The 57,671-nt window shown below is 58.0% G+C and carries 45 protein-coding genes, 2 rRNA genes and 1 pseudogene (1 of these 48 running past the window's edge); 41 read left to right on the forward strand and 7 right to left on the reverse strand.

What is annotated here, in order from left to right; genetic code table 11:
• From J3351_RS08175 to J3351_RS08210, 9 genes and pseudogenes are all read left to right on the forward strand, one after another.
• Nucleotides 1-173: ribosomal RNA gene (locus J3351_RS08175) — 23S ribosomal RNA — on the forward strand; the annotation flags it as partial.
• Nucleotides 174-297: 124 nt separating this feature from the next.
• Nucleotides 298-414: ribosomal RNA gene (rrf, locus tag J3351_RS08180) — 5S ribosomal RNA — on the forward strand.
• 757 nt (nt 415-1,171) lie between these two features.
• Nucleotides 1,172-1,741 (forward strand): annotated as a pseudogene (locus tag J3351_RS14350) (leucine-rich repeat protein); the annotation flags it as partial.
• 183 nt (nt 1,742-1,924) lie between these two features.
• Nucleotides 1,925-3,502: an InlB B-repeat-containing protein gene (locus J3351_RS08185; RefSeq protein WP_307862858.1), complete on the forward strand. Its 1,578-nt coding sequence runs from the start codon at nt 1,925-1,927 to the stop codon at nt 3,500-3,502.
• A 207-nt stretch (nt 3,503-3,709) separates the two neighbouring features.
• On the forward strand, nt 3,710-7,069 hold the full coding sequence (locus tag J3351_RS08190) for a DEAD/DEAH box helicase (RefSeq protein ID WP_207697499.1): 3,360 nt from the start codon (nt 3,710-3,712) through the stop codon (nt 7,067-7,069).
• The gene (locus J3351_RS08195; RefSeq protein WP_207697500.1) at nt 7,066-8,064 is read left to right on the forward strand and encodes a C40 family peptidase; all 999 of its coding nucleotides are present in this window, start codon (nt 7,066-7,068) and stop codon (nt 8,062-8,064) included. The genes J3351_RS08190 and J3351_RS08195 overlap by 4 nt, the downstream gene beginning before the upstream one ends.
• A gap of 79 nt (nt 8,065-8,143) precedes the next feature.
• Nucleotides 8,144-9,142, forward strand: coding sequence for a dipeptidase (locus J3351_RS08200; RefSeq protein WP_117534697.1), 999 nt, complete (start codon nt 8,144-8,146; stop codon nt 9,140-9,142).
• A gap of 151 nt (nt 9,143-9,293) precedes the next feature.
• Nucleotides 9,294-10,145: a serine hydrolase gene (locus J3351_RS08205; RefSeq protein ID WP_156066388.1), complete on the forward strand. Its 852-nt coding sequence runs from the start codon at nt 9,294-9,296 to the stop codon at nt 10,143-10,145.
• A gap of 87 nt (nt 10,146-10,232) precedes the next feature.
• Nucleotides 10,233-11,006: a TSUP family transporter gene (locus tag J3351_RS08210; protein ID WP_097770231.1), complete on the forward strand. Its 774-nt coding sequence runs from the start codon at nt 10,233-10,235 to the stop codon at nt 11,004-11,006.
• Between the two features lie 56 nt (nt 11,007-11,062).
• Here J3351_RS08210 and J3351_RS08215 read toward each other — a convergent pair whose 3' ends face one another.
• A complete protein-coding gene (locus J3351_RS08215) occupies nt 11,063-11,917 on the reverse strand; it encodes a DegV family protein (protein WP_035393397.1) in 855 nt (284 codons plus the stop codon).
• Nucleotides 11,918-12,172: 255 nt separating this feature from the next.
• On the opposite strand from J3351_RS08215, the gene J3351_RS08220 reads away from it, so the two are divergent.
• From J3351_RS08220 to J3351_RS08235, 4 genes are all read left to right on the forward strand, one after another.
• Entirely contained in the window at nt 12,173-12,586 is a 414-nt protein-coding gene (locus J3351_RS08220; protein WP_097772959.1) for a CPBP family intramembrane glutamic endopeptidase, read from the forward strand.
• A complete protein-coding gene (locus J3351_RS08225) occupies nt 12,583-13,071 on the forward strand; it encodes a nucleoside deaminase (RefSeq protein WP_005930211.1) in 489 nt (162 codons plus the stop codon). The genes J3351_RS08220 and J3351_RS08225 overlap by 4 nt, the downstream gene beginning before the upstream one ends.
• 246 nt (nt 13,072-13,317) lie before the next feature.
• The gene (gene ymfI / locus J3351_RS08230) at nt 13,318-14,205 is read left to right on the forward strand and encodes an elongation factor P 5-aminopentanone reductase (RefSeq protein WP_207697501.1); all 888 of its coding nucleotides are present in this window, start codon (nt 13,318-13,320) and stop codon (nt 14,203-14,205) included.
• A gap of 79 nt (nt 14,206-14,284) precedes the next feature.
• Nucleotides 14,285-15,670, forward strand: a complete 1,386-nt coding sequence (locus tag J3351_RS08235; protein ID WP_005930202.1) for an RNA polymerase sigma factor — start codon at nt 14,285-14,287, stop codon at nt 15,668-15,670.
• A gap of 73 nt (nt 15,671-15,743) precedes the next feature.
• On the opposite strand, the gene J3351_RS08240 is transcribed toward J3351_RS08235, so the two are convergent.
• A complete protein-coding gene (locus J3351_RS08240; protein WP_207697502.1) occupies nt 15,744-16,625 on the reverse strand; it encodes an ATP-binding protein in 882 nt (293 codons plus the stop codon).
• Between the two features lie 252 nt (nt 16,626-16,877).
• On the opposite strand from J3351_RS08240, the gene J3351_RS08245 reads away from it, so the two are divergent.
• The 7 genes from J3351_RS08245 to J3351_RS08275 all read left to right on the forward strand — a co-directional run bounded on the left by J3351_RS08245 (nt 16,878) and on the right by J3351_RS08275 (nt 25,536).
• A complete protein-coding gene (locus J3351_RS08245) occupies nt 16,878-17,546 on the forward strand; it encodes a DUF4830 domain-containing protein (RefSeq protein WP_207697503.1) in 669 nt (222 codons plus the stop codon).
• Nucleotides 17,547-17,734: 188 nt separating this feature from the next.
• Entirely contained in the window at nt 17,735-17,998 is a 264-nt protein-coding gene (locus J3351_RS08250; RefSeq protein WP_005930193.1) for an HPr family phosphocarrier protein, read from the forward strand.
• Between the two features lie 85 nt (nt 17,999-18,083).
• Complete coding sequence (ptsP, locus tag J3351_RS08255; protein ID WP_005930190.1) at nt 18,084-19,730, forward strand: phosphoenolpyruvate--protein phosphotransferase; 1,647 nt, start codon at nt 18,084-18,086, stop codon at nt 19,728-19,730.
• Between the two features lie 231 nt (nt 19,731-19,961).
• A complete protein-coding gene (locus J3351_RS08260) occupies nt 19,962-21,149 on the forward strand; it encodes a cation diffusion facilitator family transporter (RefSeq protein ID WP_156062025.1) in 1,188 nt (395 codons plus the stop codon).
• A 27-nt stretch (nt 21,150-21,176) separates the two neighbouring features.
• Nucleotides 21,177-22,361 (forward strand): pyridoxal phosphate-dependent aminotransferase, encoded by a 1,185-nt coding sequence (locus tag J3351_RS08265; protein ID WP_207697504.1) that lies wholly within the window; start codon nt 21,177-21,179, stop codon nt 22,359-22,361.
• Nucleotides 22,362-22,441: 80 nt separating this feature from the next.
• Nucleotides 22,442-23,653 (forward strand): NADP-dependent isocitrate dehydrogenase, encoded by a 1,212-nt coding sequence (locus tag J3351_RS08270; protein ID WP_005930182.1) that lies wholly within the window; start codon nt 22,442-22,444, stop codon nt 23,651-23,653.
• A 107-nt stretch (nt 23,654-23,760) separates the two neighbouring features.
• Complete coding sequence (locus J3351_RS08275; protein WP_207697505.1) at nt 23,761-25,536, forward strand: glycoside hydrolase family 2 protein; 1,776 nt, start codon at nt 23,761-23,763, stop codon at nt 25,534-25,536.
• A gap of 179 nt (nt 25,537-25,715) precedes the next feature.
• Here J3351_RS08275 and J3351_RS08280 read toward each other — a convergent pair whose 3' ends face one another.
• The 5 genes from J3351_RS08280 to J3351_RS08300 all read right to left on the reverse strand — a co-directional run bounded on the left by J3351_RS08280 (nt 25,716) and on the right by J3351_RS08300 (nt 32,660).
• Nucleotides 25,716-26,828, reverse strand: coding sequence for a foldase (locus tag J3351_RS08280; RefSeq protein ID WP_207697506.1), 1,113 nt, complete (start codon nt 26,826-26,828; stop codon nt 25,716-25,718).
• A 175-nt stretch (nt 26,829-27,003) separates the two neighbouring features.
• A complete protein-coding gene (gene mfd, locus J3351_RS08285; protein WP_207697507.1) occupies nt 27,004-30,465 on the reverse strand; it encodes a transcription-repair coupling factor in 3,462 nt (1,153 codons plus the stop codon).
• Between the two features lie 184 nt (nt 30,466-30,649).
• Complete coding sequence (gene pth, locus J3351_RS08290) at nt 30,650-31,228, reverse strand: aminoacyl-tRNA hydrolase (protein WP_207697508.1); 579 nt, start codon at nt 31,226-31,228, stop codon at nt 30,650-30,652.
• A 130-nt stretch (nt 31,229-31,358) separates the two neighbouring features.
• Nucleotides 31,359-31,880 carry a hypothetical protein gene (locus J3351_RS08295; protein WP_097786471.1) on the reverse strand — a complete coding sequence of 174 codons (522 nt, stop codon included), beginning with the start codon at nt 31,878-31,880 and terminating at the stop codon, nt 31,359-31,361.
• Between the two features lie 24 nt (nt 31,881-31,904).
• Nucleotides 31,905-32,660, reverse strand: a complete 756-nt coding sequence (locus J3351_RS08300) for a UDP-N-acetylglucosamine diphosphorylase (protein ID WP_186851609.1) — start codon at nt 32,658-32,660, stop codon at nt 31,905-31,907.
• A gap of 377 nt (nt 32,661-33,037) precedes the next feature.
• On the opposite strand from J3351_RS08300, the gene ppdK reads away from it, so the two are divergent.
• From ppdK to cas2e, 21 genes are all read left to right on the forward strand, one after another.
• Nucleotides 33,038-35,704, forward strand: coding sequence for a pyruvate, phosphate dikinase (gene ppdK, locus J3351_RS08305; protein ID WP_207697509.1), 2,667 nt, complete (start codon nt 33,038-33,040; stop codon nt 35,702-35,704).
• A gap of 215 nt (nt 35,705-35,919) precedes the next feature.
• Nucleotides 35,920-36,438 (forward strand): hypothetical protein, encoded by a 519-nt coding sequence (locus J3351_RS08310; protein ID WP_156070430.1) that lies wholly within the window; start codon nt 35,920-35,922, stop codon nt 36,436-36,438.
• Nucleotides 36,439-36,448: 10 nt separating this feature from the next.
• Entirely contained in the window at nt 36,449-36,673 is a 225-nt protein-coding gene (locus J3351_RS08315; RefSeq protein ID WP_128118643.1) for a hypothetical protein, read from the forward strand.
• Nucleotides 36,674-36,892: 219 nt separating this feature from the next.
• Nucleotides 36,893-38,293, forward strand: a complete 1,401-nt coding sequence (locus tag J3351_RS08320) for a Wadjet anti-phage system protein JetA family protein (RefSeq protein WP_097770214.1) — start codon at nt 36,893-36,895, stop codon at nt 38,291-38,293.
• On the forward strand, nt 38,290-38,937 hold the full coding sequence (locus J3351_RS08325; RefSeq protein ID WP_005920847.1) for a DUF4194 domain-containing protein: 648 nt from the start codon (nt 38,290-38,292) through the stop codon (nt 38,935-38,937). Before J3351_RS08320 ends, J3351_RS08325 begins: the two co-directional genes overlap by 4 nt.
• Nucleotides 38,888-42,271 carry an ATP-binding protein gene (locus tag J3351_RS08330; RefSeq protein ID WP_207697510.1) on the forward strand — a complete coding sequence of 1,128 codons (3,384 nt, stop codon included), beginning with the start codon at nt 38,888-38,890 and terminating at the stop codon, nt 42,269-42,271. The genes J3351_RS08325 and J3351_RS08330 overlap by 50 nt, the downstream gene beginning before the upstream one ends.
• On the forward strand, nt 42,231-43,469 hold the full coding sequence (locus tag J3351_RS08335) for a Wadjet anti-phage system protein JetD domain-containing protein (protein ID WP_097770212.1): 1,239 nt from the start codon (nt 42,231-42,233) through the stop codon (nt 43,467-43,469). Before J3351_RS08330 ends, J3351_RS08335 begins: the two co-directional genes overlap by 41 nt.
• Before the next feature lie 245 nt (nt 43,470-43,714).
• Complete coding sequence (locus J3351_RS08340; RefSeq protein ID WP_207697511.1) at nt 43,715-44,152, forward strand: DUF4869 domain-containing protein; 438 nt, start codon at nt 43,715-43,717, stop codon at nt 44,150-44,152.
• Between the two features lie 14 nt (nt 44,153-44,166).
• Entirely contained in the window at nt 44,167-45,129 is a 963-nt protein-coding gene (locus J3351_RS08345; RefSeq protein WP_097772947.1) for a translation initiation factor 2, read from the forward strand.
• 19 nt (nt 45,130-45,148) lie between these two features.
• Nucleotides 45,149-45,574 carry a hypothetical protein gene (locus J3351_RS08350; RefSeq protein ID WP_097772946.1) on the forward strand — a complete coding sequence of 142 codons (426 nt, stop codon included), beginning with the start codon at nt 45,149-45,151 and terminating at the stop codon, nt 45,572-45,574.
• 305 nt (nt 45,575-45,879) lie between these two features.
• Nucleotides 45,880-47,463, forward strand: a complete 1,584-nt coding sequence (locus tag J3351_RS08355) for a C69 family dipeptidase (RefSeq protein ID WP_242699357.1) — start codon at nt 45,880-45,882, stop codon at nt 47,461-47,463.
• A gap of 216 nt (nt 47,464-47,679) precedes the next feature.
• Nucleotides 47,680-48,198 carry a hypothetical protein gene (locus tag J3351_RS08360; protein WP_156070430.1) on the forward strand — a complete coding sequence of 173 codons (519 nt, stop codon included), beginning with the start codon at nt 47,680-47,682 and terminating at the stop codon, nt 48,196-48,198.
• Nucleotides 48,199-48,208: 10 nt separating this feature from the next.
• Nucleotides 48,209-48,433 carry a hypothetical protein gene (locus tag J3351_RS08365; protein WP_143405634.1) on the forward strand — a complete coding sequence of 75 codons (225 nt, stop codon included), beginning with the start codon at nt 48,209-48,211 and terminating at the stop codon, nt 48,431-48,433.
• 488 nt (nt 48,434-48,921) lie between these two features.
• A complete protein-coding gene (gene cas3, locus J3351_RS08370) occupies nt 48,922-51,687 on the forward strand; it encodes a CRISPR-associated helicase Cas3' (protein ID WP_207697513.1) in 2,766 nt (921 codons plus the stop codon).
• Nucleotides 51,674-53,299 carry a type I-E CRISPR-associated protein Cse1/CasA gene (gene casA / locus J3351_RS08375; RefSeq protein ID WP_207697514.1) on the forward strand — a complete coding sequence of 542 codons (1,626 nt, stop codon included), beginning with the start codon at nt 51,674-51,676 and terminating at the stop codon, nt 53,297-53,299. The genes cas3 and casA overlap by 14 nt, the downstream gene beginning before the upstream one ends.
• Nucleotides 53,296-53,919 carry a type I-E CRISPR-associated protein Cse2/CasB gene (gene casB / locus J3351_RS08380; RefSeq protein ID WP_117505580.1) on the forward strand — a complete coding sequence of 208 codons (624 nt, stop codon included), beginning with the start codon at nt 53,296-53,298 and terminating at the stop codon, nt 53,917-53,919. Before casA ends, casB begins: the two co-directional genes overlap by 4 nt.
• A gap of 1 nt (nt 53,920) precedes the next feature.
• A complete protein-coding gene (gene cas7e / locus J3351_RS08385; RefSeq protein ID WP_207697515.1) occupies nt 53,921-55,000 on the forward strand; it encodes a type I-E CRISPR-associated protein Cas7/Cse4/CasC in 1,080 nt (359 codons plus the stop codon).
• Between the two features lie 2 nt (nt 55,001-55,002).
• The gene (gene cas5e / locus J3351_RS08390; RefSeq protein ID WP_207697516.1) at nt 55,003-55,689 is read left to right on the forward strand and encodes a type I-E CRISPR-associated protein Cas5/CasD; all 687 of its coding nucleotides are present in this window, start codon (nt 55,003-55,005) and stop codon (nt 55,687-55,689) included.
• A 6-nt stretch (nt 55,690-55,695) separates the two neighbouring features.
• The gene (gene cas6e, locus J3351_RS08395) at nt 55,696-56,337 is read left to right on the forward strand and encodes a type I-E CRISPR-associated protein Cas6/Cse3/CasE (RefSeq protein ID WP_156058883.1); all 642 of its coding nucleotides are present in this window, start codon (nt 55,696-55,698) and stop codon (nt 56,335-56,337) included.
• A complete protein-coding gene (gene cas1e, locus J3351_RS08400; protein WP_117476463.1) occupies nt 56,330-57,289 on the forward strand; it encodes a type I-E CRISPR-associated endonuclease Cas1e in 960 nt (319 codons plus the stop codon). Before cas6e ends, cas1e begins: the two co-directional genes overlap by 8 nt.
• Before the next feature lie 2 nt (nt 57,290-57,291).
• Nucleotides 57,292-57,671 carry the start of a type I-E CRISPR-associated endoribonuclease Cas2e gene (gene cas2e / locus J3351_RS08405; protein ID WP_156062038.1) on the forward strand. 496 nt of this gene lie beyond the right edge of the window, so the window shows 380 of its 876 coding nt (coding positions 1-380); it begins with the start codon at nt 57,292-57,294; its stop codon lies off the right edge, out of view.

A 57,671-nucleotide genomic window follows, 5' to 3' on the forward strand; every position in this document is an offset into this window, starting at 1 on the left:
TACGGATCGGATAAACGCTGAAAGCATCTAAGCGTGAAGCCGACCCAAAGATAAGATATCCCACTGATTCAATCAGGTAAGATCCCTTGTAGACTACGAGGTTGATAGGCACGATGTGTAAGTGGAGTGATCCATTCAGCAAGTGTGTACTAATAGATCGAGGGCTTGACCACAATTCGCTTGAATTCTCAAGTCAATGATAAAATGTTAGCAGTGATTATTCAGTTTTGAAGGCACGTCCTTCAAGAAACACTGGACAAAGTAGAACAGAAATGTTATACTGAACCAGTCATATTGGTCGGTGACGATGACGGTGAGGTTCCACCTGTTCCCATTCCGAACACAGAAGTTAAGCTCACTCGTGCCCAAGATAGTTCGCTGGAAACGGCGCGTGAAAATAGGTAGTCGCCGACTTAAACAAAACCCCTGAGGAAGAAATTCTTCAGGGGTTTGTTTTTTTGTGCGTGTGCCTTTCCGTTAAAATAGCCTAAAAAAATCCAATGGATTTGTGAATGTTCACAAACTTCGCCCAGACCCCTTGATTTTTTATAGGGGGGGGGGGTATGATAAAGTGCGAAAAGTATCTCGTCAGCAAAACAGAAAGATCGGCAAATCAGTCGGAAGGCTGTGACGCAAGGCGGAAGGCCCGGTAGGGGCCGTCAGCTGCACTTTGCTCTGTGCAACCCTCTTCGACTATGCGGAAATGTGCCAGCGCCCCCCAAGGGGCAGTCGGTGCGGGGTTATGGAGAAGTGTATGGGAGTAGCTTTTCCGGGAACCACAATCACCTTGCCCTTGAGAAGCGGCAGACTAAAGCATAGATAGAGAGGGCAAGCACGCCCTAAAGTACAAAACGCAAAGCGTTGTACCAGCCATTTGGCTGGTGCGGCGCTTTTTTCTTTTTGTCTGGGTGCTTTTCATAGAGAAACTGGGAGTATTGATGACTGACAAAGGAGGATTTTTATGAAAAAACGGCTCATCAGCCTCTTACTGGCGTTCAGTATGATGCTGACATTCCTGCCTGCTGGGGCAGTGTCGGCATTTGCGGAGGGAAATTTGGGTCCGTATGACTGCGGAGAAACGCCGGGTACTGTCACAGCGACATTGAGCCCGAACAGCGATGGAGAAGAGGGAGAAGAGACCTATACCTTGACGATTACGGGCAATGGTCCCATGGCAAATTATGACAGATATATAACTTCATCTAATGATTCATACGCTCCGTGGTATGAGAAAATACAGAATATCACACAGCTTATCGTTGAGGGTGGCGTAACGACGCTGGGCGATAATATTCTTTATTACAGCTATTCTGATAGCAACAGTAAGTTTCACTCTTTTCATCCGAATCTGCGTAAAGTAAAACTTCCGGAAGGATTGTCCTGCATCGGCGCAAGCGCATTCTGCGACAGCCCTGAGCTGACCGAGGTTAAAATTCCAAGCACCGTAACAAAAATTAAGGACAGTGCATTTTCGAGATGCACTGGACTGACAAAGATTGAACTTCCGCCACAGCTGGAAGAAGTTGGTTATAGTTCGTTCTACGGCTGCAGTGGACTGACAGAAATCACTATCCCTTCGAGTGTCAAAACAATCCGTAGTGGTGCTTTTGAGGAATGTTACAACTTGGAAAGTGTTACCCTGTCAGAAGGAATAGGTGAGATCGGCAATGAAGCCTTTAAGCGTACGAATCTAAAATCGTTGAATATTCCCAAAAGCGTGAAGAAACTGGGGCGTGATATCGTTTATAATTGTTGGCACTTGCCTTACATTACAATTGAAGCCCCAAGTCAATTAGAGGAGACTTTCGAAGGCAGTAACGGAGTTTTTCAGCCTAGTTGTAATACAAATGTTTATTGCGAACCTAGATTAGAGCGTCTACTACGGCACTTCGACGGGAACGAAGGCTTTATTACCACCGTTGATGTGACTCTCGTAGATGGTGACACGATCACGCCGAAAAAAATTGACTACGGCGCAGACATTACGGCACTTGACAAAGACAAACCTATCAAACCGGGTTACACCTTTACAGGTTGGTATACCGATGCAGACTGCAAGATCCGATATCCGGATGCACAGCTGTTTACAAACATCAAGGGCACCAAGCTCTATGCCGGTTGGAAGTTCGACCCCGATGCTCTGGTCTGCCACCCGCTGACCGTGACCGGCGGCACTGTTACTGTGAAATACGACGACAGCGATGTGACCAATACCTTGACTGTTACTCCTGACGAGGCCACCGGCAAAAAGACCTACTCTGTACCGGACGGCGCAGAAGTGACCGTGACGCTGGACAAGGCCCTGATCCCTAAGGGCAAGGTGTTTGACGGTTGGTCTACCACCGGCAATCTCTCCCTGCTCACAGGTCAGGACTACAAGGCAGAGACCATCACCTTTACCATGAGCAGTGGTGTGGATATTGCCGCACAGTACCGTGATGCCGCCACTGTGACCATTGAGGGCCTGGAGAATGCCGTCATCAAGGAAGGCGAAAGCAAGGACTTTACTGTAAAGGTTGACCCCAAGGACGATGCCAAGCTGGGTGAGGCATTCATCGACTTTGGCAACAAGAACAGCGAGATCGAGTATCAGGACAAAAACGGTGCGTATCAGCCCATGCCGGAAGGCGGCCTGCCCATTGATCTGGGCGATGTAAAAGAACAATATGCGTTCCGCATTACTCCCAAGGAGACCGGCAAGCAGACCCTGACCGCTGCTGTCAAGCAGGGTGAGAATGAGCTTGCAACGGACGAAAAGGACTTTGTTGTGTCTGAAATGCCCATCCTGACTTTGAAGGACGGCGTGATCACCAGCGTAACAGTGCCCGGCAAGAATGGTGCTGACCCCGAGGATATCACCGAAATCGTTAAAAAGAATGCCAACGAGGACGGTTCCTTTAATGTCCCCGAGGGTGCAACGGTGAGTGTTGCATTTGATAAGGATGCTTTTGCAGATAGCGGTCTGAAATTTGGCCACTGGGATATCACTGGCCTGGATGATCCGAACGCTTATCAGGATAAGGAAAGTTTTGCCTTTGTGATGCCTGCAAAGGCCGTGACCCTGAAAGCCATGACACAGGATGCATCCATTGAAGATGACGAGCCCGATATCGTTGGCCCCATCGTGATCGGCACTACTGTTGTTGTCGGCGGTGCAGTGCTGGGATATCAGGCCTATTCTCTGGGCGCTGAATTTGCAGGCAAGCTGATGGCTCTGCCCTACTTCCCCAGCAACCGCAGCGCCCTTGCCATGATGCTGTGGGAGGATGCAGGCAAGCCCATGCCCGAATCCGAACTGCTCTACCCCGATGTCGGTCAGGAAGAGCGGGATATGGATCTGCAGCACGCCGCCCGCTGGGCCATGGAAAACGAGCTTATCCCTGACCTGAACGATGAGGGCACGGCTCCGGAAGAGATGAAATTCTATCCCGACAACACCGTAAGCAAGATCGATGTGCTGAAAGCATGGCAGAAAGCACAGGAGCTCAAGCAGAACGCCTGAGCAGCCCTAAACCAACCCCCACTTGGCCCGTAAACCGCAATGCGGGCTGAGTGTTCCAAAATTCCCAAAGTACAGAAGCGCTTCATCCTCTCCTGGATGAGGCGCTTCTGTGCTTTCCGGAACTTTTTTTCCCGGCACCCCTTGCATCCCGCCCGCCGGTGCGGTATGCTTAACCAATAGAGCATTGCAGAGGGAGGGAGACCCCGGATGGACATGGAAGAGATCCGCTACCTGTTGGGCGGCACGGTATTCGCGCGGGCCAAGGCCTACACGGACCGGATACAGGATCTGAACTGCGAAGTGGCCGGGAACGGCGTGCGCCACCTGAGCGCCGACGTGCGCGGCGGCGGGCGGAGCCTGTACCAGACCCAGGTCTGGCTGCGGGAAAACGGCAGCTTTGTCAGCGCCAGCTGCTCCTGCCCTTACAACGAAAACGGCGAGGGGCCCTGCTGCAAGCACATCGGCGCGCTGCTGATGTGGGACAGCGAGAGTCAGGGCCTTTCCGGCAGAGCGCCGCAAAAGCCCTCGGAGAGCCCGGAGAGCATCCCGGGCGTGGTGCGGGGCACGGCCAACCTGCAAACGCCCCAGCCTGAGGAGCCGCCCCGCAGGGACAGCTATGCCTCCAGCCTGGAAATGCTGTTCGGCAAGAAATGGCGGGGCGAGGAACCGGAATCCGACTACGAGGCACGGCGGCTGCTCCGGGCCTATCAGGAGGGAGCACTGGCCGAGGTGGACGGCGTGACCGGCCACGCGGAGCTGCGCCCCCACGCCGCAGAGCTGGAACCGGAGCTGACCCTGCTGCCCGGGGAGCTGCCCTGGCTGCGGCTGCGCATCTCGGCAGACGGCGGGCGGCAGTATGTGGTAAAGAGCATCCCGGACCTGCTGCGGGCCGTGGAGAAGCACGGCTTCATCAGTTACGGCAAGGCGCTGGAATTCCAGCACAGCTGGGAGGCCTTTGCCCCGGAGGCACAGCAGCTGCTCCGCCTGCTGCGGCGGCAGCTCAGCGCAAAGGAAGGAGCCGAGGCGGCCCTGCGCAGCTACGGCAATGCGCCCCGCAGCGGGCCTGCCGGGGGCATCCCGCTGAACGGCGAGATCTTTGACGGTCTGGTGGCCCTCTATGCCCCCACCGGCAATCTGGGCGGCTACACCCTCAAGACCGGCATCCCGGCCCTGACCATGCGGGTGGAAAAGCGCCGGGGCGGCGTGGAGGTGTCCGTGACCCCCGCGTTGGGATGGAAAACGGGTTTAGACAACGACTATTTATACAGTGAGGATACGATCTGGCAGCTGGACCGGGCCGAAAGCGCCCGGATGCGGCCCGCCCTTGAGGCGCTGTGCGGCAAGAGCCTGTTCTTTACCACCGGGGATGCCACCGCCTTTTGCAGTTACGTCCTGCCGGAGCTGGGCAGCAGGGTGACCATTGAGGACCCCGAACGCCTGCTGCTGAATCAGATCCCGCTGGAGCCGGTGGTGCAGTTTTACCTTGACGCGCCCACGCGGGAAACGGTGCGGGCGCACCTTGAATTTTTGTACGGCGAGGACCGCGTCACACCGGAGGAACCGGGGCCTGCCGGTCTGCTGCGGGATGCCCGCGCCGAACAGCGGGCCGGGCGGCTGCTGGGGCGGTACCTGGAGCCGGGGCCGGACACCATGGGCAACGGCCTTGCTGCCCACTACGATGCCTATGAGGAGGATGAAGTCTACCGCTTCCTCGATGAGGGCATCCCGGCCCTGCTGGCCGAGGGCGAGGTCTACCTGACCGATGCCTTCCGCAGTATGCAGGCCGCGCCGCCGAAGATCTCGGTGGGGGTGTCGGTGCACGGCAGCGTGCTCGACCTGGAGGTGGACACGGGGGAGTTCCCGGTGGGGGAGCTGAAAGCCCTGCTGAGATCGCTCCACCAGAAAAAGCGCTACCACCGCCTGCGCGATGGCCGTCTGCTCCGGCTGGACGATTCTATGGAGGTGCTGGACGAGCTGAACGAGACGCTGGAGCTTTCCGGGGCCAAACTGGGCCAGGCCCACGCCCGGCTGCCCCTGTACCGGGCCCCCAGTCTGGACTGGGCGCTCTCGGGGCAGAACGGCATCCGCTTCAACCGGGACGATGCCTTCCGCCAGCTCAGCCGGAGCTTCCACGCGGTAAAGGACAGCGAGTATACACCGCCCGCGTCTCTACAAAAAGTTTTGCGAAAATACCAGCGGGACGGCTACCGCTGGCTCCGCACGCTGGATGGCTACGGCATGGGCGGCATCCTTGCGGATGATATGGGTCTGGGCAAGACGGTGCAGGTGCTCAGCTATCTGCTGGCCCTCCGGGAGCAGGGCGGGAACCCCCTGCCCAGCCTCATCGTCTGCCCGGCCTCGCTGGTGCTGAACTGGGCCGAGGAATGCCAGAAGTTCACGCCGGAGCTGAACTGCGTTGTGGTGGACGGGGATGCTGCCCACCGGGCCCAGCTGGCCGAGCAGTGGGACGGGGCCGATGTGGTGGTGACCAGCTATGACCTGCTCCGCCGCGACGAGACCCTGTACGAGAACCAGAAATTCTACGCCTGCATCCTGGACGAGGCCCAGGCCATCAAGAACCACACCACCCAGAAATACAAGGCGGTGTGCGGGGTGAACAGCCGTGTCCGCTTTGCGCTGACCGGCACCCCCGTGGAGAACCGCCTGGGTGAGCTGTGGAGCATCTTCTCCTTCCTGATGCCGGGCTACCTGCCGCCCTACAAGAGCTTCTGCAGCCGGTTTGAAAAGCCCATCACGCAGGAAAACGACCCGGCGGCGGTGCGGCGGCTGAACCAGCTCACCGGGCCGTTCATCCTGCGCCGGATGAAGTCCGAGGTGCTGAAGGAGCTGCCCCCCAAAACAGAGAATGTCTACCGCATCGAGCTGGAGGAGGAGCAGCGCAAGCTCTACCTTGCCGCCGTGGTGGATGCCCGGGAGAAGCTGCGGGCCGCCAAGCCCGAGGACAAGATGGCGGTGTTCGCCGTCCTCATGCGGCTGCGGGAGATCTGCTGCGACCCCCGGCTCATTGCCGACAACTGGGCAGGCGGCAGCGCCAAGCTGGATGCCTGCATCGAGCTGGTCACCAGTGCCGTGGAGAGTGGGCACCGCATCCTGCTGTTCAGCCAGTTCACCTCCATGCTGGAGCTGCTTGCCAAGCGGCTGGACGCAGAGGGCGTGAGCCACTTCACCCTGCAGGGCTCCACCCCCAAGCCGGTGCGTGCCGAGCTGGTGCGCCGCTTTAACGGCGGCGAGGCCAGCGTGTTCCTGATCTCCCTGCGGGCAGGCGGCACCGGCCTGAACCTGACCGCCGCCGATATCGTCATCCACTACGACCCGTGGTGGAACGTGGCAGCCCAGAATCAAGCCACCGACCGTGCCTACCGCATCGGCCAGCAGAACCCGGTGCAGGTGTACAAGCTCATCGCCCAGGACACCATTGAGGAAAAGATCGTGGAGCTGCAGCAGGCCAAGCAGGATCTGGCCGAGACCGTCACCGGCAGCGCGGATGGTGCCATCCTGCGCATGAAGCCGGAGGAGCTGCTGAATTTGTTGGAGGGAACCGAATGATGCAATACGCCCTATTTGCCCGGCCTGTCGTGACCATTTACGACCTGCCCCAGACCACGAAACAGAGCGAGGCGGGCCTTGTTTCCACCATCGGGGACGAGGGCCTGTACGGTCAGGCCTGTCAGGTGCGCACCGCCCCCGGCGGCGTGACTGCCGAGGGAGTGCCCCTCTCCCCGGAGGTGGCCGAGGTGGTCACCTTTTACGGCTACCACGGCTTTGTCCGGCGGGATGCGCTGAAATTTGTCAGCGAGGATGCGCTGCGGGCCTACCTGCCCCAGCCGCTGGTGCTGGTGGGCCGTGCCACCGATGTGCTCAGCCTGCCCAAGGTGCAGGGGGTGCGGATGCTGGAGCTGGAGCGGGGCTGCCTGCTCTGCCGCCTGCCCGAACCGCCCGAGGAAGCCGAGGCCCACACCGGCTGGGCCAAGGTGGCCCTGCTGGATGGCCGCACCGGCTATGTCCGGGACGTGGCGCTGGAGCCGGTGCGGTTTGAGATGACCGCCGTGTTCACCCAGCGGGAGGGGCTGGCCTTTGATGACGCACTGGCCGAGGCCCGGAATATTACCGCCGGGGAGCTGGTGCCGCAGGCACTGCAGGCGTGGTACGACGGCAGCGAGGAAGCGTTCCGGGATGCCGTCTGCGCGCAGGCGAAAAAGTATCTGGGCACCGAGTACCGCTGGGGCGGCAAATCGGGCCGGGGCATTGATTGTTCCGGCCTTGTCAGCAGCGCCTATATGCAGTGCGGCGTGCTCATCTACCGGGATGCCAGGATCGTGGAGGGCTGGCCCATGCACCAGATCCCCTTTGCAGACAAAAAGCGGGGCGATGCCCTCTATTTCCCCGGCCATATCGCCCTTTACCTTGGCGAGGGCCGCTACATCCACTCCACCGGCGCGTCCGCCAGCGGCGGCGTGGTCATCAACAGCCTTGACCCCGCCGACCCGCTGTACCGGGAAGATCTGGTCAAGAGTCTGTATGCGGTGGGGAGTGTGTTCTGATAAAGTAACTCACCCTCTCAGTCAAAGCCGTCAGGCTTTGACTGAGAGGGCGAGGATGTTATAGGAGGAAGAACAATCCATGAAAGTCTTTGATCTACATTGTGACACCCTGAGCGAGCTGCGGCGCGCGGAGATGCGGGGCGACGGGCAGACCTTTGCCCACAACAACGGCCACATCGATCTGGAAAAGCTGGAGAAGGGCGACTACATGCTCCAGTGCTTTGCCGCCTTTGTGAATCTGGCCGACCCCACCCCGGGCGCGGACCCGCTGGTGACGGCGCTGGAAGAGATCGATGTGTTCAAGCGGATGATGGAGCGGTATTCCGACAGGATCGCCCCTGTCTACCGCCCCGAGGATATCCGCAAAAACGCCGAGGCGGGCAAGATCAGCGGAATGCTGACCATTGAGGAAGCAGGCTGCTGCAAGGGCAGTCTGGGCGTGCTGCGCCGGATGTACGAGCTGGGCGTGCGGATGATGACCCTGACCTGGAACCACGAAAACGAGCTGGCCAGCCCCAACGTGGTGCCCGGCAACGGCCCCATCTGGCCCTGTATGCCCAACACCGAGACCGGCCTGAAGGAGAAGGGCTTCGAGTTCCTGGCCGAGATGGAGCGCCTGCACATCATTGCCGATGTGAGCCACCTGTCCGATAAGGGCTTCTGGGACATTGCGGAGCACAGCACCCGCCCCTTTGCGGCCAGCCACTCCAACTGCCGCGCCCTGGCCCCCCACTGCCGCAACCTGACCGATGAGATGATCCGGGTCATGGCGGAAAAAGGCGGTCTGGTGGGCCTGAACTACTGCGCGGGCTTTCTGGATGACCAGCCCAGCCCCGACCTGTGCCGCAGCACCACGGCCCTGATGGCCAAACACGCCGCCCATTTCAAGCAGGTGGGCGGCATTGAGATCATCGGTCTGGGCAGTGACTTTGACGGCATCGGCGGCAAGCTGGAACTGAGCGACTGCTCCAAAATGCCCCTGCTGGCCGATGCCCTGCGGAAAGAGGGCTTCACCGAGGATGAGGTGGAAGCCATCTTCTTCCGCAACGCACAGCGTTTCTTTGAAAACAACCTGTAATCACCGTTGGTATCAAAATCATCGTTGCAATCGTTGATAACGTTGGTGAAAAAGAAAAGTTAGCAACGATAACAACGATATCAACGATAATAATGTCTTAACGGTAAGAATGAAGTATAACGGAAAGTATAGAAAAGTTGAGGGATTCCAGATGGATCAGAATATGACATTGGAAAAGCGCATTGCCGCCGAGCTCTATTCCTATCAGGGCAGGATGAGCGTTTTTGTGGACGACCTGCGCGGCAGCACGGTGGAGATCGGTGCCGACGAGGAGTTCGAGACGGCCTCCACCATCAAGGCGTTCATTCTGGCGGTGCTGTATCTGCAGGCCAGCCGGGGCAGGGCTGACCTGGAGGAGGAGATCACCTACGAGGCCAGCCAGTTCGTGGACGGCTCCGGGATGCTCCGGGCCCTGGGCGTGGGGGCAAAGCTCAAGGTGAAGGACACCGCCACCATGATGATCATCTGCTCGGACAACATCGCCACCAATATGATCATCGATTACCTGGGGCTGGACACCATCAATGCCTGCATCCGGGAATTGGGCTTTGGGCACACCGTCCTGCACAATCCCCTCCACTTTGACCGCTACGACAAGCTGGGCACCACCACGCCCCGGGACTACGCCGCCCTGTTTGCGCAGGTGGCAAAGGGTACGCTGGTCAGCAAAGAAGCCAGCGCCGCCATGCTGGGCATCTTCCGCCAGCAGCACTACAACACCATGCTGACCCACGATTTCCCCCAGTTCTATCTGGACTGTGAGGAGACCGGCGAGCCGGAGCTTCTCTGGGTGGCCAGCAAGAGCGGCAGCATGAACGCCTGCCGCAACGACGGCGGCATCATCCACACCCCCTACGGCGAGTATGTGATCGTTCTGATGAACAAGGAGTTCCATGACATCATCGAGTACAACGACCACCCCGCCATGGTCTATGGTGCCCGGGTGTCCCGGATGATCCTGGATCAGATCCTGGCCTGCGAGGGAAAGCTGTATCTGAAGTAAACCTCTCAGGCGCTTCGCGCCAGGTTCACGCTGCGGTGACGGAGAGGTTTCGCAAAGAAGTACATAAGGAGTAGGAAAGTAGAACGAATGGAAATTACATTATCATTGCCAATGCTGCTGTTTTTGATGCTGATGACCGGGTTTGCGGGCTTTGTGGACTCGGCGGCGGGCGGCGGCGGCCTGATCAGCCTGCCCGCCTACCTGTTTGCGGGCCTGCCGGTGCATTACACCTACGGCACCAATAAATTCAGCGCGGCCTGCGGCACCACCTTTGCCACGGCGCAGTTCTTCCAGAAGGGAGCCATGAACATCCGGGTCGGCCTGCTGGCGGCTGTGGGCAGCTTTGTGGGCAGCGCACTGGGCTCCCACATCGTGCTCCTGCTCAGCGATCAGGTGCTGCGCACCATGATGCTCATCATCCTGCCGGTGGCGGCGGTGCTCATCCTCTGGCGGCGGGACCTGCCCGACGAGAACCGGGACGACGGCACCCTGAACGCAAAAAAGGCGGTGCTGGCTCTTGCCATCGGGCTGGGCATCGGCCTGTACGACGGCATCTTTGGCCCGGGCACCGGCACCTTTGCCATCATTGCCTTTACCACCCTGATGGGCTTTGACCTGCGCACGGCGGGCGGCAACGCCAAGGTGCTCAACCTTGCCAGCAACTACGCCAGCCTGGTAACGTATCTTTCCAGCGGGCTGGTGGTGTTCTCCATCGGCATCCCCTGTGCCATCAGCGGCATTGTGGGCAACCTGCTGGGCTCCCACTTCGCCCTCAAGAACGGCGCAAAGTTCATCCGCCCCATGATGCTTGTGGTGCTGGTGCTCCTGCTGGGCAAGATCGTTTCGGACGCGGTGCTGTGAACCAACAAAAAAGAGGAACTGCCGGGAAAGCAGTTCCTCTTTTTGATTGGGTAAGATCAAAAGGTGAAGCCCTCATCGAGGAAGGCCAGGCCGAACGCGCCGGGGCCGGCGTGGGTGCCGATGACACAGCCGATCTGGCGCACAAGGGCCTCGTTCCGGCCCAGATTCTCCTGCAGGTAGGTCTGGATGGGCTGCACCTCGCGGGGGGCGAGGGTGTAACCGGCCAGCGCGTCGGCGCAGGTGCTGATGCCGCCCAGCTCCTCGATCTTCTTGAACAGGGCAACGTAAGCGCCGGGCAGGCCCCGGGCCTTGCCCGCCATAACGACCTTGCCCTCCTTGATGGTGATGAGGGGCTTGATGCCCAGCATCCCACCGGCCACGGCCACGGCGGCGGGCAGGCGGCCGCCCTTGCGCAGATACTTCAGGTCGTCGATGACAGCCACCAGATGCAGATGCTCCTTGGCGTGCTCAAGGGTGGCGGCGATCTGCCCGGCAGTCTTTCCGGCATCCCGCAGCTGAACAGCCAGCCGCACCAGCAGGCTCTCGCCCAGGCAGACGTTCTCGGAATCCACAAAGAGGACATTGTCCACATTGGCCATGTCTGCGGCCAGCCGGGCGCACTGGCAGGTGCCGGACAGCTCATGGGAGAGGAAGATGCCCACCACTTCGTCCCCGGCGGCAGCCGCCTCAAGGAAGAAGCGCTGGAACAGCTCAGGGCTGGGCTGGCTGGTAGTGGGCAGCTTGTGGCAGCGGGCCATCACGCCGTAATACACGGTGGGGGTCATGTCCACGCCGTCCCGGAGCACGGTGCCGTCCTCCAGGGTGACGTTCAGGGGGATGACGGTCACGCCCAGCTGCTCGGCTTCAGCGGGCAGGATGTCGGATGCGGAATCGGTAAGAATGCGGATCATAGTAATACCTCCAACGGGGCCAAGAACGGATAACCCGACCAAATCAATCAAAAAGTCGTATAGGAATATACCAGAGACGACGGGAAATGTCAATTGTTTGAATCAATATTTCTTCGTATTTTCGCAATTCCGCTCCGTTTTCTTGCACAAACGGGCCGGAACATGATACAATGAACATCAGGCATTGCGGGGCGGTGCGCTGTGCGCCCGAAGCGGCGGGACAGCGCGGCCCCAAACGGAGAGGGGACGGAGAAGATGTCAGAACAGAACCGCCGCCTGCGGGCGGCAGGCATCGCGGCACTGGCCTGGGCCGGGCTGGCGGCGGTCTGGTGTGTGCTGGTTCCCGGCGGGGCGGCAGAGCTGCCGCAGGGCGTGCCCGGCACGCTGCGCAGCCTGCTGGTGCTGCCGCTGGCCGAGGAGCTGGTGTTCCGGGGGGCGCTGCTGCGCCTGCTGCGGCCGCTGGGGGAGCACCCGGCAAACCTCTGCCAGGCTGTGCTCTTTGCGGCCCTGCACGGAACGCTGACCGAAAAGTGCTACGCGCTGGGCATGGGGCTCATTTTCGGGTGGGCCGCAGAGCAGACCGACAGTCCTGCACCCGGGGTGGTGCTGCATATCCTGAACAATGGGCTGGTGCTGGCCCGGGCGCTGGCAGAAAGGGGAATGGGATGACCGACTATGAGCTGATGGGCGCGGCGCTGGAGGAGGCCGCACGGGCCGCCGCGCTGGGCGAGGTGCCCGTGGGCGCGGTGGTGGCCCGGAACGGCGAGATCATCGCCGCCGCCCACAACACCCGCGAGACCGAGAAAAACGCCCTCCACCACGCCGAGCTGCTGGCCATTGACGCGGCCTGCAAAAAGCTGGGCGGCTGGCGGCTGTGGCAGTGTGAGCTGTTTGTTACGCTGGAGCCCTGCCCCATGTGCAGCGGCGGCATCATCAACAGCCGGATCAGGCGGGTGGTGTACGGCGCGGCGGATACCAAGGCCGGGTGCTGCGGCAGCGTGACCGACCTGTTCGCCCTGCCCTTCAACCACCATCCGGTGGTGGAACGCGGCCTGCGGGCGGAGGAGGCGCAGGCGCTGCTGCAGGCGTTTTTCCTCCGGCTGCGGGAGCAGCGGGCCGCAAAGCCCCGCTGGAAACCGCCCGTGACCCCCTGAGAACGTGAAAAAAAGTGGGAACTGCGTGAAAAGACGGCGGTTCCCACTTTCTTTTTTCGCCGAATTGTGCTATATTATTTAATGGTAACTTGTCGAAACCACTCGCACAGACCAGCGGGCTCGCCGCAGGACCGGCCTTGACCGGAAAGAGGAGCAGAGCGCAGCCCATGGGTGCGGTGGAGGGCGGGACCTTCCTGCCTGCGGGATTTTTTGCAGGCAGAGAACAAACGGCAGGAGGGCTGACTCTTGTACGATGATGAATTTGAATTGACCTTTGACCTGAGCGATGAGGACAAGGCATCCCGGGTTCCTGAGCCGGAACAGGAGCCGGTGCAGGAAGCTGCGCCGGAACCGGCCGCGGAAACAGAACCGCCGGTGGAGCCTGTGCCGGAACCGGCAGTCCCTGCGGCCAACGGGCGCTGCGTGCTGATCTCGGGCGGCGACCGGGGCATCGGAGCCGCGGCGGCCCGCGCCTTCTGGCAGGCGGGCTACCGAGTGGCGGTGCTCTACCACACCCACGCCGAGGCGGCGGCGGCGCTGGAAAAGGCGCTGCCGGGCCTGCTGGCGGTCCAGTGCGATGTGGCCTCCCGCGCCAGCTGTGAGGTGGCGTTCCACACTGTGGAGCAGGCCGTGGGCCATGTGGATGTGCTGGTGAGCAACGCGGGCATTGCCCAGCAGAAGCTGTTCACCGATATCACCCCGGAGGAGTGGCAGCACATGCTGGACGTGAACCTGAGCGGCGCGTTCCACCTGTGCCAGCTGGCTCTGCCAGGCATGATCCGCCGCAAGGCGGGCCGCATCCTGACCGTGAGCAGCATGTGGGGCCAGACCGGCGGCAGCTGCGAGGTGCATTACTCCGCTGCCAAGGCGGGCCTGATCGGCCTGACTAAGGCCCTTGCCAAAGAGGAGGGGCCCAGCGGCATCACCGTGAACTGCGTGGCTCCGGGTGTCATCGACACCGATATGATGGCTGCCTTTACGGCAGAGGATAAGGCTGCGCTGGCCGAGGAGACTCCCGTGGGCCGCCTGGGCAGCGCGGACGAGGTGGCGCAGCTGCTGGTGTTCCTGGCAGGCGAAAGCGCCGGTTACATCACCGGGCAGGTGTTCGGCGTGAACGGCGGCCTGGTGATTTGAACCATCCCGCAGCGGCAAAACTTATGATACGATATCACTTACGGCGCAGCCAGCGCCGCGGTGAAAAGGAGAGAGCGAAATGGGCATGACTTTGAAGGAACTGTTGACGAAGGGCGAAGGCACCCTGACGGCGGGCGAGGCCAAGACACTGGCTTCCCAGTGCCGGATGGATGTGGAAACGCTTTACACGCTTCTGGAGGAGCGCGGCATCAAAATTCTGGATGACGAGGCCGACGGTGACACCAGCCTGGATGTGGAAGGCATCATGGCAGAGGTGGAAAGTGCCGAGGCAAACAGCGATGAGCTGGGCCTGGGCGATGAAAATGAGGACGACCCGGCAGAGGAGAACCCCGCAGACCTGAAGGCTGCCATGGATGAGCTGCTGGATGACCCTGTGAAGAACTACCTCAAGCAGATTGGCCAGATCCCGCTGCTGAGCGCGGAGCAGGAAGTGGACCTGAGCAAGCGCATCCACGCCGGTGCCGAGGCTGCCCACATCCTTCAGGCCGACCGCCAGAAGTACGGCGCGCCTGAGTACATCAAAAAGAACAGCGCCCGCTTCTCGTTCGAGGAGGATGAGAACAGCCGGAGCTATACCGAGGATCTGGACGAGGACGGCAACACCAAGTCCAGCGAGGATGACGAGGAAAAGGCTGCCGAAGAGGAGGCCATGGAGGCTGTTGAGAACGGCCCCCTGACGGAGGAGCGACGCCAGGAGCTGCTCAAGATCCGCCGCGACGGCCTGAACGCCCGCCGCAGCCTGAGCGAGGCCAACCTGCGTCTGGTGGTCTCCATCGCCAAGAAGCATGTCGGCCACAACCTGGCGTTCCTGGATCTGATTCAGGAGGGCAACATCGGCCTGATCAAGGCCGCCGAGAAGTTTGACTGCGACCGCGGCTTCCGCTTCTCCACCTACGCCACCTGGTGGATCCGTCAGGCCATCACCCGCGCCATTGCGGATCAGGCCCGCACCATCCGCATTCCGGTGCACATGGTCGAGACCATCAACCGGATGCGTCAGGCCACCAACCAGCTGGTCTACCAGAACGGCCACGAGCCCACCCCCGAGGAGCTGGCAAAGGCCATGGATATGAGCGTGGAGCGCGTGCGGGAGATCCAGCGCATGGCGCAGGAGCCCGCCAGCCTGGAAAGCCCCGTGGGCGAGGAAGAAGATTCCTCTCTGGGCGATTTCGTGGCCGACGAGAACGCCGAGGCCCCCGGCAAGGCAGCGGACCGCGCCATGGTGGCCCAGCAGATCAATCAGGCCCTCAAGAGCCTGACCCCCCGTGAGGAAAAGGTCATCCGCCTGCGCTTTGGTCTGGACGATGGCCGCCCCCGCACGCTGGAGGAGGTGGGCCGCGACTTCGGTGTCACCCGTGAGCGTGTCCGCCAGATCGAGGCCAAGGCCATCCGCAAGCTGCACAGCCGCAAGTGCCTGGCCCTGCTGAACGGCCTGATCGAGTGATCCTGAACTTACCGCTATGAGAAAGAGCCCCCGCCGGTCTATTCCGGCGGGGGCTCTTTTGGTGCTGTACAGGTCAGCAGCTGCGCAGCAGAAAGGCCATATAGAGGGGAAGGGTCAGGAGCGGCCCGTTTTTCCCGATATTATAGTCCCCGAGCTTGATTGCATGGGATACATGATATTTTTCAGGGTGGTTGAGGATCGTCTTTGTGCTTTTGACATTTCCGGAGCGGGCCTTTACCTCTACAAGGGTGCATTCTCCCTGATAACGGATCACAAAATCCACCTCGAGGCCGGAATCCTTGTGGAAATAGTAGAGCTTGCGCCCCATCTTGGTGAAGATATCGGCAATCAGGTTTTCAAAGATAGCACCTTTGTAGCCATAGAGGTCGCCTTGCAGGATGTCAAACTGCGTTCCGTCCTCCAGCATGCTGACGAACAGGCCGGTGTCGCACATATAGACCTTAAAGGTATCCTCTTCCGCGTTCCCATCCAGAGGCAGCTCGGTAATGGACAGATTGTGGCATCGTGTGATGATGCCGGCGTCCTCGATCCATTGCAGGCTTCCAGCATATTTTGCGGAGGTGGAGCCTTTTTTTACAACGGAATACTGGAATTTCTTGTTTTCCTTGGCAAGCTGGCGGGGAATGGACTGGAAACACTCCTTGATGCGGGACTTATCCTTTTTTTCCGCGTACTTTACCATGTCGTCCTCATAGGAACGAACGATGTCCCGCTGGATACGCAGGACCTCATCCATCTGCCTGCTGGTCACAAAGGTCTGGACAGCATCCGGCATTCCTCCCACAACGGTATATTGGAGCAAAAGCTGCCGCATCCGGTTGTGCAGCGCTTCCGGCACAGGAGAACCGGAGTCCAGAGAACTTTGCAGCAGCGCAATGACAGGTTCGGTGATGTCATTGGCCCATAAGAATTCTTCAAAATCCAGTGGGTACATTTCAAGAACCGTCTCCGATCCGACTGGAACAGATCTTGGTTCTTTGCCGTAGCCCTTTACGCCCAACTAAGAACAACTTTTTCAAGGGACTTCTTTGCGATAGCTGAAACTTTTTCGAGCGACTTTTTAACAGAAGAAGCAACTTTTTCAAATGACTCCTGCGCAGGAAAGTGGATCTGCCGCAGCGCGGTTATAATTCCTCTGCCCGCCCCATATATTCTTTTCAGAACAAAACGGGTGGGAGGGAACGGTATGTTTGTGGTAACGCTGAACAAGACGAGCTTGAAAAAGGTGGGGGCCGGTGCGCTCTGCTGTGCGCTGGTGATCTTCAGCGCCTTTCTGGGGCGGTACATCAGCACCCGCACGGTGGCGGCAGCGGCCGGGGTGAACCGGATCGAGAGCGCACAGGACATCCAGACCTGGTTCACGGGCTATGGGCTGGATGTGGACGGCACGTCCATCACGGCGGATAAGGTCAAGATCCCCCGCAAGTGGGACGACAGCTTCTCGGCCTTCAACGGGGTGGTACAGCAAAGCGGAATGGATCTTATCCGCTACAAAGGGAAAACCGTGGAAAAGTGGACCGCCCTGATCCCGGCGGCCAGCAGCGGAGAGACCAGCCGCTACGGCGTGCTGCTGGTCTACCGCAAAAAGGCTGTGGGGGCCTACCTGCTGGAAAAGCCGTCAGGCACGGTGATCGGCCTGAAGGATGCCCAGACCGCAATGGCGCAGGCTGAGCAGCAGGATGCCCAGCAGGTGTCCGGTGAGGATTACAGCGGCGACTGGGGAGAGCGCCATGATGAGGAGCTGGGCGCGGCCGGGCAGAGCCAGCAGACCAGCGGGGAGCCGGACTCCGTGGTGCCCGAGGAGGCGCAGTACACCGACCTGCCCCTGGATGCCGAGGGGTATCCTGTCGAATGAATCCGGTGGAAAATGGGGGCAAAACTTCTGTTCAATAGCACCAAAATTTCTGGCTAAAAATCAGCAATATGGAATGATGAAAAAATAACGAAGCGGGTTTATAATAATAGTAGCATCCCGCAGCAAAATCGGCTGCGTCCGGAGTGGCAGGACCGTCCGGATCTGAAACGGGATGAAGTAAGGAGAAAATGATTATGAAGGAATTCCAGTATACTGTTAAGGATGCATGCGGCATCCACGCTCGTCCGGCCGGTCTGCTCGTGAAGGTGGCCAAGGGCTTTGCCAGCACCGCTACCCTGGAAAAGGACGGCAAGAGCTGCGACCTGCGCAAACTGATGGCTCTGATGGGCATGGGTGTCAAGCAGGGCGACACCGTGACCGTGAAGGTGGAGGGCGACGATGAGGCCGCCGCTGCCGAGGCCATTCAGAAGTTCCTGACCGAGAACGTCTGATCTTTGAATCTGCGGACAAAAGCCCTTGCGGGAGACCCTGCGGGGGCTTTTTCGCACTAAAATTCTCAACAAAGGAGAGAGAACGATGCAGGTAGGAACCGGTAAAAGCATCCTGAACGGCATTGCCATCGGCAAGCTGAAAATTTACAAGAAAAAAGATACCGTGATTTCCACCGCCCAGGTCGCGGACACGGCGGCAGAGGAAGCCCGCTTTGAAGAGGCTCGGGCCAAGGCCATTGACCAGCAGACTGCCCTGTATGAAAAGGCACTGGCCGAGGCAGGCGAGGACATTGCCGAGGTGTTCAACATCCATGCCATGATGCTGGATGACGATGACTTTGTGGATGCCATCAAGGAGATCATCAACGGCCAGCACATGTGTGCGGAGTATGCCGTCAAGAAAGCGGGCGACAACCAGGCCGCCGTGTTTGCCGCCATGGACGACCCCTATTTACAGGCCCGCAGCGCCGATGTCATCGACATTGCCCAGGCCATGCTGGACATCCTGCAGGGCGTGGACAATGCCACCCTGCAGGGCACGGAGCCCAGCATTCTGGTGGCGGAGGATCTGGCACCCTCGGAGACGGTGCGGATGGACAAGAGCCTGCTGCTGGGCTTCATCACCCGGGAGGGCAGCTCCAACAGCCACACCGCCATTCTGGCCCGCAGCATGAACATCCCCGCCCTGATCCAGTGCAAGGAGATCCAGGAAGATTGGGACGGCAAGATGGCTGTGGTGGACGGCTACAACGCCTGCGTGTATGTGGACCCCACCCCCGATCTGCTGGAGAGCCTGAAAAAGCGCCAGCAGGAGGACCAGAAGAAGCTGGCCCTGCTGGCCGAGCTCAAGGGCAAACCCAACACCACGCTGGACGGCAAGACCGTGCAGGTCTTTGCCAACATCGGCGGCATGAGCGATGTGGGCGCGGTCCAGCAGAACGACGCGGGCGGCGTGGGCCTGTTCCGCACCGAATTCGTCTACCTGAACTGCACGGATTACCCCACCGAGGAATACCAGTTCGAGGCCTACAAGCAGGTGCTGGAGAGCCTGGCTCCCAAAAAGGTGGTTGTGCGCACCTGTGATATCGGCGCGGACAAGACCGTGGACTACATGAAGCTCGACCACGAGGACAACCCCGCGCTGGGCTACCGCGCCATCCGCATCTGCCTGACCCGCAAGGATTTCTTCAAGACCCAGCTGCGGGCCCTGCTGCGCGCTTCTGCCTACGGCAACATGAGCATTATGTTCCCCATGATCACCAGTCTGCGGGAGCTGCAGGATGCCAAGGCCGTGCTGGAGGAGTGCAAGGCAGAGCTGACCGCCGAGGGCAAGAAGTTCAGCGACAAGATCGAGGTGGGCACCATGATCGAGACCCCCGCCGCAGTTCTGGTGGCGGACGATCTGGCCCAGGAGTGCGATTTCTTCTCCATCGGCACCAACGACCTGACCCAGTACACCTGTGCGCTGGATCGCCAGAACGCCAAGCTGGAGCCCTTCTTTGACCCCCACCACCCCGCTGTGCTGAAGGCCATCCGGATGACCATTGAGGCGGGCCACCGCCACGGCATCTGGGTGGGCATCTGCGGTGAGCTGGGCGCGGATACCGCCCTCACCGAGACCTTCCTGCGGATGGGTGTGGACGAGCTGTCCATGAACGCCAAGAGCATCCTGCCCGTGCGCAAGATCATCCGCGGCGTGGATCTGAGCAAGCCCTCTGCCAAGAATGTCTGAGTTCCCCTGACGGAACTGTAAAAGGGGCTGCTGCGGCGCTCTCTGCCAACCAAAGTGTTGGCAAAGGGGCGCGCGGCAGCTCTTTTTTGATTGCAACAAGAAGCAAATTCACAAAACTGCCGCCTGACAAGCCGCAGTTTCATGGGTGAACGCTTCACAACGGTAAAGCTGGGTGCTATACTATACCTAAGTCGTATTTTTTGAACGCACCTCTGGAGATGAAAGATAGATATGACGCAATTTCTGATCCGCCGGTTCATCCGGCATCCCAATGATCCCCAGGACCCTGCCACCCGCACGGCCTACGGCAACCTTGCCAGTGGTGTGGGTATGGCCTGCAACCTGCTGCTCTGCCTGGGCAAGCTGCTGGCAGGCACCCTGTTCGGCTCCATCGCCATCATGGCGGATGCTTTGAACAACCTCTCGGACGCTTCGTCCAACGTAGTCAGCCTCATCGGCTTCCGGCTGGCCGCCAAGGCCCCGGATGCCGAGCATCCCTACGGCCACGCCCGCTATGAATATCTGGCCGGTCTGGTGGTCAGCGTGACCATCCTGGGCATCGGCTTTTCCCTGCTCAAGGAATCGGTGGTCAAGGTGTTCCACCCCACCCCCGTGGCGTTCAGCTGGCTGAGCGTGGGCGTGCTGGCCGCATCCATCCTCGTCAAGCTCTGGATGAGCGGCTTCAACCGCACCATCGGCCGCACCATCGGCTCCGAGACCCTGATGGCCACCGCCGCCGACAGCCGCAATGACGTGCTGACCACCGGCGCGGTGCTGGTCTCCACCGTGGTCTGCAGCCTGACGGGCTGGGCGCGGCTGGACGGCATCATGGGCGTGGCCGTGGCAGCCTTCATCCTCTGGTCGGGCTGGGGGCTGGTCATGGACACCCTGAGCCCCCTGCTGGGCGAGAGCCCCAGCCCGGAGCTGGTGGAGCACATTGAGCAGACGGTCATGGGCTACCCCGGCGTGCTGGGGATGCACGACCTCATGGTGCACGATTACGGCCCGGGGCATCAGTTCGCATCCCTCCACATCGAGTTCCCGGCAGAGACCGACCCGCTCAAGGCCCACGATGTCATCGACAACATCGAGAACGATTTTATAAAGCGGGACGGCCTGCAGGTGACCATTCACTATGACCCCATCGTCACCACCGATGCGGCGGTGGGCGTGCTGCGTACCCGCCTGATGGAAAAGGCCCGCCAGCTCGACCCCTGCCTTTCGATCCACGACCTGCGCATCGTGCCGGGTGATACCCATACGAATGTCCTGTTCGATCTGGAGTTCCCGGCGGGCTATACCGGGAACAAGGACGAGATGCTGGCCGCCATGTGCCAGTTCGTCCATGAGCAGGACCCGAAATACAGCTGTGTGGTGAAAGTAGAGCAGAGCTATGCGTCTGCTGCCCACGAAAAATAAATTTGTGTTTTAGAGGGGAAGGAACTTATGCTGAACGAAACTTACCGCGGGATGCTGGCCCACAAGAGCGTCATCCGCGAGACCTTTATGTACGGCAAGCAGCGCGCGGCCCAGATCGGTTACGAGAACGTGTTTGATTACTCGCTGGGCAACCCCAGTGTGCCCTGCCCGGAGCAGTTCACCGCCGCCATGCAGGAGCTGCTGGCACAGGAGGACCCGGTGGCCCTGCATGGCTACTGCCCCAGCCAGGGCGACCCGGAGTTCCGCACTGCCGTGGCGGCCCACCTGAACAGGACCTTCGGCCTGCCCTATGCGCAGAAGGATATCTTTCCCACCACGGGTGCGGCGGGTGCCATTGCCCACGCTGTGCGCGCCGTGACCCGGCCCGGGGATGAGGTGCTGACCTTTGCCCCCTACTTCCCGGAGTACGGCCCCTATGTGGAGGGCACCGGTGCCCATCTCAGGGTGGTGCCGCCCCAGGCCCCGGCCTTCCAGCCCAATCTGGAGGCCTTTGAGCAGATGCTGACCGAAAAGGTCACCTGCGTCCTCATCAACACCCCCAACAACCCCACCGGTGTGGTCTACTCTGCCGACACCCTGACCCGGCTGGCGGAGATCCTGACCGAGAAGAGCCGGGCCTACGGCCACAACATCTTCCTTGTCAGCGACGAGCCTTACCGGGATATCGCCTTTGATGGCAGGGCTGTGCCCTACCCGGCGGCGTTCTACCCCCACACCCTGACCTGCTTCTCCTTCTCCAAGAGCCTGAGTCTGCCTGGCGAGCGCCTGGGCTACGTGGCCGTGCGCCCCGACTGTGAGGGCGAGGAGGTGCTGGTGGATATGATGGCCCAGATCTCCCGCTTTACCGGCCACAACTGCCCGCCCAGCATCATCCAGCGCGCCGTGGGCCGCTGCCTGGATGTGACCAGCGACCTGAGCGTCTACGAGACCAATATGGATCTGCTTTACAACAAGCTGAAAGCGCTGGGCTTTGAGGTCGAGCGGCCCGGCGGCACCTTCTATCTCTTCCCCAAGGCACTGGAGGAGGATGCCAACGCCTTCTGCCGCAGGGCCCGGGAATTTGACCTGCTGCTGGTGCCCAGCGATACCTTTGGCGTAACGGGCTATGTCCGCCTTGCCTACTGCATCGACACCGAAAAGGTAAAGCGCAGCCTGCCCGCGCTGGAAAAGCTGGCGGCCGCGTATCAATAAAGCCGAACCTTCCGGCAGAGCATCTGGCAGTGCCGCCGGGGGTCACAGTATTTTTTGAAACAGAGGAAAGGGAAACTGTTATGGAAAAGATCAAGATGACCACGCCGCTGGTGGAGATGGATGGCGACGAGATGACCCGTGTGCTCTGGAAGATCATCAAGGAGGAGCTCATCCTGCCCTTTGTGGATCTGAAGACCGAGTACTACGATCTGGGCCTGCCCAACCGGGATGCCACCCAGGATCAGGTGACCATGGATGCCGCCCTTGCCAACAAGAAGTATGGCGTGGCAGTCAAGTGCGCCACCATCACCCCCAACGCCCAGCGCGTGGAGGAATACCACCTGCACCAGATGTGGAAAAGTCCCAACGGCACCATCCGCGCCGTGCTGGACGGCACCGTGTTCCGCGCGCCGATCATGATCGACAGCATCAAGCCGGTGGTCAAGAACTGGACAAAGCCCATCACCATTGCCCGCCACGCCTACGGCGACGTGTACAAGTGCACCGAGTTCCGCATCCCCGGCCCCGGCAGGGCGGAGCTGATCTACACCGGCGACGACGGCTCCCGGCAGGCCGCCACGGTCTACAACTTTGAGTGTGCCGGTGTCCTGCAGGGCCAGTACAACAAGGACACCTCCATCTACAGCTTTGCCCGCAGCTGCTTCAACTACGCGCTGGAAAGCAAACAGGATCTCTGGTTTGGTGCCAAGGACACCATCTCCAAGAAGTATGACCACACCTTCAAGGACATCTTCCAGGAGGTGTACGATGCCGAGTACCGGGAAAAGTTCGAGGCCGCAGGAATCACCTATTTCTACAGCCTGATCGATGACATTGTGGCCCGTGTCATCCGCAGCGAGGGCGGCTTTGTCTGGGCCTGCAAGAACTACGACGGCGACGTGATGAGCGATATGGTCTCCACTGCCTTTGGCTCGCTGGCCATGATGACCAGCGTTCTGGTCAGCCCGGACGGCAACTATGAGTACGAGGCCGCCCACGGCACCGTGACCCGCCACTACTACAAGTACCTCAAGGGCGAGGCCACCTCCACCAACCCCATGGCCACCATCTTTGCCTGGAGCGGTGCCCTGAAAAAGCGCGGCGAGCTGGACAGTCTGCCCGCGCTGGTCCGGTTTGGCGAGGCGCTGGAGGCCGCCAGCCTGCAGACCCTCAATGACGGTATTATGACCAAAGACCTCTGCGGCCTGGCGGAGGGCATCACTCCCACCCAGGTGAACAGCGAGGAATTCATCCAGGCCATCCGCACCCGGCTGGAAGCAAAACTGGCATAAGCGCTGCATCACGGCCCCTGCCCCGGAACCCCGGCGGCGGGGGCTTTTTGCGCCTATACAAGGCGGTTGGCCTGTGCTACAATGGGAGCAGAAAAGGCGGTGACAGTATGCAGCATCATCCTCTGCCCGAATACCCCCGCCCGGCCCTGCGGCGGGACAGCTATGAGAACCTGAACGGCCTGTGGCAGTACGCCATCACCAGCTCTGCGGGACTGCCCGCAAAGTGGGACGGCGACATTCTGGTGCCCTACTCCCCGGAGACGAAAGCCTCCGGCGTGGGGCGCACCCTGCAGCCCGGGGCGTGGCTCCACTACCACCGGAGCTTTGTGCCCCCGGCGGGCACCGGCGGGCGGGTGCTGCTCCACTTCGGGGCCGTGGACTATGCCTGCGCCGTGCAGGTCAACGGCCATCTGGTGGGGGGCCACCGGGGCGGCTACTGGCCCTTTGCGCTGGATATCACCGATGCGTTGAACCCTGCCAGCCATGACCGGCTCTGGGTGGCGGTGCAGGACCCCACTGGCACCGGCGTGCAGGCCCGGGGCAAGCAGACCCTCCGGCCCGGCGGGATGTTCTACCCGGCCCAGAGCGGCATCTGGCAGACCGTCTGGCTGGAGCGTGTGCCGGAAAATTACATCACGGAGCTGACCGTCACCCCGGACTATGATGCCCGCACCGTGACCGTGAAAGCCCATACTTCCCTGCCCGGCGGGGCGGCGAACCTGTGGGCCGTGGTGCGGGCCGGGGGCGTGACCATTGCCGAGGACTGGGGCAGTGACGAGGCCGACCGGGACGGTGCGGTGACCCTGCACATCCCGGAGGAGCATTTCTTCCCGTGGAGCCCGGACAGCCCGTTTTTGTACGACCTGACCGTGGGCACCACACAGGGAGAAGAGGAGCAGCGCGACACCGTGCACAGCTACTTTGCCCTGCGCAAGTGGAGCTGTGCGCCGGATGCCCACGGGATCATGCGCTTCTGCCTGAATGGCAGGCCCATCCTGCTCAACGGCCTGCTGGATCAGGGCTACTGGCCCGAGGGCCTGTACACCCCGCCCAGTGATGGGGTAGTGGTGCGGGAACTGCAGACCATAAAAGAGCTGGGCTTCAACCTCCTGCGCAAGCACGCCAAGATCGAGCCGCAGCGCTGGTATTACCACTGCGATAAGCTGGGCCTCATCGTCTGGCAGGACATGGTGAACGGCGGCGGGCCCTACAAGCTCTGGCTCGTGACCTACCTGACCAACGTGTTCCAGCCGCTGCTCCGCCGCCTGCCCGACGCAAGGCCCCTCTGGGGCCTGCTGGGCCGCGAAACGGAAGCGGGCAGGGAAGAATATGCCCGGGAGCTGGAAGCCACGGTAAAGGCCCTGCAGTGCCACCCCTGCGTGGGCTGCTGGGCGCCCTTCAATGAGGGGTGGGGGCAGTTCGATGCCGCCGGGGCCGTGGAGGCCGTCCGCAGGCTGGACGATACCCGCCTTGTGGACGAGGCCAGCGGCTGGTACGATCAGGGCGGGGGAGATGTGGATTCCCTGCACAACTATTTCTACCCGCTCCGGGTCAGGCCCCGGAGCCGGGTGGTGGCCCTGAGCGAATACGGCGGCATTGCCTGGCCCATGCCCGGCCATGAGCCGCCCCGCAGGGCGTATGGCTACGGCACGGCAAAGAGCCGGGCCGAGCTGACCGCCCGCTGGAAAAAGCTGCAATTGGAAACGGTGCTCCCCCAGCTGAAAAAGGGGCTTTCGGCCCTGGTGTACACCCAGGTGAGCGATGTGGAGGACGAGGTGAACGGCCTGTTCACCTACGACCGCGCCGCCATCAAGCCCGACCCCGCCGCTGTGCGTGCCGTGAACCAGGCGCTGGAAGCGGCGTTTGAGAAGATCGTAGAATAAAAAAGAAGGCTGTTACCCTGTAACTCCCTCAGTCACGGCTTCGCCGTGCCAGCTCCCTCTCGGAGGGAGCCTTGGCGTAACGGTGAACTGTGAAAGCCTCCCTCTCAGAGGGAGGTGGCATCGCGTCAGCGATGACGGAAGGAGTTTAGGCAACAGCCTTTTTGCATATCAATAAAAACTTAGTTGGTGCTGCTGTTTACGATCTTGGAAGCGGGCATCCTGTTCATGGCGGAGCTGCTCAGATTGTGCTCCAGAGAAGCGCCGTAGGCGGTCAGCGCCTCGGAGAGCTCCTCCCCCTTCATATCGTTGAGCACCTGTCCGCGCAGGTCGTCCAGCGCCTTCAGGCTCAGCGGGTCGAGCCGCAGGGCGGCCATCAGGGCGTAGCTGTTGTACTTCACAGCCGCTGCCTGCCCGATGGACAGGCCCCGGATGGTGTCGGCGGCACCCTCTGCAGTAAAGGCAGAGGTCACGGTGCTGTCCCCGATGAGCTCCAGAGAAGGTGCATTGGAATCGGAGGAATAGGTGGAGCCCAGCACGGCGTAGACCTCCGGCAGGGCGGAGGTGACCACGCTGGAGAAGTAGCCCAGCAGGGCGCTGCTGTCGGCGGCAGCGGCGGCGTTGGTCTGGTCCACAGCAGCCTGGGTCAGGGCCAGCATCTGGGTGATCTGGTCGTCATCGGCAGAGGCATAGGTGCTGGTGTTGTAGAGCGGGATGGTGTAATAGGCCAGCTCATACATGTTGTTCTCCAGATGGCTGGTCAGGTCGGCATCCGACAACGGGGTCTCGCCGTCCACGCCGTAGACCAGCTCCAGCAGGTCGCTGCTCTTGATGAGGATGCGCTCAAACCGCTGGACGGTGTTCAGGCCGATGCCGTTGGCCTTGTAGGTGTCGCCGTACTGCTCCATCAGCTGGGAGGCGTAGCTGTCGGCCTGTGCTTCCTCTTCTGCGGTCAGCTGGCCGCCCAGCTCCTCAAAGCGGGTCTCGATGGCGGCGTAGGTCTCAAGGTTCTCCATGGTTTTCTGGCTCACATAGTCGCTGACGGTGGCGGTCTCGCCGCTGTCGGCATCCACGGTGATGGTCTGCTTCAGGAAGGCCTTCACATCGGTGGCATCCTGCTCCGAGGTGGCCAGATCGGCGGCCTTCTGGTAAGCGTCGTACTGGGCCAGCAGATACAGGCCCGAGGTGATGTCCACCGTGCCGATGGTGCCCACCGAATCCGGGGTGGAGCCGCAGGCGGCAAGGGAAAATACCATTGCCACGGCGGCAAGAAGTGCGATCAGTTTCTTTTTCATTGTTATGCTCCTGTCGTTCGGATCGCCCGCCCTCTCCGTCAGCGCAAGCGCGCTGCCACCTCTCCCAAGGGGAGAGGCTTTGGCAATTCCCCGCAAGGTCTTGGGGAGCCGCCAGAGGCTCCCCCTTTGGGGGAGCTGGCAAAGCCTATTGGCTTTGACTGAGAGGGTGAGGCCGTTAATCTTTCAAAATATCCTGCATCGCCCGGAGGATGCTCTGCAGCAGCTCCAGCGGCTTTTCCTCTTTTTGCAGGGTGACGGAGAGGTAGGGCTTTGCACCGGCCCCGGTGACAACGCGGCCGTTGAAGGCCACCAGCAGGCCCTGGATCATCCGGAGGTCCAGCTGCTCTACCTGCAGCACCAGAGTGTCCTTCTTCTGGGTCACCTCGTACACGCCCACGGCGGTGGCCTGCACCCGCGCCAGCGAGACATTGACCAGATCGCTGACCGAGGGCGGCGGGTCGCCGTAGCGGTCGATGAGCTCGTCCAGCACATCGGCGGCATCCTCGGGGGTCTGGATGGCGGCGATCCGCTTGTAGGCTTCAATGCGGCCCGGCCCGTCGGCAATGTACGTTTCGGGGATGTAGGCATCCACCCGCAGGTCGATCAGGCACTCGCTCTTGTCGCGCTGCACAGGCTCGCCCTTGGCCCGGGCGATGGCCTGCCCCAGCATCTTTACATAGAGGTCGTAGCCCACGGCCTCCATGTGGCCGTGCTGGCTGTGGCCCAGCAGACTGCCTGCGCCGCGGATCTGGAGATCGCGCATGGCGATGCGGAAGCCGGAGCCGAAGGCCGTGAACTCCCGGATGGCGGAAAGCCGCTTCTGGGCGATGTCGGTCAGGGTCTTGTCCCGCCGGAAGGTGAAGTAGGCATAGGCCTTGCGGCCGGAGCGGCCCACCCGGCCCCGGATCTGGTACAGCTGGGCAAGGCCCATCCGGTCGGCATCCTCAATGATAAGGGTGTTGCAGTTGCGCACATCGATGCCCGTTTCGATCAGGGTGGTGCAGACCAGAATGTCGATCTCGCCGTTGAGCAGATGCTGCCAGACCGGGTTCAGCTCCTCCTCGGTCATCTTGCCGTGGGCAATGCCCACCCGGGCACCGGGAACCAGCTGGCTGACATGGGCGGCGGTGGACTCGATGTTGTCCACCCGGTTGTGCAGGTAGTACACCTGACCGCCCCGGGCCAGCTCCTTCTTCATGGCTTCGGCAAGGATGACATCGTTGTACTCCAGCACAAAGGTCTCCACGGGCTGGCGCTCAATGGGCGGCTGCTCGATGGTGGACAGGTCGCGGATGCCGCTCATGGCCATGTTCAGGGTGCGGGGGATGGGCGTGGCCGAGAGAGTCAGCATATCCACGCCGATGAAGTTTTCCTTCAGCTTCTCCTTGTGCTTCACGCCGAACCGCTGCTCCTCATCGATGATGACAAGGCCCAGGTCGTGGAAGCGCACATCCTTGGAGAGCAGGCGGTGGGTGCCCACCACAATGTCCACGCTGCCGGACTGCAGGCCCCGCAGGGTCTCCTTTTGCTGTTTCGCGGTGCGGAAACGGGAGAGCATCCCCACCTTGACCGGGAAGACCTCCATCCGGGAGAGCAGGGTGTTGTAGTGCTGCCAGGCCAGCAGGGTGGTGGGGGCCAGAAGGGCGCACTGCTTGCCGCCCATTACGCACTTGAAGGCCGCGCGCAGGGCAACTTCGGTCTTGCCCACGCCCACGTCGCCGCAGAGCAGGCGGTCCATCGGGTAGGGCTTTTCCATGTCCTGCTTGATCTCGGCGGTGGCGTGGAGCTGGTCGTCGGTCTCGTCGTACTCAAAGCGGGTCTCAAAATCGTTCTGCCAGTCGCCGTCGGGCGGGAAGGCGTATCCCTGTGCCTGCCTGCGCCGGGCGTACAGCTCAATGAGCTCCTGGGCCATCTCTTCGGTGGCTTTTTTCACCTTGGCGCGGGTGCGCTGCCATTCGGTGCCGCCCAGCTTGGCCAGCTTCACCTTTTCCTCGTCGCCGGGGGCGGTGTAGCGGCTGAGCAGGTCCAGCTGGGTCACCGGCACATAGAGCACATCGGAGCCGGAATACTGGATCTTCAGGTAGTCCTTGATGGCACCCTGTACTTCCAGCCGCTGGATGCCCGCGTACATGCCGATGCCGTGGCTCTGGTGCACCACATAGTCTCCGGGCTTGATGTCCGAAAGGCTGGACAGAGCGTTTTTGTTCTTTTTGCGCTTTTTGCTCTCGGCGGCGGCTTCTTCATCCAGCCCGTGCCGCCGGGAGGAGATGACCGCCGCGTGGGCAAAGGGGAAGGTGCAGCCTGCAGTCAGGTGGCCGGGCAGCACCTGCACGATGCCCTTGGCCGGGCGCACGTCCCGGCTCATGCTCACGGAGTAGCCCTTGTCCGTCAGATCCCGGGTCAGGGCGGCGGCACCCTTGGGGGTGCCGGAGAAGAGGGTAACGGCATAGCCCTGGGCGATCAGCGGGTCAAGATCCTCCCGCAGAGAGGCCAGGTCGCCGCCCCAGTTGGGGGCCGCAAAGGCCTCCACGTTGATGAGGTCCTTCAGCTTGAATTCGTTCATCCCCCGCAGGAAGTTCTCACACAGCAGGGTGCTCTGTTTCTGGGCCGCAATGGCAAGGTCGTCCATGGTCTGGTAGAGCACGTCCAGCCCGGGGCAGAGCACACCCTCCTCCAGCAGGCCGGTCAGCTCCTCGCCCCGGCGGTACTCGGTGGCCTTCTGGGCATCCCGGATGCCGCCCACCTCGTCCAGCACAAAGATGGGGCTGTCCAGATGGTCCAGCAGGGTGGCGGGCTGCGGGTAGCGGATGCCATAATACTTGTCCATGGCTTCGGGCATCAGGCCGGAATCCAGCTGGGCAAGGTCGGCCTCTGTGGCCTTTTCCATGGCGGTGCGTTTTTTGCCCCGCGCCTTTTTGATGGCTTCGCGCAGGGCCTCAGCCGTCTCGGCGGTGCTGCCGAACAGCACCTCGCGGGCGGGGGAAAGGTAGATCTTTTCCAGGCTGCCGTCCCGGCGCTGGGTCAGCAGGTCGAAGGAGGCCAGCGAATCGATCTCATCGTCCCAGTATTCCACACGGGCGGGCTGGTGCATGTCCGGCGCGTAGATGTCCACGATATCGCCGCGCACGCTGAACTGGCCCGGGCCGTCCACCTGACTGCGCCGGACGTACCCGGCGGCAAAGAGCCGCGCCACCAGCGCTTCCCGATTGTAGACCATGCCGGGCTTGAGGGTGAGAGTGTTCCGCAGGAACTCATCCCGGGGCACCGTGTATTGCAGCAGCGCCTCGGCGGGCACGCAGACGGCGTTCAGCCGCCCGCCCGCCAGCGCGCCCAGCACCGACAGGCGGCGGTACTCGTATTCGCGGCCCGCGCCCTCCACTGGCCGCAGCATGAAGTCCCGGGGTGGGAACACCGCCGCGGTCAGGCCCAGCGCCTTGAGGTCGTCCGCAAAGTGGGTGGCCTCGGCCTCGCCGGGGGTCACGATGCAGACCAGCCGTCCCAGATCCTTCTGCAAAGCGGCATACAGCAGGGCACGGCCCGCAGGCGGCAGGCCGAACAGCGCCGCCGGGCCCGGGGTGTGCAGGCTCTCCGCGATCTTCTGATATTCCGGTGTGGCCTTGAGTAAGGCTTCGTACATGGGAAAACCTCCTTTCTCAAAACCCTCTCAGTCATCGCTGGCGCGATGCCAGCTCCCCCGAAAGGGGGAGCTTTTGACAAAGAGATTTTGTTTATCGTTTAAGGGAAAGTTTATGGGGTGATGCGGAAAAGCTCCCCCCTCGGGGGAGCTGTCGCCGTCAGGCGACTGAGAGGGTTCGTTCCGCTTACCCATTATACTTGCTCTGCGCCAGCCCCAGCTTACCGTCCATGATGAGCTTGGCCGCTGCCTCCAGGTCGGGGTAGCGGTCGGCCATGGCTTTGGCATCCTCGGGCGGGAACTTGCCCAGCACCCAATCGGCAAGGTCATAGTCCGGGCGGGGCTTAGCACCCACGCCGATGCGGATGCGGGGGAAGTTCTCCCCGCCCAGCCGGGCAATGATGCTCTTCAGGCCGTTGTGCCCGCCTGCTGAGCCGGAGGGCCGGATGCGCAGCTTGCCGGGGGCCTGGGTGATATCGTCGCACAGGACGATGACGTGGTCAGCAGGGATCTTGAAAAAGCCCGCCAGCGGGGCGATGGAATCGCCGGAGAGGTTCATGTAGGTCAGGGGTTTCAGCAGCACCACCTTGTGGCCGTCCACCTCGCCCTGGCCCCACAGGCCCTGAAACTTGGTTTTGCTGACGCTGATGCCCCATTTGCCCGCCAGAGAGTCCAGCGCGGCAAAGCCCGCGTTGTGGCGGGTGCCCTCGTATTTTGCTTCCGGGTTGCCAAGCCCTGCAATGAGCCAGATATCGTTTTCATTCATGATAGGATCATACCTTTTCCTGATAATAGTGTGATACAACATCTAAGTATAACATACGCGCGCGCAAAAAGATATACATTATAAGCAAAAAATGCCCCCGTGCCGCAGGGCACAGGGGCAAAAGGGTTTATTACAGGTTCAGCGTGATGGCAGAGGCCTTCCAGCGGCCCTCCTCCTTCACCATGGTGATGGTGCCGGATACCTGCGCGGCGGCGGTGCTGTCCGTAGCGGTCAGCAGGGCGGCGGAAAAATCGTAGCAGTTTTCTGCCCCGGCGCGCTTTTTCAGGGTGAGGTCGCTGGGCACCAGCTTGTCGCCGGACTGCCCTGCCAGCGCGGTGATGCGGGTGGGCAGACGGTTCGCCATGATTTTGTTCAGGCAATCGGCAGTCATGGCATCGCCCAGCTGCGCCTGAAGGAAGGCGTACAGCCCATCGGTGTCCACAGCAGCAAGCCCCGGTTCACTGCCGGAGGGCGCAGCGGCGTCCACGGCCTGCTCCACGGCAGAGGAACAGGAGAGCAGCTGCTGCACCACGAACTCCGCCTGCTTTTTGGCGGGGTCGCTGCGCAGGCGGGTCAGGGCGAACACGGCGGCAACAGCCGCGAAGAAAAGGACAAGGCACAGTGCCTGCTTGCGAAAACTTTCAGACTTCATACGTAGCTCCCTTCCGGCAGAGCGTTACTTGTTCTGCTCCTCCTCCAGCTTCTGCTTTTTGGCGATATAGGCCTCCATCTTGGGGGCGGCCCAGCCCTCAAGATTGGTCTGGCGGTCGCGGGCGATGCCCAGCGCCTGGGCGGGCACATCCTTGGTGATGGTGCTGCCGGCGGCGGTGTAGGCACCGTCGCCTACCTTGACCGGGGCTACAAGGTTGGTGTTGCAGCCAATGAAGCAGTAATCGCCGATCTGGGTGCGGAACTTATCCTTGCCGTCGTAGTTGCAGGTGACGGTGCCGCAGCCGAAGTTGCAGTACTTGCCCACGTCACTATCGCCGATGTAGGTCAGGTGGCTCACGGTGTTGCCCCGGGCAAAGTTGGAGTTCTTGGTCTCCACATAGGCACCCAGATGCACGCCGTAGTCGGTGACAGTGTTCACCCGCACATGGGTGAAGGGGCCGATGTTGTTGTGGGGACCCAGATGGCTGCCGTAGACCTGGCTGGCGTTGACGGTGGTGCCCTCGTCCACGGTGCTGTCCTCGATCAGGCTGTTGGGGCCGATGACGCATCCTGCGCCGATGACCGTCTTGCCGCGCAGGATGGTGCCCGCCAGAATGGTGGCTCCCGGGGCGATGACAACGCCATCGTCGATCTGGACGGTACGGCTCTCAATGTTCACGCCGTTGGCGATGTGAAAAAGCAGGATGTTCTCGCGCCGGCTTTCGGCAGCGTCCAGTTTGGCGCGTGCTGCGGCCAGAGCTTCGTTGGAAATGGTTTCCATAAATAGTGTCCCTCCTTGGGAAGGTGTGGTATTTTGTTGTATCCATGAGGGAGAAATTCCGGCCCGTTCCGCAGGTGGAATTCCACCGGAAATTTTAATGGATAACAGCATGTATCCAAGACACGGAAAAATAGCTCTGCAAAACAAAAAACCTCTCGAACTTTCTCCCATTTTATAATAGCGGAAAATTGAGTAAATTTCAAGGGAATTGCACAAAATTTATCAAACAAATTCGGTGTTTTGCCCGGTGGCAACGTGGGAATTTTCTGGTATAATAGTTTAGCATTCACAAGACAATGTTCATCAGCTTTGAGAAAAAAGTGCGATGAGACCGCCGGGCGTGGCACCGGGGGTCACCAAATGGGAGGTAAACACGCATGAGCAAAAAGTATCTGTACTACTTCAGCGAGGGCAACGATGCCTTCGGCGGCGACAAGGTCACCATGAAGAATACTCTGGGCGGCAAGGGTGCCGGTCTGGCAGAGATGACTGCTGCCGGTATGCCGGTTCCCCAGGGCTTCACCATCACCACGGATGCCTGCACCCAGTACTATGCAGACGGCCGTCAGATCAATGACGATATCACCGCTGACATCTTCGAGCATCTCAAGGGTCTGGAAGAGATCACCGGCAAGAAGTTTGGCGATAACACCAACCCCCTGCTGGTCTCTGTCCGTTCCGGTGCCCGTCAGTCCATGCCCGGCATGATGGATACCATCCTGAACCTGGGCCTGAACGACGAGGCTGTTGAGGGTCTGGCAAAGAAGACCGGCAACGCCCGCTTCGCATACGACTGCTACCGCCGTTTCGTGCAGATGTTTGCAGACGTTGTTATGATGGTTCCGAAGAGCCTGTTCGAGGTCGAAATCGACAAGATGAAGGAAGCCAAGGGCGTTAAGAACGACGTTGACCTGACTGCTGACGACCTGAAGGAACTGGTCGGCATCTTCAAGAAGATCTACGAGGAGAACGAGGGCAAGCCGTTCCCCCAGGATCCCCGTGATCAGCTGATCGAGGCTGTCAAGGCTGTGTTCCGCAGCTGGGACAACCCCCGTGCAAACGTTTACCGCAAGATGAACGAGATCCCCTACGAGTGGGGCACCGCTGTCAACGTGCAGCAGATGGCATTCGGCAACTCCGGCGACCGTTCCGGCACCGGCGTTGCCTTCACCCGTGACCCCGCCACCGGCGCAAAGAAGCTGATGGGCGAGTACCTGATCAATGCACAGGGCGAGGACGTCGTCGCAGGCGTGCGCACTCCTTCTCCCATCAGCCACCTGAAGGATCAGATGCCTGAGGTGTACGATCAGTTCGTTGAGATCGCAACCCGTCTGGAGAACTACTTCCGCGATATGCAGGATATGGAGTTCACCATTGAGGACGGCCACCTGTACATGCTGCAGACCCGTAACGGCAAGCGTACCGCACAGGCCGCTCTGCAGATCGCATGCGACCTGGTGGACGAGGGCATGATCACCGAGCAGGAGGCTGTTCTGCGCGTGGAGCCCAAGCAGCTGGATACCCTGCTGCATCCCCAGTTCGATGCCGCTGCCCTGAAGGCTGCCGAAGTCGTCGGCAAGGGCCTGGCAGCTTCTCCCGGTTCCGCCTGCGGCCAGATCGTCTTTACTGCTGAGGAAGCAGAGGAGATGGTCAAGTCCGGCAAGATGAAGAAGGTCGTTCTGGTCCGTCTGGAGACTTCTCCCGAGGACATCGTGGGCATGCAGGTGTCTCAGGGCATCCTGACCGTCCGCGGCGGCATGACCAGCCACGCAGCCGTTGTTGCCCGTGGTATGGGTACTTGCTGTGTCTCCGGCTGCGGCAACGACAACGAGGTCAAGATCGATGAGGAGGCCAAGACCTTCGAGATCAACGGCCACAAGTTCGTTGAGGGCGACTGGATCTCCATCGATGGCTCCACCGGCAACATCTACGGCGAGCAGGTCGCAACCGTGGCCGCTACCGGCAACAAGAACTTCAACCGCTTCATGGGCTGGGCCGATGCTGCCCGCCAGCTGCTGGTTATGACCAACGCTGATAACCCCCGCGACGCACAGCAGGCCGTTGACCTGGGTGCTGAGGGCATCGGCCTGTGCCGTACCGAGCACATGTTCTTCGCTGAGGACCGCATCAAGGCTGTCCGTGAGATGATCTGCGCACGTACCGTGGAAGAGCGCGAAGCTGCTCTAGCTAAGGTCGAGCCGTTCCAGCAGGGTGACTTCGAGGCCATGTACCGCATCATGGGTGAGCGCCCGATGACCATCCGCTACCTGGATCCCCCTCTGCACGAGTTCCTGCCCACCAAGGACGAGGACATCAAGGAGCTGGCTGCCGATATGGGCATGACCTTCGATGACCTGAAGAACGTCGTGGCTTCTCTGCACGAGTTCAACCCCATGATGGGTCACCGTGGCTGCCGTCTGGCTGTCACCTATCCTGAGATCGCAGCAATGCAGACCCGCGCTGTGATCAAGGCTGCCCTGAATGTCTCTGCTGAGACCGGCTGCATGATCACCCCGCACATCATGATCCCGCTGGTCGGCGAGGTCAAGGAGCTGAAGTTCGTCAAGGACGTTGTGGTCAAGGTTGCTGATGAGCTGATCGCTGCTGTTGGCGTTGACATGAAGTATCAGGTCGGTACCATGATCGAGATCCCCCGTGCAGCTCTGACTGCCGGCGAGATCGCCAAGGAGGCTGAGTTCTTCAGCTTCGGCACCAACGACCTGACCCAGATGACCTTCGGCTTCAGCCGTGATGACGCTGCCAAGTTCCTGGGCGCTTACTACGAGAACAAGATCTACGAGAGCGATCCGTTCCAGCACCTGGATCAGATCGGCGTGGGCAAGCTGGTCAAGATGGCTGCCCACGACGGCCGTGAGACCCGTCCCGATCTGGGCCTGGGCATCTGCGGTGAGCACGGCGGCGATCCCACGAGCGTGGAGTTCTGCCACAACGTCGGTTTGGACTACGTCAGCTGCTCTCCCTTCCGTGTGCCCATTGCACGTCTGGCTGCTGCGCAGGCTGCTATTAAAAACCCCCGCAAGTAATTGCGTGAGGGCTTGAGAAAGCACCAATAAAGTATATGACCGCCCCGGTTTCCGTAACAGGAGATCGGGGCGGTTTTTATATCGTGGATTATATTTATTTTACATATTTACACAGAAAGATTTAAAAAGAAGCGGAGGCGGTGACTGGTTGAAAATTTAAGAGCGACTGAGTATAATAAGACTGTAAAATGCTTTATTTGGGAAAAGAGGTCTGTATGGCAAAGTTTGTACCATTTATTATAAAAACAGACGGCAGTCAGAATATCAGTGTGAAAATCGTGCGCATGAAAAAGTCTGATGCGGTACAGACTGAAAAAGAACCCGTCTGGCAAACAAGCTGGTTGTCAGATTATATTCAGGATGATGCCTTTGAAAAGTATGCCTTAAAGACGAGTAGTGGCGAATTGGTTGCGCTGGCTGCATACGAAATATTGGAAAATGACGTGATGGTTCATATTACCTACATTGAGAGCCAGCCGGAAAGCAATCCGACAATTGTCGGGCATTCTAAAAAGTATCAGGGCATTGGCCGAGTGTTGATTGCGTACGGAATCAAGCTGTCGATTGACCATGAATGCGGCGGGACGGTCACGTTCGAGGCAAAGGTTCCGGAGCTGGCAGAGCATTATGTCCGGGACTATGGAGCTTGTCCATTGCCGAGTTTTGGCGGAGCACCGCGTTATGAACTTTCTGGTGAGGCGGCAATGAACATCTTTGTAACTTACTTGAAATGAGGTGTGTTTGATGAGTGCAAAAGAATATTTTCAGCGTGATGCAGAGCGAGAGACATTTTATCGCACATTTTATCAAATTTGCAGACGCTTTAATGTCACATGGTCAACAGCAACGCCGGAAGTCCGAGCTTTTATTGAGGAAGTTACCCGTGTGACTTATGAACAGGAAAAAGCAAAGCGTAACGGAGTTTCTCTTAGTACAGTGAAGCCGTTCTTTGGAGATACAGCGTGTTAAAGAAACGGCAGAACACTGTTCCGAACGCCCTGTAATTTTAGCACCCGCTCAGGTTGCGATTAAGTCTCCCCGGAAATAAAATCTGGTAGGGTAAAGAAGATAAAAGCTCTTGGCTTCTGTAATGGAGGCCAAGAGCTTTTTGCATCTTGTTTTGTAAGCGGAAAGAGGTTACAATAATAGAAAAGAAAGCGTATATCAGTCGAATAAGGTGGTAGGCCTATGAAGTTTTTCGAAGTGGTTCCCAGTGAACTTTTCTCGCCGCTGGCTTCGCCCAACCGTATTTTATATGCGGATGCACTGGACGTACTGTACGCAGCATACCAAGAAAACTTGAAAATACGGGAAGATGTCTTGTATTCAATGCTGCGCGGCAGGCTGGAGCAGGAACTGGCGGATGCTACGTTTGAAGATGAAGACATTGACGAAGAGGAACTGAGGGATATCTCTGGCCGCGCCCGTTTTTTGATCCGCAAGCTGTGTAGTAAGGGGTGGTTTGAGAAGGAACGTGGGGATGATTTTGAAGAGTATATCACGATTCCTAATTACAGCAGCCGCTTGCTGGAATTATTCCACCAACTCCGCGATGATAGCCCGGCTCGTGGATATTCCTATGTGTTCGGAACGTTCTCTGCATTAAAGGTCGCTGACGATAGCGACAATGCTTACGAAAAAATGACGGCGCTTTACAGTGCCTACGATAACACAACGGCACTGATTAGTTTGTTGCAAATGGTCTATCATAACGTAAAGCATTACTTTCAGATGCAGATCGATATGCAGGATGTCAACCAGGTGCTGGCTGCACACTTCAATGACTTCGGACAAAAAGTTGTGGAGGCATACATCCGTCCGCTGAAAATCAAAGACTCAGTGCCGAAGTATCGTGTCCCAATTCAATCTATACTGAGACGGTGGGAAGAAGATGACGCGCTGCTGATGACGATGGCAAATGAAGCATTGCGTGATAAGCGGGGCAAGACATTGGAAGACTGCCGTGCCGATCTGCTGAGGAAAATTTTCTGGATCGAAGAACGCTATGACAATTTAGAGAAGGACTATCTTGAAGAAATTGATACGCAGGTCCGGCGCTATACCAGGGCAGCAACACAGAAAATCGAGAACCTGACGAACCGAGATCAAAGCGTGCGCGGCAATTTGAATGTTTTGCTGACGGCACTGTCCAGAAACCGCAGGGCATCTGAGCTGGTGGACCAGATACGACCGGCATTTCAATTGTATGAGCAGTCTTTTTTGTCAGAAAAAAGTCTGTGGTACCGTAAGCGTCCCGAAAAACGGACAAAAACCGCGTCGGTGCTGATACAAGATGATCAGGCACCGAATACGGAAGAACAGGTCAGAGCGGCACAGTTACTGCAATCGAAATATGGCCGGGCAGCAGTAAATGCTTACGTGCAGGGATGGCTGGGAGACGCTGACATTCGTTGCTCGGAGGAGCTCTCGCTTGAAGAGGACAAGGATTATATCATGAGTTTGCTGGCAATCCTTGGAAGCAAGGATACATCTGCCGGTTATGTGGTCCAGGAACTCGATGGCATTTTTTGCAAAAATGGCTATTCGATCCCGAAAATGCAGATCCGGAGGAAGGAGAAGAAGCCGTGAATTTTGATTTTGTTACCAATGCAACGGCAAAAGAACTGGAACAATTCAAATCTGTCTGCAATCAGCTGCTCAGCCGCACATACATTGTGCGAACCATCTACCAGCCGGGAAAAGGCAGGGTGGATAACCCAGACTATCTTTTTCTATCACGGCACTATGAGGCTGTACAGGAGTACCTGAGTCTGCTGGACTGGGATTTGCGCAGGGATGAACTGAACGGATACTTTTATGTGTTGAACACAGACGAGGCTAACCGTTGCAACCTCAATAAAAAAGAAACGGCGATTTTGCTGGCATTACGGCTGATCTACGAAGAAAATATGGAGCGTTTGGGTTTGGAGCAGGATGCCGTATGTACTGTGCGGGATGTGCTGGAAAAAGTGGTGACCGACTATCCAGTTTTTCCGGCTAAGCCGAATATGGAAGAGGTCAAACGTGCGTTTACGGTACTGGAAAACCATTCTGTGATTCAAAGACTGGAAGGAAAATTCAACCAGGGCAGCTGCAGGATCGCAATATTGCCAACCATTCTTTCTGCGGTCTCCAGCGAAAAGCTGAACTTGGTGGTGTCTGTTTTGAAAAAGGAGGAAACAGATGAAGAAGCTGAAGAAGATCCTGCTGATCAACTGGCTCTATTTCAGTAAGGAACTGATTGAAGTGGGCGACATCAATTTCCTGACCGGCAAGAACGGCGCCGGAAAGTCAACGGTCATCGATGCACTGCAGATCGTGCTGCTGGGCGAGACAAATTCCCGCAATTTCAATCAGGCAGCCAACGAAAAATCGCAGCGCACATTGGAAGGCTATCTGCGCGCCGACATGGATGATAACAGCCCGTATTCCCGCCGTGGTAAGGACTTTTCTACCTATATTGTCTGCGAATTTCAGGATGAGATGGAGGGCAGCAGCTTTGTGACGGGCGTTACCTTTGACTGCCGCAGCGATGGAAGTTACCGTGATACATTCTTTATTTACACGGGGACACTGCCGGAAAATTGCTTTATTGAGCAGGGCGAGGCAATGGAGATTTCTGCACTTCGCCGTTTTTTGAAGCAGAACTATGCACGGGCAGAATTTTACGATACCCAAAAAGAGTATCGCCGCAACATGCTTGCAAAGTGGAACGTCCACAACGAGCAGGTCTTACGGATGATGAAGAAGGCTGTTTCGTTCCGGCCAATTGTGGATATCCAAAAATTCATCACGGAAAACATCTGCGATATTCCGGATAAACCCAATATTGAGCTGATGCAGCAAAACATCCGGGATTATAAACGGCACGAATTGCTGGCGCAGCGTCAGCAGGAAAAGCTGGATGCGCTGCAGCAAATCAGCAGGCTGTATCAGGAGATGAACCAAGCCATAGACCGCTGCCAGATCCAGAAGTTTCTGGTACGGTGGGCCGAAAAAGAAGCTGCGCAGACAGAGATCGACCAGAGGGAATTGGAACGAACTGAATGCAAGGAGAACCTTGCAAATGTGAATGAGCAACGGGAGGAGCTTGAGCGGCAGATCGAACAGAAAGAAACGCGCCGCAGTGAGCTGGAGCTGGCCTACAGGCAGAGCAACGTTTTCCAGGAGGAAGAGCGTCTGCTCAACACGGAAAAGGCTCTGAGAGATGAGCAGAAAAAGCTGGAACAGGGTCTGCAAAATCTTGAAGTGGAGATCAAGCGGGAAGCACGGCATTTGCAGAGATTCTGTGGGGAGATACAAGAACTGGAACCGGAAGAACTTCTCATACCGGTGCAGGAAGCGGCGAACACGGCGCAGAAAGCATATGCTGTATTTACTGGTGACGAGAAGGGATTGTTTGCCCGGCCTGTGGAATTGTTTGAAACGGGGCAGCAGGCAGTGGCCGAATTGTCGGATGCTGTCCGCAGTGCGGCTCATAAAACAGAGGATCGTATTGCAGAGCTGAAGAAGCAAGCCGACCAGAAAAGTGCGGTGCTTGCAAATCTGCGCAGGAACATAAAAGATTATCCCCATGGACTTCTGCTGTTCAAAGACCGGCTGGAAAAGGATCTGGCGGATAAAACGGGGCATGCGGTTCCCGTTTATATTCTGGCTGATGTGCTGGAAATGGCAGATGAGCGCTGGCGTGGAGCGGTAGAAGGCTACCTAAATAACCAGAAATATTATCTGCTGGTGGAGCCGGGATGTTATCAGGATGCACTTAACATTTACGACCGGCTGAAGCAGGAAGCAGAGTGCCGTGCGTTTGGTCTGGTAGATATCGGAAAACTGCGGGAAAAAGAAACACTTCGACCGCTGCCCGGCAGTCTGGCAGAAAAAGTGGAGACAGAAAACAAGCTGGCACGCAGCTATGTGGACTATCTTCTGGGTCGGGTGATATGCTGCGACACGGCAGAACAGTTGCGCTGCTATAAGACGGCAATTACGGCAGAGGGAATGCTGTATCAGGGCTATGTGGCCCGCGCACTTCGGAAGGGCTGGATGGAAGACGCCTTCATCGGGCGACGTGCGGTGCAGCTCCGCATCGACCATCTGGAAAAGGAACTGGCCTGTCTGCAGAAAGAGCTGCGGCATTGGCAGCCGCTCCAGAAGCAGCTGACCGGCCTGCAGGAGCCGCTTTTTACCCAAAGATTCGTCCGAATCGATGTGGCGCAAAAGCAGGAGGACTACCAGCGCGTCCAGACGATCATCAAGGAAATCGCAGAAGTCAAAAATCAGCTTTCCCAGTTGAATCTGTTCTGGTTGGATGAGCAGCGACGCATCATTGAACAGTTGAAAGAAGAGATCCTTGCATTCAATAAGGAAAAAGATGCGAAAAATGTGCAAAAAGGGAAGTTGGAAGACCGCATCCATCAGCTGGAATATGAGATCTTGCCGGAAAAATACCAACGGTATGAGGCTATCGAAGATGTTTTGAACGAGGAGTTCACGAAGGAATACCGAGAAACCATCGGCGTTCCCCGCTATCGGCAGGAGCTTGTCCGCTTGAAAAAGGCAGATGTCATCCGCAAGAACTTTGGCGACAGTTTGGCGCAGAGCACAAAGGCGATGGACGGGGCTCAGAAGAAACTGTTTGCAGCACGCAGAGAATATGCAGAACGGTTCAAACCCTGTGCATTCCAGATCGAGGTGATGGATAACACCGAATACGAGGAAGAACGGCGTACTCTGCAGGAAAGCGAGCTGCCCCGATACAAAGAAAAAATTCGGGCGGCACGGGAAAGCGCAATGGAGCAATTCCAGAACGATTTCCTTGCCAAACTGAAATCCAGCATCGACCAGGTGCAAGAACAGGTGCACAATTTGAACAAGGCCCTGCGCCAGGCACAATTTGGCACAGACAAGTACCAATTCCGTGTAGGGCCAAACCCGGATTATCTGGATTACTATAACATGATCATGGCAGATGAACTGATGGAAGGCGAATCCGGTCTATTCGCACTGCCCTTTCAGCAAAAATACGGCCCATTGATCGAAAAACTGTTCAGCCAGATCACAATGGCAGACGATACGCAGCTCAATGCCCGCAAACAGAGCGAACTGCAGGAGAATATCGTCCGCTATACAGACTTCCGGACGTATCTGAAGTTTGATTTGGAAACGACCGATCAGAACGGTTCCAAGCAGCTGCTTTCTCAAACACTGAATATGAAGTCTGGTGGTGAAACACAAACGCCATTCTATATTGCGGTGCTGGCCTCGTTTGCCCAGCTGTACCGCGTCAACGATGCTACCCGTTTTGGTAATACGGTGCGTCTGGTGGTGTTCGATGAAGCTTTCAATAAAATGGATAGTGACCGGATCACGGAGAGTGTACTCCTTCTCCGAAAGATGGGGCTGCAGGCGATCATCTGTACGCCGCCGGATAAGGTCTCGGACATTATGCCCATTGCAGACCGTACATTATTAGTGGACAAATCCGGATACCGGATGCACATCATTCCATTTGGAAAGGAGATGCAGAATGAAGGAAGCACAGGTGATCCTGAATCGTCTGCTGGATAAGTTTGAAAACAGTAAGCATCTTTCTGAACCCAACACATCCAGACGTCGGGTAATGCTGCGCATTGATAAAAGGGAGTTGCCGGAGTATCAATACGAAGATGCGGTGGTTCGGGATGCTTACAATATTGCAGCGCGGGAGCTGGAGCAGCAGGCTTTGGTGCGTCTGGAATGGGCGAGAAAGCAGAGCGTTCTCTCCTGCATTGTGCTGGATCTGGAACGGGTCGCACAGTGCTATGAATGCGCCGACAGAGTGCATCCGCGAAAAAAGGCAGAAGAGGTTGCAAACATCATCATGCAGAAGCTGGCAGACAATCCCGTTCCATGGATCGCGGCATGGAGGAATGCTGTATGTGCTCAGGTGCGGAACAGCATGAAAGTGCCAACGTATTGCAGGGAAAACGACGGTCTGCTGCAGGAGCTTTTGCTCACGTTTCAACGGTATGCGGAGCTGTCCGGCAGTGTGACGATGCGTGCATTCAGCAGCCAGTGTTTTCACGATACCAAGTATTTTGAGCGAAATGTACGGGAGCTGTTTCTTACCATTGCACGAAAGTACAATACCCAACTGGCGGCGGCCTGTACAGAAGCGGAACTTGGTGAGCGGGATCAGCTTGCATTTCTGGGAATCTATGCCCGCCCGGAGCTTTACGAACTCTCGGGCGATTGCGCAATCTGCTTGAAGAAGGGAGAACTACAGCTCAGCGCAGCAGAACCTTATGGATTGGCTTTGCCCAGTACACTTGTGTCAGAGATTGTGGACATTGAACTGAAAAACATCTGCTGCATTACCTTTATCGAAAATAAAACGAACTATGATGAATATTTGCTGGCGGAAAAACAGCCGGAAGAACTTGTTGTTTATCACGGCGGCTTTCTGAGCCCGCGGAAGAAAAAACTTTTTGAAAAACTGGCTGCTGCGGCAGGGGAAACCATGCAAATTCGATTCTGGGCAGATATTGATCTGGGCGGTTTTTGCATGTTTGAAAACCTGCAAACGGTGTTCCCACAGCTTGAACCCATGCGTATGGAAGGGCGCTTTGTGGAACAGTACCACAAAAATGGCCTGAAGCGGCCGGAGCAGTATCTGAAGAAGCTGAAGGAAGAGCGGAATGCGGGAAGACATACGCTGTTTGTTGATGCAATTGATAAGATTTTGCAATATGGGGTCACAATCGAACAAGAAACATTTCTGGAGTAGAATTCATGCGAAGATAAAAACGCTTGTTGACCTATAGAAACGTACTATTATTCTTTTCAACGCCCTGCAATTTTGGAACCCGCCCAGGCTGCAATTAAGTCTCCCCGGAAATAAAATCTGGTAGGACAAAGAAGATAAAAGCTCTTGGCTTCTGTAATGGAGGCCAAGAGCTTTTTGCATCTTGTTTTGTAAGCTGAAAGAGGGTACAATGATAGCAGAAGTATGCACATCAATGAGGTGATACTATGCTGAATGTCTTTTACGGTGATATGAAGGAAGCGGTGTACAATACGGCTTCTTATTTCAAATACGACTACGAGGAAAGCTGGATCATCGACCCGATGGTCAAGGAAATGATTCAGGATGTAGATAGCTCCACTGTGATTGACAGTGGTATCATCGACAGCCCGGTCTTAGGCAAAATTCCACCGACTGCTTTGTCTGGTGGTGTAAAGACACTGATTTTGGTAAAGTTTGAGCCAGAGAAAGTGTTCAATGCATCGACTTGTGGTGACAACTGTGCAAAGTGGCTGCTCAAAATTGCAGAGCAGGAGGATCGCACGGTGAATTTGCGTCACCTGATGGATTTTGGCAAAAAGCCATTTACAATAAAAGTGCTGAATACGAATCAAATCGTTCACAGTATGGAAGAGCTGATTTTGGCCGCAGGTGAGTTTGTGTAAAGGGGCTGACAGAAATGAAAGGCATTCATAAAGTGGTCGTTGGCACAAAGTACTTGAAATATGAATTTGAACTGCGCCGCAACTTAACCATCATTCGCGGGGATAGCGCAACGGGTAAAACGACTCTCGTAGATATGATCCGTACCCATATGAACGATGGAGAGAGTGGACCGGTTACTCTAAATTGTGATAAAAGTTGCTACGTGGTAGAAGGAAATCTTTGGAAGGGACAACTTGACAATATTCAGGACAGCATTGTTTTTATCGACGAAGGAAACGAGTTTGTCAGGACCAAAGATTTTGCGCGTGCGATTCAGCAGACGGACAACTATTACGTCATCGTGACCAGAGAGGGTTTGTCTGCCTTGCCATACAGTGTGGAAGAAGTGTATGGTATCCGAACCTCTGGTAAGTATGGCTCACTGAAACAGAGCTATCATTCGTTCTATCGAATTTACCCGGATAGTACGACTGAAAATATTAAACCGGAGAAGATCTTGACAGAGGACAGCAATTCGGGGTATCAATTCTTTGATGCGGTCTGTGCAGAGCATCAAATGCAGTGTGATACTGCAAATGGAAAGTCAAATGTGTTTTCCTATTTGAAGGCGCATAAGGATGAAAAGATTCTGGTGATTGCAGATGGCGCTGCCTTTGGCCCGGAAATGGATAGGGTGTTGCAGTTGGTGCTGACAAGAGAGAATCTGGCACTCTATTTGCCAGAATCTTTTGAATGGCTGATACTTTCTTCTGGAATCCTGAAAGATACGGAGGTTGCACAGATATTGCAGACACCGTCTGACTACATCGATGGCAAAGACTATTTCAGCTGGGAACGTTACTTTACTGCACTTCTGACAGAGAAAACGGCTGGAACTTATCTGAATTATACTAAGAAAACGCTAAATGAGGCCTATTTGAGTGATGGCGTGAAGAACGCAATTTTGGGACAGATGCAGAAAGTCGAATTGAAATAAAATCAAAAGAAGGATCGTAATGAGGACACAGTATACATTAAAGGTTTATCCGGCAGGGCTTGGGCGCAGCGTATACAGAACGATAACCATCTGTGGTACGGATACACTGGATCAGCTCTGCATGGCGATTTTGAGTGCATTTGATTTTACGGCAGAGCATCTGTATGAATTTTGTATGGACAACAAGATGTACAGCGAAGACTGCTACCGATTCAATCCGATGGAAGATGACCTGTTTGACGAGGATGATGCAGAGGGAACCGATATTGCATTGGATGAACTGGGGCTGGTCGAAGGACAGAAATTCTCGCTCCATTATGACTTTGGAGATGATTGGATGTTTGCCATCCGTGTGATGAAAATAGAAGAAATAAAAAGACATCGCAAGCCGATGCTGCTCAGTTCAAAAGGAAGCGTTGAGCAGTACCCGGAGGGAGAAGAATGATGTCCAATGCCCTGTAATTTTGGCACCCGCCCAGGCTGCGATCAAGAACCCCCGCAAGTAATGGCGTGAGGGCTTGAGAAAGCACCAATAAAGTATATGACCGCCCCGGTTTCTGTGATAGGAAACCGGGGCGTTTTTTTGCGCTCACGGAGGGGCAGATGAAAAACGCAGTATGAATATATACTATATAAAAATGAATATATGCTAAAATTTCGGGAAAATACTTGTATTTTCATTAAAATGGGTGTATTATAACACCTGCCGACGAAATGCCGACAATCAACAAGAGAGGGATCGATACTATTATGTCTTTGAAGAAGAAAATTGCTGCGGCTTTCATCGCTTGTGCGATGACGCTTGCCGTGGTTCCTTCCGCCTTCGCCTGCACGGCACTCTATGTCGGCAGCGACCTCACCGAGGATGGCACCACCATGTTTGGCCGGATCGAGGATCTGGGCACCAACGATTACAACAAGCTGTTCAACATCAGCCCCGCCGGGAAGCACACCGCGGGCGAGGTGTACGAGGGTTGCTACGGCTTTACCTACACCTTCACCCACGACAGCTACCGCTACACCGCCCGCCGGGACGACAACGGTCTGGGTGTCTGCCCGGACTGCGACAGCACCCACGAGCACACCCCCTATGAGGAGGCTGGCACCAACGAGAAGGGCGTCATGGTCTCTGCCACCGAGTCTCTCTACGGCACCGACGCCGTGCTGAGCGTAGACCCCTATGTGGACAACGGCATTGAGGAAGCCGAGATCACCACGGTGCTGCTGAGCGAAGCTTCCACGGCCCGCGAGGGTGTTGCCCTGCTGACCTCCATCTACGACAACGCCGGTGCAGCCGGCGGCTCCGGCGTGTTCATTGCCGACCAGAATGAGACCTGGTTCGTGGAGAACCTGACGGGCCACACCTACCTTGCCCTGAAGCTCTCCTCCAGCGTGGTCTTCATGCAGCCCAACGTCGCCGCTATGGGCAAGATCGATCTGGATGACACCGACCATGTGGTGGCCTCTGCCAACCTGATCTCCGTGGCCCAGAAAGCCGGTACCTTTGTGGGCGATGCCGCTGCCAACGTCATCGACCTGGATGCCTCCTACAATGGCGACATCGCATCGGACCGCATGGCAGCCGGCCTGAACTACCTGTACGGCACCGACACCTTTACGAAGGACAACTACAGCGAGACCGACTTTGCCATCAGCAACGTCGGCGAGAACGGTGCCATCGTCCCGGTCTACTCCAACATCCAGCTGACCAAGAAGTTCTCGGTGGAGGATTCCATCCACTTCTTTCAGACCGAGCCCATCGGCAAGACGGGCAATGTGGAGACTCATCTGTTCCAGGTGAGCGCCACCGGCGATCTGAACACCGCCATTACCGAGTGGACCGCTTTTGACGACGACGTGTACAACGCCTTCGTCCCTTACTATCCGATGCTGACCACCGACACCGCAGATGTCTACAAGGTCTCGGTCCATAAGGTCACCCGTTCCGACGAGCAGCCCACCGAGGGCGTCTGGTATCAGGATGCCAAGGGCCGCTACTACACCTACCCGGACGACTGGACCGACTCCTTCTACGGCGTGCGTGACGCCCTCTCCAACCTGCTGACCTACGGCAGCAATGGCAATCAGGTCACCGCAAAGGATCAGGCTGCAGCCAAGGCCAGCTACGCCGCGCTCCAGCAGGAGATCATGGCCGACTACGCCGATATGAAGGCCGCCGTTGCCGCCGCCGACACGCTTGAGGCCAAGCAGGCTGCCGCCACCAACGCCAGCAATGCCATGAGCCAGAAGGTGTACAACACCACCCTGAAGATGTACAATAAGCTCCAGGCCAAGACGGCCGCCCGGGCATGGGTCAGCTCCCTGCTGCACTGAGGCTTTGCAGCGCCTGAGGCGTTTCCCATAAAACCGCAGCGCCCCCGGTTTCCATGACAGGAAGCCGGGGGCGTTTTTTATATTGTGGATTATATTTATTTTACATATTTACACCAAAAGATTTGAAAAGAAGCGGAGGCGGTGACTGGTTGAAAATTTAAGAGTGACTGAGTATAATAAGACTGTAAAATGCTTTATTTAGGAAAAGAGGTCTGTATGGCAAAGTTTGTACCATTTATTATAAAAACAGACGGCAGTCAGAATATCAGTGTGAAAATCGTGCGCATGAAAAAGTCTGATGCGGTACAGACTGAAAAAGAACCCGTCTGGCAAACAAGCTGGTTGTCAGATTATATTCAGGATGATGCCTTTGAAAAGTATGCCTTAAAGACGAGTAGTGGCGAATTGGTTGCGCTGGCTGCATACGAAATATTGGAAAATGACGTGATGGTTCATATTACCTACATTGAGAGCCAGCCGGAAAGCAATCCGACAATTGTCGGGCATTCTAAAAAGTATCAGGGCATTGGCCGAGTGTTGATTGCGTACGGAATCAAGCTGTCGATTGACCATGAATGCGGCGGGACGGTCACGTTCGAGGCAAAGGTTCCGGAGCTGGCAGAGCATTATGTCCGGGACTATGGAGCTTGTCCATTGCCGAGTTTTGGCGGAGCACCGCGTTATGAACTTTCTGGTGAGGCGGCAATGAACATCTTTGTAACTTACTTGAAATGAGGTGTGTTTGATGAGTGCAAAAGAATATTTTCAGCGTGATGCAGAGCGAGAGACATTTTATCGCACATTTTATCAAATTTGCAGACGCTTTAATGTCACATGGTCAACAGCAACGCCGGAAGTCCGAGCTTTTATTGAGGAAGTTACCCGTGTGACTTATGAACGGGAAAAAGCAAAGCGTAACGGAGTTTCTCTTAGTACAGTGAAGCCGTTCTTTGGTGATACAGCGTGTTAAAGAAACGGCAGATCACTGTTGCGAACGCCCTGTAATTTTGGCACCCGCCCAGGCTGCGATCAAGAACCCCCGCAAGGTTTTGCGTGAGCGCTTGAAAAAGCACAAATAATGCGAGCGAACCGCCCCGGTTTCTGTAACAGGAAGCCGGTGCGGTTTTTGTGTCATTTGCTGAATCTGAAGGATCCGCTTGTAAAGTTGGGAAAAAAGGTGTAATATTGGTGTACAGAGATTTAGAACAATGCATGATATGTAATGTTTCTGGAATCCGCATCAGCGGATGTGCTCCGAATGCTTGATAGGGAGCAACACTTTCCCCGCCTTGCGGGGGTAATAGCCGAAAAACGGCAAACATCGAAAAAACTGAAAAAAACCTGAAAAAAGCAGCAAACATCCGCTTTATAGGACTTTTCGCGTGCTATTCTATCCTCAGAGAAACCCCGATGATGTGGAAAAAGCGATTTTCCTGACTGCAGTGGAGGTGGAACAGGATGAAACAACGAGGTATTCCCTACGAAGTGCGGCTGTTTGCAGGCAAAACAGACCCGGTGAACAGCGGTTTCTGGCTGCCGCTCTGGATGCACCTGAGGGATACGGCGGGTATTATGGTGTATCTGGTGCAGAAGTGGCTGCCGGAAAGCGTCCGTCAGCATATCGAGCTGGACGAGGATCTGCTGACACAGACCGCCTGCTTTTTGGGGTGGGTCCATGATCTTGGAAAGGCTTCCACAAATTTCCAGTGCCCTATCATGGCACAACTGCCGGAGCCCAGACAGCGCCTGGAGAAATATACAACGCTCAGTTACCGGGAACAGAATCGCAAGTATTCACGTCACGCGTTGGCGAGTGAGGCCATCTTGCGGTGGCTGAAATGCCCCAACGGGCTTGCATCGGTAGCAGGAGCGCACCATGGCAAGCCACAAACCGGGAAGGACGTACTTGACCAGCTGGGCGATGAGGAAGAAGAAGGCAGCTGGGAATCCAACTATTGGCCCGAGGGCGAGCAGAAATTCTGGGAGAGCTGCTGGCGGGAACTGTTTGACTACGCCTTGCAGGAAAGCGGCTTTTCCAGCGTGGACGAGCTGCCGCAGTTGACCATCCCGGCTGAGATCCTGCTGACCGGTCTGCTCATTATGGCGGACTGGATCGCCAGCAATACCCGATACTTTCCGCTCATCCCTGTGGAAGAGGTGGGCAGCGATACCCTGTATCCTGCCCGTGTCAATCGGGCGTGGGAAGCGCTGGACCTGACCTCTCCGTGGGAGGTGCAGTCAGATGTGACGGAACCGGGGGCGTTTGCGGAACGGTTCGGCTTTCCGCCCAACGAAGTCCAGCGGGCCATGCTGGAAGCCGTCAGCCAGGCCCAGGAACCGGGGATGTTCATTCTGGAAGCACAGATGGGCGTGGGCAAGACGGAGGCCGCGCTGGGCGCGGCAGAGATTTTAGCCAAGCACGGCGGCGATGGCGGCATCTTCTTTGGTCTGCCCACCCAGGCCACCGCCAACGGCATCTTTGGGCGGCTGCTGGCGTGGGCCGAAAAGCAGCCGGATGGGTTGGAGCACTCCATCAAGCTGGCCCACGGCATGGCCGAACTGAACGAGGCCTACCTCCGGTTGCAGCAGGACACGGTGCGGGTGGAGGAAGATCTGGAAGCAGACCCCGATGCTGACCCGGAGAGCCGGGTGATGGTGCATCAGTGGTTCCGGGGCAATAAGCAGGGGCTGTTGGCTGATTTTGTCATCGGCACGGTGGATCAGCTGCTGATGGCGGCGTTACAGCAAAAACATGTGATGCTGCGCCACCTTGGCCTTGCGGGCAAGGTGGTGGTCATTGACGAGTGCCACGCCTATGACGCTTACATGAACTGCTATCTTGACCGGGCGCTGACCTGGCTGGGCCGGTACAAAGTACCGGTGATCCTGCTTTCGGCTACCCTGCCCGCCAAGCGCCGGGTCGAGCTGGTCAGGGCCTACCTGAATGGAAGAACCGCCCCGGACGGCTTATGGCAGACCTGCCGGGGCTATCCGCTGCTGACCTGGACGGACGGCAAACAGGTGGAGCAGACGACTATCCCACTGGAAACCGAACCACGCAGAGTGGAGACATTCCCGCTGACCGAGGAACAGCTGACTGACACTCTGCGCAGTGCCTTGCGGGAGGGCGGCTGTGCGGGCGTGATCGTCAATACCGTGAAAAAAGCGCAGGCCATTGCGGCCCGTCTGCGGGCAGAACTGCCGGAGTTTGAGGTGGTGGTATTCCACGCTCAGTTCCTTATGCCCGACCGTGCCGCCAAAGAAGAGGCGCTGATGAAGCGCATCGGCAAGCACTCCAACCCGGAACAGCGGGATAAGCTCATTGTGGTGGGCACGCAGGTGCTCGAGCAATCCCTTGATATCGATCTGGATCTTCTGGTCACAGAGCTCTGCCCCATGGATCTGCTTTTACAGCGTATCGGACGACTGCACCGCCACGAGGGGCGGGCTCGTCCCCGGCCGGTGGCGCAGGCCCGCTGTGCCGTGCTGGACACTGGGACGGAGGACTTCGACGAGGGCAGCAAGGCGGTTTACGGGGAATGGCTGCTCTGGCGCACCCGCAAGTTCCTGCCCACCGCCATCACCCTGCCCCATGACATTGCCCCGCTGGTGCAGGATGTCTATGGCTGGGAGCCCGACCCTTTGCCCGCCAGCCCACAGAGCACTGCGGCCCGGGCAGAGTACGAAAAGGCCCAACAAATCAAAATGAGCAAGGCAGAGACCTTTACCATCCTGCCGCCGGAAGAGCACAGAAAGCGCCCTTCCCGGAATACGCTGGACAATTGGATGGATGATGTGGGTGCGGTCAGTGACAACGGTGCCCGCGCGGCGGTGCGTGACGGAGACCCTTCCATTGACGTGCTGGTCTTGATGCGGGATGCGGCGGGAAATGTCTGCTTCCTGCCCGATGAAACGGGGCATCCCGGTGCCAGCGTGCCCACGGACGAGCCGCCTCAGCCGGAGATGGCGCTTCAAATTGCACGGCAGAAGCTGCGCCTGCCCGGATATTTCAGCAAACGGTGGTCGGTGGAACAGACCATCGACGCACTGGAAGCCCGGAACCGGGACGTGTTCGGGCTGTGGCAGCAGTCGCCGTTGCTGCGGGGAGAACTGATCTTACTGCTGGATGACCACCTGACCGCACAGCTTGCCGGGCAGGTGCTGCAATACGACCGTGAAAACGGTCTGACCTACCGGAAGGAGGAAGAGAATGAAGCAAATTGAGTATAATTTGCTGGAGGAACGCTGGATGCGGGTGCGCGGGCAGGACTATACCGTGCAGGAAGTCTCTCTGCCGGATGCCCTGCTGCACGCCCACGAATACCGCGACCTGGCCGGAGAACTGCCCACGCAGGATGCCGCCATGCTGCGGCTGCTGTTGGCGGTTCTGCACACGGTGTTTTCCCGGGTGGATGGAAACGGTACGCCGGCCCCCTTTGAGGAAACGGACGATGCCCTGATCCGCTGGGAGGAGCTGTACCGGCTGGGGCATTTTCCGGAAGCGCCCATCCGGGCCTATCTGGAGCAGTGGCGGGACCGCTTCTGGCTTTTCCACCCGGAACGCCCCTTCTGGCAGGTGCCGGAAGCGAAGATCGGAAGCCCATTCCGGGCCAAAAAATTGAACGGTGAAATCTTTGAAAGCGAAAATAAGGACAGCTTGTTTTCTGCCTATTCAGGCGAAGCGAAAGAGCGGCTGACCTATCCACAGGCGGCAAGATGGCTTGTTTTTTTGAATAATTACGACGATACTGCGGCAAAGAAAAAGGCAAAGGATAGAACGCTGCCTTCTATGGGGCCGGGCTGGCTGGGCAGACTGGGCGTTGTCTATGTAAAAGGTGCAAACCTGTTTGATACTCTGATGCGAAATCTGATGTTCTTGCGGGATGGTGGAAAGCTCTGGGAAGAGGATGCTCCCTGTTGGGAGCTGGATGCAGCCCGGACAGAGGAACGCACAGAAGTACCCTGCCCGGATAACTTTGCTGGACTGATGACGATGCAATACCGAAGAATTTTGCTGAAGCGTCAGGAAGGCTGGGTGACAGGTTGTACTGTGCTTGGTGGAGATTTCTTTGATTCAACGAATGCATTTGCCGAACCGATGACGCTCTGGAATAAAAAAGAAGAGAGCAAAAATAACCCACGATACTATTACCCGCGTGTGCATAGTATGAGCAAACAACTTTGGCGAGAGTTTTCGGCTCTGACTGGAATCGATAGCCATGTTCCCGGAGTGATCTGGTGGAATACCTTACTGCAAAACGAGAAGATACTGAGCAGAAAAGAGCATTTGCAGATATGTGCGCTTGGTGTGGAATATGGCAAGATGAGCAACTCCATGACAGACTGTTATACGGATCAGCTTTCTATGGAACTGGCTTTGCTAAATGAATTGGGCCGTGCATGGCAATCTCGAGTAGAGGATGAGGTGGAAAACTGCGAGCAGGCCGCGCAATGCGTCGGCCGCCTTGCCTGGGAGCTCTCCCTTGCGGCGGGAGATAAGAACGATACGACCGCGGAATCCGCCCGCACCCAGTTCTACTTTACCATCGACCAGCCGTTCCGGCTTTGGCTGCAGAGCATTGACCCCGAAACGGACAAGCTGGACGAAAAAGCCGATGAATGGCAGGAGAAAGCCCGCAAACTGGCCGCAGAGCTAGGCCGCCAGATGGTGGAGCGGGCCGGAAATGCCGCCTTTGTGGGCCATAGGGTCGAGGTGAAAACAGGCGGTAAAAAGGACGAAAAGAAAACCGTTCTGTATACGGCCCCCAAGGCCTACAATAGCTTCCTGTACAATCTGCGGAAGCTCTACCCGAAGAAAGAAGGAGGAACAGCATGATAACGGATGCGATCCATGATTATGTGGCCGGACAGCTGAGCGGGCTGTGGAGCCTGCCCAAACCCCAGCGGCGTGCCCGGCTGGCAGAGCTGCGCCGGGGCGTTGGGCATCAGCCCGGCGACCTGCCGGCGCTGTGGGGCAGCTTCCTGCAGGAACTGCCCAAAGAGCTCTGGGGCAGGGAAACGGCGGCAGGAGAGTGCCGGGAACCATCGGAAGCCGAGTGGGCGGTCTACCTTGCCCTGACTCTTTACGCCCTGCACCAGCAGGGAGAAGAGAACATTTCCATGAATGAAAAGGGCTGCACGCTGGGCAGGGCGGTGCGCCTGCTGGCCCAGAATTCCGCAGCTGCCGCGCAGGACTGGACCGAGAGCAGCGTCCTGCGCCGGTTCAACGCACTGGCCACAGCGGATTCTATGCCCGAGGTGTCCCACTACCTCCGGGGGATGGTGCAGCTGTTCCGGGGAAACGAACCGAAGCTGAAACTGGATTACCCCCGGCTGGCTGTGGAGCTGTACCGGTTCCAGCTCCCGGATCAGGCAGCCAATGTCCGCCTGCAGTGGGGCCGGGACCTCTACCAGATGAATGCCGACACACCTGAAACCGAAGAAAAGGAGAATTGAAATGGATACCAAGCGTCTGTATGTTGATTTTCATGTGCTGCAAACGGTGCCGCCCAGCTGTGTGAACCGCGACGATACCGGCAGCCCCAAGACGGCTGTCTATGGCGGTGCCACCCGCGCCCGGGTATCCTCTCAGGCGTGGAAGCACGCGATCCGAGAGATGTTCAAAGATGAGTACATGCTGAATGCTGAAGATATCGGCAGCCGAACCAAAAAGATTGCAGATGTGGTGGAAAAGCAGATCAAACTGCTTGCACCGGATGCGGACGCAGCTAAACTGGCAAAGAAAGTAGTCAAAAACACAGGGTTTAAGGTGGACGAGAAGAGCGGAGAGGACAAACTTAAGACATTGTTCTTTTTGAGCGAGGCCCAGGCCAAAGCATTGGCTGAATTGGCGATTGCAGATTGCAATGACCCGAAGCAGTATAAAGATGCACTGGGGACGGCTCCTTCGGTAGATATGGCGTTGTTCGGAAGAATGGTGGCAGATGCGCCTTCCCTGAATTACGATGCCGCCGCTCAGGTGGCCCACAGCATCTCCACCCATGCCGTGCAGAACGAGTTTGATTACTTCACCGCTGTGGATGACTGTGCCCCGGAGGATTCGGCAGGTGCGGGCCATCTGGGCACGGTGGAGTACAACTCTTCCACCCTGTATCGCTATGCCACCGTCAACATGGTGGAACTGGTGCACCTGCTGGGGGCTGAAAAGGCAGCCCAGGCTGTCCGGGTGTTCGGCGAAGCCTTCATCCGCTCCATGCCCACCGGAAAGCAGAACAGCTTTGCCAACCGCACCCTGCCGGATGTTGTCTATGTCACCCTGCGGGAGGATCAGCCTGTGAACCTCTGCGGTGCCTTTGAAAAGCCGGTGCGCAAGAGCCCAGAGGGCTATGCGGAACCCTCCAAGACGGCGCTGAAGCAATACGCGCAGCAGGTGTATGCCTGCTATGCGGATGCTCCGGCCCAGAGCTTTGCTGTGGGCATCGGGCTGGACGAGCTGGCCCCGGCCATGCCCCTGAACCAGATGCTCACCGCGCTGGAACGTGCCGTAAAGGAGAAGCTGCCCGGAAATGAGGTGTGACCATGGCAACGCTGTTGCTTCGGCTGGCCGCGCCCCTGCAATCGTGGGGTGCGGATTCCAAATTTGAGACCCGCAAAACGAACCGGGAACCCACCAAAAGCGGTGTCATTGGCCTGTTGGCGGCGGCTCTGGGCCTGCGCCGGGACGATGCCGCAGGTCTTGCCCGGCTGAACGGCCTGCACTTTGCCGTCCGTGCTGACCGGGAGGGCAGCCTGCTGGTGGATTTCCACACCGCCAACCGGGAAGAGGATCGAAAAAAAGGCAAGGCTCCCTATGTGACCTACCGCCATTACCTGCAGGATGCGGTCTTTCTGGTGGGGCTGGAAAGCGAGGACACTGCCCTGTTACAGGAGCTGGAAACGGCCCTGAAATATCCGGTCTACCCGCTGTATCTGGGGCGGCGTTCCTGCCCGCCCACCCTGCCGCTCTGCCTTGGCATCCGGGCCGGGAAACTGCTGGATACCCTGCGGGCAGAACCGCTGCTGGTGAAACAGAGGAATGGGGCCCCCTTGCGCATCGTGGCAGACGCGGACCCGGCGGATGCTGCTGCCGTGCCCCGGCGTGATCTGGCGGTGTCGTTCAGTCCCATCCACCGGCAGTACGGCTTCCGCCCAGTGCGGGAGTGGAACACAAACCCGCCGGAAATGCCCGGCGCGACCGAACATGACGCAATGGCAGAATTGAGGTGAGAAATCATGTATCTATCCCGCGCAGAACTTGACCCGACCCGCCGTGAGACCATGGTGGCGCTGATCTCGCCCCAGAAATTCCATGGTGCGGTGGAAAACGCTTTTCCCGGTGCGCGCCGCCGCAGGCTGTGGCGGCTGGATCAGCTGGGAGAAAAACTGTACCTGCTCCTGCTCAGTGAGGAACGGCCGGATCTGACCGCCCTGTGTGCGCAGTTCGGCACCGGTGCGCCCCCGGAGACCCGGCCCTATGACCCGCTGCTGGAACGGGTGACAGCGGGCAGCTGCTGGCAGTTCCGCCTGACCGCCAACCCCACCCGCAGCAAAAAAGACTCTGCCGACCATACGGCCCGGGGTACCCTGAAACCCTGCTATCTCGAGGTAGAGCAGGAGGAATGGCTGTGGGCACAGGCCGCAAAGCACGGCTTTGCCGTCTCGGAGGGGTCCTTCGCAGTGACCCGGAAGCAGACCTATCACTTCAAGAAAAACGGCACCCGGCCTGTTACCCTGCTGGCTGTGACCTACGAGGGCATTCTGCAGGTAACGGACCCAGAGGCCTTCAAGGCCCTGCTGTGCGAGGGCGTTGGCCGGGGCAAGGCCTATGGCCTTGGCCTGATGACCATCATCCACAGGGGAGGAGACCATGGCTGAGATGCCGGGCATTGCGCGGCCCGAACGGCAGGCGCTGCCGCAGCTTCGGGACCGGATGACCTTTCTGTATCTGGAACACTGCACCCTTGGCCGGGACAATGGAGCCATTACCGTAACGGATGAAAAGGGCATCGTTCAGGTTCCGGCAGCGGGCATCTCTGTCCTGCTGCTGGGGCCCGGCACCCGTGTGACCCACCGTGCCATGGAGCTGATGGGGGATACCGGTGTGGCAGCGGTCTGGGTGGGGGAGCATGGCGTGCGGTTCTACGCCCATGGCCGTGCCCTGAGTGAGCACTCCCGCCTGCTGGAACGGCAGGCTGAGCGCTTTTCCAACCAGCGGGAGCATCTGGAAGTGGTGCGCAAAATGTACCAGCTCCGTTTCCCGGATGAGGATGTTTCCCGCCTGACCACCCAGCAGCTCCGGGGCCGGGAGGGCAGCCGGGTGCGCACGGCATACCGCAAGGCCGCAAAGGCCACCGGTGTCAAATGGAATGGCCGGGTGTATGACCCCAATGATTTTTCTGCAGGAGACCTCGTCAATCAGGCACTTTCGGCGGGCACGGCCTGCCTGTACGGCCTGGCCTTTGCGGTCATCACTGCGCTGGGCTGTGCGCCGGGACTGGGATTTGTCCACGTCAAGCACGAGGGCTCTTTTGTGTACGATATCGCCGACCTGTACAAAGCCGAGGTGGTCATCCCGCTGGCCTTCGAGGTGGCGGCGCAGGCTCCGCAGGATCTGCCCTCCGTTATGCGCCGCCGTGTGCGGGATGCCATGGTGGAACATCATATTCTGGAGCGGATGGTGCACGATGTCCGCTGGCTGCTCCTGAACGAAGAGGAGCAGGCGGCGGAACCGGAAGCGGTCTATCTCTGGGACAGCAAGATCGGCACCGTTGCCAACGGCGTAAACTACTTCGATGCGGAAGAAGGTGAGGAGCCATCGTTGTCCTGACTATGACAAACTGTCCGCCCAGCCTGCGGGGTGACCTATCCAAGTGGCTGTGCGAGATCAACACCGGCGTGTATGTGGGCAATGTGAGCAGCCGTGTGCGGGATGCCATCTGGGATCGCGTCTGCGAAAACCTGAAAAATGGGCAGGCAACGCTGGTGTTCAACATCAACAACGAACAGCGGATGGATTTCCGCACCCACAACACCAGCTGGGAGGCCGTTGATTTCGAGGGCATCAAGCTGATGCGCCGCCCGCTGCCCCGGACGCAGGCCCCGGCGGCTGATCTCAAACCGGGATTCAGCAACGCGGCCAAACGCCAGATGGCTCAGAAGATGGCCCGGAAGAAAGCCGCCGCCCCTGCCAAGGAAGAAAGCTACACCGT

The sequence above is a fragment of the Faecalibacterium sp. Marseille-Q0746 genome, from assembly GCF_017377595.1.
GTDB classification, from domain to species: domain Bacteria; phylum Bacillota; class Clostridia; order Oscillospirales; family Ruminococcaceae; genus Faecalibacterium; species Faecalibacterium duncaniae.

Bases quoted from the DNA above. Each gene is read 5' to 3' on its own strand.
- J3351_RS08200 (WP_117534697.1), top strand. From the start codon at position 8,144: ATGAAAGTCTTTGATCTACATTGTGACACCCTGAGCGAGCTGCGGCGC.
- J3351_RS08275 (WP_207697505.1), top strand. From the start codon at position 23,761: ATGCAGCATCATCCTCTGCCCGAATACCCCCGCCCGGCCCTGCGGCGG.
- J3351_RS08340 (WP_207697511.1), top strand. From the start codon at position 43,715: ATGCTGAATGTCTTTTACGGTGATATGAAGGAAGCGGTGTACAATACG.
- ppdK (WP_207697509.1), top strand. From the start codon at position 33,038: ATGAGCAAAAAGTATCTGTACTACTTCAGCGAGGGCAACGATGCCTTC.
- J3351_RS08205 (WP_156066388.1), top strand. From the start codon at position 9,294: ATGGATCAGAATATGACATTGGAAAAGCGCATTGCCGCCGAGCTCTAT.
- J3351_RS08295 (WP_097786471.1), bottom strand. From the start codon at position 31,880: ATGAAGTCTGAAAGTTTTCGCAAGCAGGCACTGTGCCTTGTCCTTTTC.
- J3351_RS08225 (WP_005930211.1), top strand. From the start codon at position 12,583: ATGACCGACTATGAGCTGATGGGCGCGGCGCTGGAGGAGGCCGCACGG.
- J3351_RS08315 (WP_128118643.1), top strand. From the start codon at position 36,449: ATGAGTGCAAAAGAATATTTTCAGCGTGATGCAGAGCGAGAGACATTT.
- J3351_RS08310 (WP_156070430.1), top strand. From the start codon at position 35,920: ATGGCAAAGTTTGTACCATTTATTATAAAAACAGACGGCAGTCAGAAT.
- J3351_RS08360 (WP_156070430.1), top strand. From the start codon at position 47,680: ATGGCAAAGTTTGTACCATTTATTATAAAAACAGACGGCAGTCAGAAT.
- J3351_RS08355 (WP_242699357.1), top strand. From the start codon at position 45,880: ATGTCTTTGAAGAAGAAAATTGCTGCGGCTTTCATCGCTTGTGCGATG.
- J3351_RS08330 (WP_207697510.1), top strand. From the start codon at position 38,888: ATGAAGAAGCTGAAGAAGATCCTGCTGATCAACTGGCTCTATTTCAGT.
- J3351_RS08300 (WP_186851609.1), bottom strand. From the start codon at position 32,660: ATGGAAACCATTTCCAACGAAGCTCTGGCCGCAGCACGCGCCAAACTG.
- J3351_RS08240 (WP_207697502.1), bottom strand. From the start codon at position 16,625: ATGTACCCACTGGATTTTGAAGAATTCTTATGGGCCAATGACATCACC.
- pth (WP_207697508.1), bottom strand. From the start codon at position 31,228: ATGAATGAAAACGATATCTGGCTCATTGCAGGGCTTGGCAACCCGGAA.
- J3351_RS08245 (WP_207697503.1), top strand. From the start codon at position 16,878: ATGTTTGTGGTAACGCTGAACAAGACGAGCTTGAAAAAGGTGGGGGCC.
- J3351_RS08215 (WP_035393397.1), bottom strand. From the start codon at position 11,917: ATGATCCGCATTCTTACCGATTCCGCATCCGACATCCTGCCCGCTGAA.
- J3351_RS08280 (WP_207697506.1), bottom strand. From the start codon at position 26,828: ATGAAAAAGAAACTGATCGCACTTCTTGCCGCCGTGGCAATGGTATTT.
- J3351_RS08220 (WP_097772959.1), top strand. From the start codon at position 12,173: ATGTCAGAACAGAACCGCCGCCTGCGGGCGGCAGGCATCGCGGCACTG.
- J3351_RS08270 (WP_005930182.1), top strand. From the start codon at position 22,442: ATGGAAAAGATCAAGATGACCACGCCGCTGGTGGAGATGGATGGCGAC.
- J3351_RS08210 (WP_097770231.1), top strand. From the start codon at position 10,233: ATGGAAATTACATTATCATTGCCAATGCTGCTGTTTTTGATGCTGATG.
- J3351_RS08260 (WP_156062025.1), top strand. From the start codon at position 19,962: ATGACGCAATTTCTGATCCGCCGGTTCATCCGGCATCCCAATGATCCC.
- J3351_RS08350 (WP_097772946.1), top strand. From the start codon at position 45,149: ATGAGGACACAGTATACATTAAAGGTTTATCCGGCAGGGCTTGGGCGC.
- J3351_RS08190 (WP_207697499.1), top strand. From the start codon at position 3,710: ATGGACATGGAAGAGATCCGCTACCTGTTGGGCGGCACGGTATTCGCG.
- casA (WP_207697514.1), top strand. From the start codon at position 51,674: ATGAAGCAAATTGAGTATAATTTGCTGGAGGAACGCTGGATGCGGGTG.
- J3351_RS08250 (WP_005930193.1), top strand. From the start codon at position 17,735: ATGATTATGAAGGAATTCCAGTATACTGTTAAGGATGCATGCGGCATC.
- ptsP (WP_005930190.1), top strand. From the start codon at position 18,084: ATGCAGGTAGGAACCGGTAAAAGCATCCTGAACGGCATTGCCATCGGC.
- cas7e (WP_207697515.1), top strand. From the start codon at position 53,921: ATGGATACCAAGCGTCTGTATGTTGATTTTCATGTGCTGCAAACGGTG.
- cas5e (WP_207697516.1), top strand. From the start codon at position 55,003: ATGGCAACGCTGTTGCTTCGGCTGGCCGCGCCCCTGCAATCGTGGGGT.
- J3351_RS08195 (WP_207697500.1), top strand. From the start codon at position 7,066: ATGATGCAATACGCCCTATTTGCCCGGCCTGTCGTGACCATTTACGAC.
- cas1e (WP_117476463.1), top strand. From the start codon at position 56,330: ATGGCTGAGATGCCGGGCATTGCGCGGCCCGAACGGCAGGCGCTGCCG.
- cas6e (WP_156058883.1), top strand. From the start codon at position 55,696: ATGTATCTATCCCGCGCAGAACTTGACCCGACCCGCCGTGAGACCATG.
- J3351_RS08345 (WP_097772947.1), top strand. From the start codon at position 44,167: ATGAAAGGCATTCATAAAGTGGTCGTTGGCACAAAGTACTTGAAATAT.
- J3351_RS08265 (WP_207697504.1), top strand. From the start codon at position 21,177: ATGCTGAACGAAACTTACCGCGGGATGCTGGCCCACAAGAGCGTCATC.
- J3351_RS08335 (WP_097770212.1), top strand. From the start codon at position 42,231: ATGAAGGAAGCACAGGTGATCCTGAATCGTCTGCTGGATAAGTTTGAA.
- cas3 (WP_207697513.1), top strand. From the start codon at position 48,922: ATGAAACAACGAGGTATTCCCTACGAAGTGCGGCTGTTTGCAGGCAAA.
- J3351_RS08320 (WP_097770214.1), top strand. From the start codon at position 36,893: ATGAAGTTTTTCGAAGTGGTTCCCAGTGAACTTTTCTCGCCGCTGGCT.
- casB (WP_117505580.1), top strand. From the start codon at position 53,296: ATGATAACGGATGCGATCCATGATTATGTGGCCGGACAGCTGAGCGGG.
- J3351_RS08235 (WP_005930202.1), top strand. From the start codon at position 14,285: ATGGGCATGACTTTGAAGGAACTGTTGACGAAGGGCGAAGGCACCCTG.
- mfd (WP_207697507.1), bottom strand. From the start codon at position 30,465: ATGTACGAAGCCTTACTCAAGGCCACACCGGAATATCAGAAGATCGCG.
- J3351_RS08365 (WP_143405634.1), top strand. From the start codon at position 48,209: ATGAGTGCAAAAGAATATTTTCAGCGTGATGCAGAGCGAGAGACATTT.